The 57,671-nt window shown below is 65.0% G+C and carries 47 protein-coding genes (2 of these 47 cut by a window edge); 21 read left to right on the forward strand and 26 right to left on the reverse strand.

Going from position 1 to position 57,671, the window contains the following annotated elements; all coding sequences use genetic code 11:
- Window positions 1-16 carry the start of a pyridoxal phosphate-dependent aminotransferase gene (locus OE747_RS05685; protein ID WP_263827640.1) on the reverse strand. The gene continues 1,148 nt to the left of window position 1, outside the view, so the window shows 16 of its 1,164 coding nt (coding positions 1-16); the start codon lies at window positions 14-16; the stop codon falls past the left edge of the window.
- 97 nt (window positions 17-113) lie between these two features.
- On the opposite strand from OE747_RS05685, the gene OE747_RS05690 reads away from it, so the two are divergent.
- The gene (locus OE747_RS05690) at window positions 114-995 is read left to right on the forward strand and encodes a LysR substrate-binding domain-containing protein (protein WP_263827919.1); all 882 of its coding nucleotides are present in this window, start codon (window positions 114-116) and stop codon (window positions 993-995) included.
- A gap of 182 nt (window positions 996-1,177) precedes the next feature.
- Here the strand turns inward: OE747_RS05690 and OE747_RS05695 are convergent, their stop codons facing one another.
- The 7 genes from OE747_RS05695 to OE747_RS05725 form a co-directional block, all read right to left on the reverse strand.
- On the reverse strand, window positions 1,178-2,335 hold the full coding sequence (locus OE747_RS05695; RefSeq protein ID WP_263827641.1) for an acyl-CoA dehydrogenase family protein: 1,158 nt from the start codon (window positions 2,333-2,335) through the stop codon (window positions 1,178-1,180).
- Between the two features lie 103 nt (window positions 2,336-2,438).
- Entirely contained in the window at window positions 2,439-3,230 is a 792-nt protein-coding gene (locus tag OE747_RS05700) for a TIGR03084 family metal-binding protein (protein WP_263827642.1), read from the reverse strand.
- Between the two features lie 2 nt (window positions 3,231-3,232).
- Entirely contained in the window at window positions 3,233-4,360 is a 1,128-nt protein-coding gene (locus OE747_RS05705; RefSeq protein ID WP_263827643.1) for an NAD(P)H-dependent flavin oxidoreductase, read from the reverse strand.
- On the reverse strand, window positions 4,357-6,339 hold the full coding sequence (locus OE747_RS05710) for an ATP-binding protein (RefSeq protein ID WP_263827644.1): 1,983 nt from the start codon (window positions 6,337-6,339) through the stop codon (window positions 4,357-4,359). Before OE747_RS05710 ends, OE747_RS05705 begins: the two co-directional genes overlap by 4 nt.
- A gap of 4 nt (window positions 6,340-6,343) precedes the next feature.
- Window positions 6,344-7,138: an enoyl-CoA hydratase/isomerase family protein gene (locus OE747_RS05715; protein WP_263827645.1), complete on the reverse strand. Its 795-nt coding sequence runs from the start codon at window positions 7,136-7,138 to the stop codon at window positions 6,344-6,346.
- A complete protein-coding gene (locus tag OE747_RS05720) occupies window positions 7,138-8,757 on the reverse strand; it encodes an acyl-CoA carboxylase subunit beta (protein WP_263827646.1) in 1,620 nt (539 codons plus the stop codon). The genes OE747_RS05715 and OE747_RS05720 overlap by 1 nt, the downstream gene beginning before the upstream one ends.
- A gap of 13 nt (window positions 8,758-8,770) precedes the next feature.
- Complete coding sequence (locus tag OE747_RS05725; protein WP_263827647.1) at window positions 8,771-10,555, reverse strand: acyclic terpene utilization AtuA family protein; 1,785 nt, start codon at window positions 10,553-10,555, stop codon at window positions 8,771-8,773.
- Between the two features lie 92 nt (window positions 10,556-10,647).
- Between OE747_RS05725 and OE747_RS05730 the strand changes: the two genes are divergently transcribed.
- From OE747_RS05730 to OE747_RS05740, 3 genes are all read left to right on the forward strand, one after another.
- Window positions 10,648-11,277 carry a TetR/AcrR family transcriptional regulator gene (locus OE747_RS05730; protein WP_263827648.1) on the forward strand — a complete coding sequence of 210 codons (630 nt, stop codon included), beginning with the start codon at window positions 10,648-10,650 and terminating at the stop codon, window positions 11,275-11,277.
- Window positions 11,274-12,431 (forward strand): acyl-CoA dehydrogenase family protein, encoded by a 1,158-nt coding sequence (locus OE747_RS05735; protein WP_263827649.1) that lies wholly within the window; start codon window positions 11,274-11,276, stop codon window positions 12,429-12,431. Before OE747_RS05730 ends, OE747_RS05735 begins: the two co-directional genes overlap by 4 nt.
- A gap of 210 nt (window positions 12,432-12,641) precedes the next feature.
- A complete protein-coding gene (locus OE747_RS05740) occupies window positions 12,642-13,385 on the forward strand; it encodes an AAA family ATPase (RefSeq protein WP_263827650.1) in 744 nt (247 codons plus the stop codon).
- Window positions 13,386-13,438: 53 nt separating this feature from the next.
- Here the strand turns inward: OE747_RS05740 and OE747_RS05745 are convergent, their stop codons facing one another.
- The gene (locus tag OE747_RS05745) at window positions 13,439-16,510 is read right to left on the reverse strand and encodes a cyclic nucleotide-binding domain-containing protein (RefSeq protein WP_263827651.1); all 3,072 of its coding nucleotides are present in this window, start codon (window positions 16,508-16,510) and stop codon (window positions 13,439-13,441) included.
- 127 nt (window positions 16,511-16,637) lie between these two features.
- Here OE747_RS05745 and OE747_RS05750 point away from each other — a divergent pair, with 127 nt between their 5' ends.
- Window positions 16,638-17,042, forward strand: coding sequence for a DUF3307 domain-containing protein (locus tag OE747_RS05750; RefSeq protein ID WP_263827652.1), 405 nt, complete (start codon window positions 16,638-16,640; stop codon window positions 17,040-17,042).
- Window positions 17,043-17,106: 64 nt separating this feature from the next.
- Here the strand turns inward: OE747_RS05750 and OE747_RS05755 are convergent, their stop codons facing one another.
- From OE747_RS05755 to OE747_RS05770, 4 genes are all read right to left on the reverse strand, one after another.
- Window positions 17,107-18,864, reverse strand: a complete 1,758-nt coding sequence (locus OE747_RS05755) for an adenylate/guanylate cyclase domain-containing protein (protein WP_263827653.1) — start codon at window positions 18,862-18,864, stop codon at window positions 17,107-17,109.
- An 85-nt stretch (window positions 18,865-18,949) separates the two neighbouring features.
- A complete protein-coding gene (locus tag OE747_RS05760) occupies window positions 18,950-23,806 on the reverse strand; it encodes a PKD domain-containing protein (protein ID WP_263827654.1) in 4,857 nt (1,618 codons plus the stop codon).
- A gap of 47 nt (window positions 23,807-23,853) precedes the next feature.
- The gene (locus tag OE747_RS05765; RefSeq protein ID WP_263827655.1) at window positions 23,854-26,160 is read right to left on the reverse strand and encodes a FecR domain-containing protein; all 2,307 of its coding nucleotides are present in this window, start codon (window positions 26,158-26,160) and stop codon (window positions 23,854-23,856) included.
- A gap of 220 nt (window positions 26,161-26,380) precedes the next feature.
- Entirely contained in the window at window positions 26,381-26,839 is a 459-nt protein-coding gene (locus OE747_RS05770) for an Lrp/AsnC family transcriptional regulator (protein ID WP_263827656.1), read from the reverse strand.
- A gap of 138 nt (window positions 26,840-26,977) precedes the next feature.
- Here OE747_RS05770 and OE747_RS05775 point away from each other — a divergent pair, with 138 nt between their 5' ends.
- Together OE747_RS05775 and gph are read left to right on the forward strand one after the other, a co-directional pair.
- Window positions 26,978-30,382, forward strand: a complete 3,405-nt coding sequence (locus OE747_RS05775; protein WP_263827657.1) for an indolepyruvate ferredoxin oxidoreductase family protein — start codon at window positions 26,978-26,980, stop codon at window positions 30,380-30,382.
- Window positions 30,383-30,539: 157 nt separating this feature from the next.
- On the forward strand, window positions 30,540-31,196 hold the full coding sequence (gene gph, locus OE747_RS05780; RefSeq protein WP_263827658.1) for a phosphoglycolate phosphatase: 657 nt from the start codon (window positions 30,540-30,542) through the stop codon (window positions 31,194-31,196).
- Here the strand turns inward: gph and OE747_RS05785 are convergent.
- The 11 genes from OE747_RS05785 to OE747_RS05835 all read right to left on the reverse strand — a co-directional run bounded on the left by OE747_RS05785 (window position 31,178) and on the right by OE747_RS05835 (window position 41,296).
- Entirely contained in the window at window positions 31,178-31,582 is a 405-nt protein-coding gene (locus tag OE747_RS05785) for an acyl-CoA thioesterase (protein WP_263827659.1), read from the reverse strand. The two genes, gph and OE747_RS05785, sit on opposite strands and share 19 nt — an antisense overlap.
- Before the next feature lie 54 nt (window positions 31,583-31,636).
- The gene (locus tag OE747_RS05790; RefSeq protein ID WP_263827660.1) at window positions 31,637-32,491 is read right to left on the reverse strand and encodes a 2-dehydro-3-deoxygalactonokinase; all 855 of its coding nucleotides are present in this window, start codon (window positions 32,489-32,491) and stop codon (window positions 31,637-31,639) included.
- Between the two features lie 59 nt (window positions 32,492-32,550).
- Complete coding sequence (locus OE747_RS05795) at window positions 32,551-33,291, reverse strand: porin family protein (protein WP_263827661.1); 741 nt, start codon at window positions 33,289-33,291, stop codon at window positions 32,551-32,553.
- A gap of 84 nt (window positions 33,292-33,375) precedes the next feature.
- Window positions 33,376-34,380, reverse strand: coding sequence for a DUF1214 domain-containing protein (locus OE747_RS05800; RefSeq protein WP_263827662.1), 1,005 nt, complete (start codon window positions 34,378-34,380; stop codon window positions 33,376-33,378).
- Between the two features lie 89 nt (window positions 34,381-34,469).
- On the reverse strand, window positions 34,470-35,474 hold the full coding sequence (locus OE747_RS05805; RefSeq protein WP_263827663.1) for a helix-turn-helix transcriptional regulator: 1,005 nt from the start codon (window positions 35,472-35,474) through the stop codon (window positions 34,470-34,472).
- A 99-nt stretch (window positions 35,475-35,573) separates the two neighbouring features.
- Entirely contained in the window at window positions 35,574-36,188 is a 615-nt protein-coding gene (locus tag OE747_RS05810) for an LbetaH domain-containing protein (RefSeq protein WP_263827664.1), read from the reverse strand.
- 20 nt (window positions 36,189-36,208) lie between these two features.
- Window positions 36,209-37,579: a phosphonate ABC transporter, permease protein PhnE gene (phnE, locus tag OE747_RS05815; protein WP_263827665.1), complete on the reverse strand. Its 1,371-nt coding sequence runs from the start codon at window positions 37,577-37,579 to the stop codon at window positions 36,209-36,211.
- On the reverse strand, window positions 37,576-38,457 hold the full coding sequence (phnE, locus tag OE747_RS05820) for a phosphonate ABC transporter, permease protein PhnE (RefSeq protein ID WP_263827666.1): 882 nt from the start codon (window positions 38,455-38,457) through the stop codon (window positions 37,576-37,578). The genes phnE (OE747_RS05815) and phnE (OE747_RS05820) overlap by 4 nt, the downstream gene beginning before the upstream one ends.
- A 65-nt stretch (window positions 38,458-38,522) precedes the next feature.
- Window positions 38,523-39,425, reverse strand: a complete 903-nt coding sequence (phnD, locus tag OE747_RS05825) for a phosphonate ABC transporter substrate-binding protein (protein WP_263827667.1) — start codon at window positions 39,423-39,425, stop codon at window positions 38,523-38,525.
- Between the two features lie 61 nt (window positions 39,426-39,486).
- The gene (gene phnC, locus OE747_RS05830; protein ID WP_263827668.1) at window positions 39,487-40,308 is read right to left on the reverse strand and encodes a phosphonate ABC transporter ATP-binding protein; all 822 of its coding nucleotides are present in this window, start codon (window positions 40,306-40,308) and stop codon (window positions 39,487-39,489) included.
- A 58-nt stretch (window positions 40,309-40,366) separates the two neighbouring features.
- The gene (locus tag OE747_RS05835) at window positions 40,367-41,296 is read right to left on the reverse strand and encodes a LysR family transcriptional regulator (protein WP_263827669.1); all 930 of its coding nucleotides are present in this window, start codon (window positions 41,294-41,296) and stop codon (window positions 40,367-40,369) included.
- A gap of 94 nt (window positions 41,297-41,390) precedes the next feature.
- On the opposite strand from OE747_RS05835, the gene OE747_RS05840 reads away from it, so the two are divergent.
- Together OE747_RS05840 and rpe are read left to right on the forward strand one after the other, a co-directional pair.
- Entirely contained in the window at window positions 41,391-42,143 is a 753-nt protein-coding gene (locus tag OE747_RS05840; protein WP_263827670.1) for an SDR family oxidoreductase, read from the forward strand.
- A gap of 64 nt (window positions 42,144-42,207) precedes the next feature.
- A complete protein-coding gene (gene rpe / locus OE747_RS05845) occupies window positions 42,208-42,897 on the forward strand; it encodes a ribulose-phosphate 3-epimerase (protein WP_263827671.1) in 690 nt (229 codons plus the stop codon).
- Window positions 42,898-43,064: 167 nt separating this feature from the next.
- Here the strand turns inward: rpe and OE747_RS05850 are convergent, their stop codons facing one another.
- A complete protein-coding gene (locus tag OE747_RS05850) occupies window positions 43,065-43,280 on the reverse strand; it encodes a hypothetical protein (RefSeq protein ID WP_263827672.1) in 216 nt (71 codons plus the stop codon).
- 93 nt (window positions 43,281-43,373) lie between these two features.
- Between OE747_RS05850 and OE747_RS05855 the strand changes: the two genes are divergently transcribed.
- Window positions 43,374-44,261, forward strand: a complete 888-nt coding sequence (locus OE747_RS05855) for a LysR family transcriptional regulator (protein WP_263827673.1) — start codon at window positions 43,374-43,376, stop codon at window positions 44,259-44,261.
- Window positions 44,262-44,426: 165 nt separating this feature from the next.
- Window positions 44,427-45,122: an FkbM family methyltransferase gene (locus tag OE747_RS05860; protein ID WP_263827674.1), complete on the forward strand. Its 696-nt coding sequence runs from the start codon at window positions 44,427-44,429 to the stop codon at window positions 45,120-45,122.
- On the opposite strand, the gene OE747_RS05865 is transcribed toward OE747_RS05860, so the two are convergent.
- A complete protein-coding gene (locus OE747_RS05865) occupies window positions 45,110-45,877 on the reverse strand; it encodes an IclR family transcriptional regulator (protein WP_263827675.1) in 768 nt (255 codons plus the stop codon). The genes OE747_RS05860 and OE747_RS05865 overlap by 13 nt on opposite strands.
- 168 nt (window positions 45,878-46,045) lie before the next feature.
- Between OE747_RS05865 and OE747_RS05870 the strand changes: the two genes are divergently transcribed.
- The 10 genes from OE747_RS05870 to OE747_RS05915 all read left to right on the forward strand — a co-directional run.
- Complete coding sequence (locus tag OE747_RS05870; protein WP_263827676.1) at window positions 46,046-46,990, forward strand: tripartite tricarboxylate transporter substrate binding protein; 945 nt, start codon at window positions 46,046-46,048, stop codon at window positions 46,988-46,990.
- Between the two features lie 54 nt (window positions 46,991-47,044).
- Window positions 47,045-47,575: a tripartite tricarboxylate transporter TctB family protein gene (locus tag OE747_RS05875; RefSeq protein ID WP_263827677.1), complete on the forward strand. Its 531-nt coding sequence runs from the start codon at window positions 47,045-47,047 to the stop codon at window positions 47,573-47,575.
- Entirely contained in the window at window positions 47,575-49,194 is a 1,620-nt protein-coding gene (locus tag OE747_RS05880; protein ID WP_263827678.1) for a tripartite tricarboxylate transporter permease, read from the forward strand. Before OE747_RS05875 ends, OE747_RS05880 begins: the two co-directional genes overlap by 1 nt.
- Before the next feature lie 160 nt (window positions 49,195-49,354).
- Window positions 49,355-51,454 (forward strand): 3-hydroxyacyl-CoA dehydrogenase NAD-binding domain-containing protein, encoded by a 2,100-nt coding sequence (locus tag OE747_RS05885; RefSeq protein ID WP_263827679.1) that lies wholly within the window; start codon window positions 49,355-49,357, stop codon window positions 51,452-51,454.
- Window positions 51,451-52,626 carry an acetyl-CoA C-acyltransferase gene (locus OE747_RS05890; protein ID WP_263827680.1) on the forward strand — a complete coding sequence of 392 codons (1,176 nt, stop codon included), beginning with the start codon at window positions 51,451-51,453 and terminating at the stop codon, window positions 52,624-52,626. Before OE747_RS05885 ends, OE747_RS05890 begins: the two co-directional genes overlap by 4 nt.
- A 106-nt stretch (window positions 52,627-52,732) precedes the next feature.
- Window positions 52,733-53,923 (forward strand): acyl-CoA dehydrogenase family protein, encoded by a 1,191-nt coding sequence (locus OE747_RS05895; RefSeq protein ID WP_263827681.1) that lies wholly within the window; start codon window positions 52,733-52,735, stop codon window positions 53,921-53,923.
- A gap of 5 nt (window positions 53,924-53,928) precedes the next feature.
- Window positions 53,929-55,056, forward strand: coding sequence for an acyl-CoA dehydrogenase family protein (locus tag OE747_RS05900; RefSeq protein ID WP_263827682.1), 1,128 nt, complete (start codon window positions 53,929-53,931; stop codon window positions 55,054-55,056).
- Window positions 55,037-55,471, forward strand: coding sequence for a PaaI family thioesterase (locus OE747_RS05905; protein WP_263827683.1), 435 nt, complete (start codon window positions 55,037-55,039; stop codon window positions 55,469-55,471). Before OE747_RS05900 ends, OE747_RS05905 begins: the two co-directional genes overlap by 20 nt.
- Window positions 55,468-56,238, forward strand: a complete 771-nt coding sequence (locus OE747_RS05910; RefSeq protein ID WP_263827684.1) for an oxepin-CoA hydrolase, alternative type — start codon at window positions 55,468-55,470, stop codon at window positions 56,236-56,238. Before OE747_RS05905 ends, OE747_RS05910 begins: the two co-directional genes overlap by 4 nt.
- 22 nt (window positions 56,239-56,260) lie before the next feature.
- A protein-coding gene (locus OE747_RS05915; protein ID WP_263827685.1) for a class I adenylate-forming enzyme family protein crosses the window boundary here: on the forward strand, window positions 56,261-57,671 show its 5' portion. It continues 80 nt past the right edge of the window; the window shows 1,411 of its 1,491 coding nt (coding positions 1-1,411); its start codon is at window positions 56,261-56,263; its stop codon lies beyond the right edge, outside the window.

A 57,671-nucleotide genomic window follows, 5' to 3' on the forward strand; every position in this document is an offset into this window, starting at 1 on the left:
CGCTGGATGTATTCATGGCCTTGCCCCATCATCAGGAGTTTCCCGCAATAGATCGCGCTGGATCATGCAAAAAACCAGTGATATTCCGGTCAAAAGCTATGAGGAAAACTCAAGTGATTGCCCCGCGCCGCTTTCTCCCCTCAATCTCGTCGCTTCTGGCGCTAGAGGCGGTCGACCGGCTGGGCAGCGCCTCGGCCGCCGCCGAGGAACTGGCCCTGACCCAAAGCGCCATCAGCCGGCAGTTGAAGACGATGGAGGAGCAGCTGGGCGTCGAACTGGTCCAACGCGACCGGGTGCGGCTCCACCTGACGCCAGCGGCGCAGGAGTATGTCCAGACCGCGCGCGCCGCGCTGACCCAGCTGGCGCAGGCCTCGCTCAAGCTCAAGGCCAACCCGACTGGCGGCACGCTCAGCCTGTCGATCCTGCCTGCCTTTGGCATGCACTGGCTGGCGCCGCGATTGCAGGATTTCGCCCGCCGCCACCCGGAAGTGTCGGTCAATCTCAGCACCCGGCTGAAACCCTTCGACTTTGCCAGCGAACCCTTCGATGCCGCCATTCATTTCGGTCGGCGCGATTGGGCCGGGGTCGACTATCTGAAGATCATGCGCGAGGAAGTGTTGCCGGTCTGCGCGCCCGCCTTACGGCAAGCCACCAACGATCCCGGCTGGCTGCTCCGCGCACCGCTTCTGCATCTCGACACTCGCCCGGATGCCTGGGAACGCTGGTTTGCAGCGCACGATCTGGCAGCGCCGGGGCTGCGCGGCATGCTGTTCGACCAGTTCTCGACCATGATCCCGGCGGTCGCCAACGGGCTGGGCGTTGCGCTCTTGCCCAGCTATCTGGTCGCGGACGACCTGACCAAAGGCCGGTTGGTTGTCGCCTGCGATGGTCCCGCCATCAGCCTGGGGAGCTACTATCTGGTCTGGCCGCAGAACCGCGCCACAGCACCACCGCTCGCTTCGTTCCGAACCTGGCTGCAAGAGGCATTCGCATAGAAGAAGGGGCGCTGCCCCTCTTGCCCTGCGGACAATTCACCCCGGAGTATTTCAACCCAGAAAGAAGCACAAATCCAACTCTGACTTCTTTCTGGTCACAAATACTCCAGGGAGTTTGAGGGACAGCGTCCCTCAACAAGCAATCGAGCGCGCCGCAGGCGCACGATTTGCTAACGTCCGGATCAGACGTCCATGGAGCGGGCGATCAGTTCTTTCATCACCTCGTTGGTGCCGCCATAGATCATCTGCACCCGCGCATCGGCATAAAGCCGCGCGATCGGGTATTCCATCATGAACCCGTAGCCACCGAAGAGTTGCAGGCATTCATGCATGATCTCGTTCTGCACCTCGGACCCGTAGTATTTCACCATCGAGGCCGTGGTGGCGTCGAGCTGCCCGGCCTCCAGCCGCGCGATGCAGTCGTTGACAAAGCTGCGCAGCACCTCGGCCTTGGTCTTGCATTCGGCCAGCTTGAACCGGGTGTTCTGGAAATCCATCACCCGCTGGCCAAAGGCCTTGCGCTCCTGAACATATTTCACCGTCTCGGCGAGGGCAAAGTCGATGGCGCCCAGCGCCATGATGCCGATGGTCAGGCGTTCCCAGGGCAGCTGTTTCATCAGCTGGTAGAACCCATGCCCTTCTTCGGGGCCGATCAGGTTGGTCATCGGCACCTTGACGTCCTCAAAGAACAGCTCGGCGGTGTCGTTGGCCTTCATCCCCAGTTTCTTGAGGTTGCGGCCCCGGCGGAAACCTTCGGCACCCTCGGTTTCGAGCGCGATCAGCGACACGCCCTTGGACCCCAGCGTCTTGTCGGTCTTGGCCACCACGATGATCAGATCGGCGGTCTGTCCGTTGGTGATGAATATCTTGGAGCCGTTGATCCGGTACGAATTGCCGTCCTTCTCGGCGGTGGTGCGCACCGCCTGAAGGTCCGAGCCGGTGCCCGGTTCGGTCATCGCGATGGCGCCCACGATATCGCCCGAGGCCAGTCCGGGCAACCATTTGGCCTTTTGCTCCTCGCTGCCATAGGCGGTGATGTAGTGCGTGACGATCGACTGGATGCCATAGCCCCAGCCCGCATCCCCGCGCGAGGTCTGTTCATAGATGGTGACCGCGTCAAAGCCCATGCCGCCGCCGACGCCGCCGAATTCCTCAGGGATGGCACCCGCCATCAGCCCGGTCTCGCCTGCCTTGCGCCAGAAGTCACGGTCGACCACGCCATTGTCGACCCAGGTCTCGATATTGGGAACCAGTTCGTCATCGAGGAACCGGCCCGCCGCTTCGGCGAACATGCGGTGTTCGTCTGTGACCCAGGCCGCCGTGCTGGAAAAAAGGGACATATCATTCTCCGATCTGAATTTGCGCTCAGGCTAAGCCCATGCCTGATTCAAGCCAATCGGGGTGACGCGGCGTTCCGGGAATGCAACGCAACGTCCTTTTACGTCAGCGCGTCACCTGGTGCCGCGCGCCCTTGGCAGGGGGCATTTCGGCGCCACCGGCAAAGCATTGCGCAATCGACATCCACTCTACTGCAATGGGTCCTTCGACCAGCAAGGACGTGTCCGCGATGTTGCGGGTTTGGGCTACGACCTGGGCAAACTCCACGGCGGGGCCGGAAATCCGGTTCTCGCCTGGTTCGCCGAAACTCCACAGCGCGCCGGACGGTGCGGTGAGGTCCAGCCGGGGCATGGTTTCCGGCACGGCCCGGCCATGCACCTTGTAGGACCACCCGAACGTGTTGACGCCGAGAACCACGATGTTCTTGACCCGGTCTGCCTCTTGCCGCCGGGCGCCCAGAATATCAAAGACCTCCTGGCCATGCGCCCAGGTCTCCATCTGCCGCGCGGTGATCGACGAGCGCACCGACATCTCGGGGCCTGCCCATTTCACCCGGCGTTTGGGGTCGAGATCCGCCCAGCGGCGTCCCATGTCGGTGTAAAGCGCGCGCCAGGCCGCGCGCAGGCCCTCGCCGCGCTCTGTGATCATCGCGTTTTCGGTGGCGCGGAAACCGTTCTTGCCAATACCGGCAAAGGTTTCCGCCAATCGGGCCTGGAACGCCGCCTCATCGGTCAGCGACAGGTCTGCCATCTGGTTCCAGAAATGCAGATGGACCAGCACGTCGTTCAGGGTCCAGCCCTTGAACTGGGTTACCGTCTCCCACTGCGAGCCGGTGACATCCGCCAGCACCGCATCCAGCGCCTCGCTTTCGGCCAGGAAATCGCCTGCCTGTTCCATTCCTAATCCTCCAATGTCGCCATCAGCCTTTCGGCGGCCTCAAGGTAGTCGCGCTTGAACTCCTGCACCACCTCGGCGGTCGAGGTCATCTGGTTCATCAACCCGACCCCCTGCCCGACCCAATAGGTGGCGAGCTCCGCCGCGCCCTGGTGCCCGCCCTGCGCCAGTTTCTCGATCCGGGCCAGCGCCGGTTCCGAGATCAGCGACTGGAACGGCATCGGCAGCGGGCTGGGGCCCTGCGCTTCCCAGGCCTCGGTCCAGGCCGATTTCAGCTGGCGCGAGGTCTTGCCGGTACGCGAGCGTGACCGCACCGTGTCGGACGACGTAGCCGCAAGCATCTTGTCCTTGACCACCTGGCTTGGCTCTCCTTCGGCAGTGGTCAGCCATACCGAGCCGCACCAGGCTCCGGCGGCCCCCATCGCCATGGCTGCCGCCATCTGCCTCCCCGTCACGATGCCACCCGCCGCCAGCACCGGGGTGCCGCCCGCGACCGAGACGACCTCGGGCACCAGCACCATGGTCGAGATTTCGCCGCAATGCCCCCCGGCCTCGCCGCCCGCTGCCACCAGGATATCGACACCGGCGGCCACCTGCCGCTCGGCGTGTTTCTTCGACCCGACAAGGGCCGCCACCGGTACGCCCGCGATCCGGGCGCGATCCAGCATGATCTGCGGCGGCGTGCCCAGTGCATTGGCGATCAGGCGGATCGGAAAGGAGAACGCCACATCCAGCATCTCCTCGGCCCCGCCGCTGTCGAGATTATGGGAGAAATGCAGCATCGCGCGGCGCCGTTCGTCCAGATCGTCGCTGCCAACTCCAGCCTGGGCCAATGTTGCCTCGACAAAGGCCAGATGTTCATCGGGCAACCCGGCGAGCAGTTGGTCGTCGGACAGGCTGCTGCCCTGCCGCTGGATCGAGGTCGGCACGATCAGGTCGACACCATAGGGCTTTCCACCGCAATTGGCGTCAATCCACTCCAGCTCGGTTCTGAGCTGCTCGGGGGTGTACATCACCGCCCCGAACACGCCCATGCCCCCGGCCCGGCTGACCGCGGCAACCACGTCGCGGCAATGGCTGAAGGCGAAGAGAGGGAATTCGATCCCCAGGTCGCGGCAAAGTGCGGAGTTCATTCGGCGGTCTCCTCGTCCTCGATCTCGATCATGATGTCACCGGCGGCAAGGCTCTGGCCCGTCTTGACATGCACGGCCCTGATACGGCCCGCGACGGGGGCGGCGATCTGATGCTGCATTTTCATCGCTTCGAGCACGGCCAGAGTGTCGCCCTTGGCGACCTGGGCGCCTGGTCCGACCGCAACCGACTGTACCAACCCAGGCATGGGCGCGGTGACACGCCCGCCGGCCTGCACGGTCTCATCCCGGGCACCGGAGCGCAGGCAGCGCACAGAAAACCGCAGAGCTCCGACCGCGAGGAACACGGCATCACCCTCGACATGGGCCATCACGTCATGGGTCGCCTCACCAATCCGCGCGCGGAACCCCGCGCCTCTCGCGGTCAGTGAAACGTTGAATGTTTCCCCTGCGACGCCGATCCGCCAGCCGTCGACAAAGGCACCAGCAGAGCAAGAGATGACATCGTCTCCAATCGCAAGCATCAGTCCGCGCGGCAACACGCGCGCGCTCGACCAACCCAGCTGGTCGGCGGCAACATGGCCTGCCAGGGCGAGGGCGGTATCACGGTCGTGTTGCATCAGAACGGCCACTGCCACCGCCACCATCGCCGGATCGGGTGCCGCTCCGGGATAGCCCTCCGGCCAGGCACGTGCCAGAAGTCCGGTTGTGGCCATACCCGCTGCAAACTCCGGCAGCGCAAGGACATCGGCCAGAAAGGCGCTGTTGGTTGCAGTGCCCAGCAAAACGCTCTCTTTCACGGCCCGGATCAGCCGGGTCCGCGCCATCTCGCGCGTGGGGCCGTGTGCGATGATCTTGGCCAGCATCGGGTCGTAATGGGGCGAGATATCCTGCCCCTCATCGATCCCCGCATCGACCCGAACACCACCCCCTGTCGCCGGTTGCCAGCGCAGCACCGGGCCTGTCGCGGGCAAGTAGCCGTTAGCCGGATCCTCGGCATAGAGCCGCACTTCGATCGCGTGCCCGTCGAGCCGCACATCGTCCTGCGCAAGCGGCAGCGCCTCGCCCTGTGCCACCCGGATTTGCCATTCCACCAGATCAAGACCGGTCACCATCTCGGTGACCGGATGTTCGACCTGGAGCCGGGTGTTCATCTCGAGGAAATAGAACGCGCCCGAAGCATCGAGCAGGAACTCCACCGTGCCAGCCCCGCGATAGTCGACCGCGCGTGCGGCGGCCACGGCCGCCGCTCCCATTTCAGCTCGCAACTCTGACGTCATCACCGGACAAGGCGCCTCTTCGACAACCTTCTGGTGGCGACGCTGGACCGAGCAATCCCGCTCGCCCAGGTGGATCACGTTGCCATGCGCATCGGCAAAAACCTGAAATTCGACATGGCGCGGCTCGATGATGGCCTTTTCAAGGATCAACTCGTCGGACCCAAACGCGCCCAGCGCCTCGGACCGGGCGCGCGCCAGCGCCTGCGCCAGCGCATCGGGGCGTTCGACCAGACGCATGCCACGCCCGCCGCCGCCCGCCGCCGCCTTGACCATCAGGGGGAAGCCGATCTGTTCGGCCGCGCGGGTCATCGCACCGTCGGACTGCTCCGCCCCCTCATAACCCGGCACGCAGGGCACACCGGCGGCGATCATCATCCGCTTGGCCCCGGCCTTGTTGCCCATCGCCGCGATGGCGCGGGCATCGGGTCCGACAAAGACCATCCCGGCCTCGGCCACCGCCTGCGCAAAATCGGCGTTTTCGGACAGAAAGCCATAACCCGGGTGGATGGCGCCCGCGCCGGAGCCTCGGGCCGCGTCGAGGATGCGCCCTGCATCAAGGTAGCTCTCTCCGACCGGCCCTTCACCGATCCAGACGCTCTCGTCGGCCAGGTCCACATGCGGGGCGCGGGCGTCAGCACTGGTGTAGACGGCCACCGTGCGCAGCCCCATTGCGCGCGCGGTACGGATCACCCGCGCCGCGATCTCGCCCCGGTTGGCGACCAGTATCGTGTCGAATGCCATGGTCTCAGCCCTCCGCCCAACGGGGTTTGCGTTTTTCGAGGAATGCGGCAATGCCCTCGCGCGCCTCTGCCGAAAGCAGTGCCGAAGCGAACGCCTCGGCCGCCGATTGCCGTTGGTCATTGCGTGACTGGTACGACAGCCCCGAGAGCTGCCGCTTGATCATGGCAACGGCTTGAGGTGCGACCGGGGCCATGGCCCGGCGCAGATCATCCAAAGCCGCGTCCATGCCTCCTGCGGGAACCAGCCGGTCAGCCAGCCCGATACCGCGTGCAGTGTCTCCGCCGACGCTTTCGCCCGACAGCATCAGCCGCCGCGCCGTCCGCATCCCCAACCTGGCCACCACAAACGGTGCAATCTGCGCCGGTGTCAGGCCCAGCCGCACCTCGGACAGGGCAAAGTGCGCGGTTTCCTCGGCCAGCACCATGTCGCCGCAACAGGCAAGGCCCAGGCCGCCGGCCATCGCCGCGCCTTCGACCGCCATGACGGTGAACTGCGGCAACCCGGACACGGCGTCGAACAGGTTCGCCGCTTGCAGGCTTAGCGCGACCACTTCGGCATGACCGGCCTCGCCCTGCATCACAGCCTGGAACGCCTTCAGGTCGCCCCCCGCGCAAAACACACCGCCGCGTCCGCGGAAAACTACGCCGCGCAGGTCGCTGCCCTGCAACGCCGCACACAGGGTCAGCAGGTCACTTACCCGCGCCGCCGTCAGCGGGTTGCGCGCCTGCGGTTCGTTTAGCCAGACGGTTAGCCAGGATTCCGTCTGCTCCAACTCGTAGTGATTTGACACAGGAAGCATCAGAACCTCGCCACGCCATAGCTGCCCGGCTTGACCCGGCGCGCCCGCGCCTCGCGCACTGTTTCAAGGCAAAAGCCGAGCACCCGCCGTGTATCGCGCGGGTCGATCACCCCATGGTCCAGGCACCGGCCCGAGGTATGGAACGCGCCCGCCTGCCGGTCGAAATGCGCCGCGATAAGCGCCGATTGCTTGGCCAGACGGTCTTCGTCGATCTCCTCGCCTTTGCGTTTGGCGCCTGCGCGCGCCACCATCGCCATGGTGCCCGCCGCCTGCTCGCCCCCCATGACACCGGTGGTCGCATTGGGCCAGGCGAACAGGAAATCGGGTTCATAGGCATAACCCGACATCCCATAGTTGCCCGCCCCGAAGCTCGCCCCGATATAGAGCGTGATGCGCGGCACATCGACCGAGGTCACGGCCTGAATCATCTTGGCCCCGTGCTTGATCATGCCCGCCTGTTCATAGGCTGTTCCCACCATGTAACCGGTGGTGTTGTTGAGAAAGATCAGTGGCGTGTCGGATTGCCCGCATAACTGGATGAACTGCGCCGCCTTGGTGGCGCCCGCCGGGTCGATTGGCCCGTTATTGCCAATGACCCCCACCGCGATCCCGTTGATCGCCGCCTGCAAACACACGGTCGAGACACCGTAGCGCGGCTTGAAATCCCGGAACTCGGACCCGTCCACGATCCGCGCCACCACTTCGCGCACGTCATAGGGCTGACGATAGTCGGTCGGCACCAGCCCCGCGATATCCTCGATATCATAGCGGGGCGCGGCGAATGCGCGTTCGGTGCGTGGCGGCAGCGTCTTGTTCCAGTCAATCGCGGCAATCACCTCGCGGGCCATCTCGATACCATGCGCGTCATCCTCGGCCAGGTATTCGACGAGGCCGCTCGTCTGCGCATGCATCTCCGAGCCGCCCAGATCACGGTCGTTTGCCACCTCGCCCGTCGCTGCATGCACCAGGGCGGCACCCGCAAGGGCGGCCATGCCGTTTTTCTTCACACCGACCACATAATCGGCCAGCCCCGGCATATAGGCACCGCCCGCCGTTGACGGCCCGTGCAGTACGGCGAGGTTCGGAATACCCGCCGCCGACAACCGGGCCAGATTGCGGAACAGCTTGCCACCATTGGCCCAGAATTCGACCCGGTACTCCATCAGGTTGGCACCGGCACTCTCGACCAGATGAACAAAGGGCAGTTTCTGTTTCAGAGCAATCTCCTGCGCGCTCAGGAACGCCGCCCCCGACATTTCAACCATCGCGCCCGCCTTGATACCGCTATCGTCGACCACGATCATGCAGCGCACCCCGGCAATGAAACCGATGCCGACAATGATCGAGGCGCCAGGCACCGATTTTTCGGGGTTGGAGGTGTCTACCATGTAGCCGGCCAGACTGTGCAGTTGCAAAAACGGCAACGCGGGGTCGAGCAGGCGTGCCAGCCGGTCGCGCGGCGTGATCTGGCCGCGCGCCTCCATCCGCTCGCGCCGTTCTTCGGACAGCGCCACGGGGCGCGCCTCGAGCGCGCGCAACTGGTCGATCAGCGCCAGCATGTCGGCGCGGTTGCGGGCATAGGTTTCGCTTTCTTTCACAACCTGGCTGACAAAGCCCATAGGTTTCTCCGCTTCATGCGTTCGGGATCAACCCGGCCGGGATGGCAACCGGCAGGGACAGGAGTTCCTGGGCAAAGGCCTTGCCCTGCGGGTCGTTGCGCAGGCTGGCAACGCCACCGCCGCCCAGAACCGCTGTCATCACGATGTTCATCGAATGGGTTCCGGGCAAGTAATACCGGTTGACCTGGGCGGGAGATTTTTCGGCGAAAAACCTCTGCACCACCCCGGGCGTAAGGGCCGCCCAGATATGGGGCATATACGCCGGGTTGCGGGCGATCACGCCGATATTGGCGCTGTCTCCCTTGTCGCCGGATCGCGCCCAGGCCAGGTCCTCGAGCGGGCGTGAAACCATCTCCACCCCGTCTTCGGCGGGCTCCGGCTCTTGCAGATCCGCCAGAGCAACATCCCACAGCGGCAGATCCGGCGCATCATACACCACCTCGGCCCCCTCCAGGGTAATCTTGCAGGTGAGCGCAGCCGCAGGGATCAAGCAGGAGAACAGCGCCACCACCGGCGACGGTTTCGGGCGCCCGCCCCCGGTGAAGAAATGCAGACCTGGCGGCGTGGCCAGTGCCGCGCCAACCAGTTCCTTTAGAAACAGACCCACCGCCCGAGCATCGTCATGCCGGACTGCGGCCTTGAACGCGATTTCTTCGGTACCGGCATCGCCGTGTCTTCCACCAAAAGCTTCGAAACAGACCTCGCGATACTCCGGTGCGCCAAGCGCATTCAACCGCGCCCGCGCGCGGTCCAGCCCGGCCTGTGCGAAAGCGCGCGCCTTGTCACGCGCCGCACGCCCGGTCATCTGGAACACCATGCCGCCGCGATATCCGTCGGCCCAGGTCACCGAGACCTTGAGCCGCCCGGTCGGCGCCTGTCCCCGTGCGCCCGAGACTCTGACCCGTTCAGGACCATCCAGCGCGAGCGTCACTCCGGTGAAATCGCAAACCACATCCGGCAGCAGATAAGCGCGCGGATCGCCGATCTCATAGAGCATCTGCTCCCCCACCGACGCGGGCGAGACGAGGCCGGTGGTCCCCTCGGGCTTGGTCAGGATGAAACCCCCGTCCGCTGAAACCTCGGCGATCGGATAGCCGATCCGCGCGATATCCCCAGCCGCTTCCCAATCGGTGAAGTTACCGCCGGTGGACTGCGGGCCGCATTCCAGCAGGTGCCCGGCAAGCGATCCCGCCGCCAGCAGGTCGTGCGCGTGCATGTCCCAATCAAAATGATGGATACAGGCCGCCAGCGTCAGAGCGCTGTCCGCACAACGCCCGGTGATGACGATATCGGCCCCGGCCCGCAGCGCGGCCACCACCGGGCCCGCGCCGATATAGGCATTCATCGAGGCGATGCGCTCCGCAGGTGGCATCGCCGCACCGGTGAACATCTCGGTGCAATTGGAAAACTCGGCCAGGCGCACCATCAGGTCGTCGCCCTCGACCACCGCCACCTTGAGCGACAGCCCAGCCGCAGAGATCTTCTCCCTCAGGGCCGCAGCACAGGCAGCCGGGTTGACGCCCCCGGCATTCGACAAAACCCGCACGCCTCGTGCGGCGATAGAGTGCAGGTTCCGGCCCATCGCCTCGGTCACGAAATCACTAGCGTATCCCTGCGCGGGGTCCTTCAGCCGCGCCCGCGCCATGATCGACATGGTGATCTCGGCCAGGTAGTCGTAAACCAGCACATCGACCCCGGCGTCGAGAAGTTGCGCCGTGGCATGCGGCGCCTCGCCCCAGAAGCCGCTGGCCCCGCCAATCCTCAGCACAGCTGTCACGCCACGTCCTTTCCCGGTCATCCCAATGGACACTTTACAGACCGTTCGTTCTGTTTTTAAGCTGCCTCCGACCGAAGCCCTGGTCAATGGAAAAACCCGTGACGTGGCGGAACATGAGCGACAACGACAAACCCACCCCGCAAGATCAGCGCTCGAAGGCGATGCAGGCCCGGATCATCCGAGCGTCGATCACCTGCCTCGACCGGCTCGGCTATGCCGAAACCACCTTTGCCCGCATCCAGGCCAAGGCGGGCGTGTCGCGCGGGGCGATCACCCACCACTTTCCAACCCGGCAGGCATTGGTCGCGGCCACAGCGATGGAACTGCTGGCCAAGGCATTGGGACCCGTCGAACGCCGCGCCGCCAATGCCGATCAGCCCGAACCGGTGCGCGCATTGATCACCCGCGCCTGGGGTCAGGTGGTGAACTCGGCCGGCGGGCGGGCGATGGTGGAAATCCTCGTGGCCTGCCGGACCGACAAGGAGCTTTATCACCTGCTGGAGCAACGCCTGCACGACTGGGACGCGCAAAGCCGCGCCTCGATCAACCGGGCCTATCGCGGATCGGGTGCTGATCCGGACGACGCGGAACTCTTGTGGAGCATGACGCGGAACTTCCTGCGCGGCCTGGTCCTGCATGACAAGTTTGTATCGGATCCCGCCTACCTCGCGCGCATGGTGGATCGGTTCGCAGGCCTGATAGAAACCCAACTGATCCCCCTGCCCGCAAAGGACATGCCATGACCTGCCCCTCTCCCTTCATGACCCCCGAACGCGAGGCCTATCGCAGCACGCTCAAGCGGTTCTTCGACACAGAGGTGAAACCCCATGTCGAAGATTGGGAGGCCGCGCAGGCCGTCCCCTGGAGCTTGCACCAAAAGCTTGGGGAGATGGGCGTGTTTGGCTTTGGCGTGCCCGAGGAATACGGCGGACTGGGGTTCGACGATGCATTCATGCGGGCCGACTATGCCGAATTGGCCTTTGGCTGTGGCGCCTCTGGCGTTGCGGCGGCGGTGGGCGGGCGGTCGATCTCGATCGGACCGATGGTCCGGTTCGCCCCCGAAGAGTTCCGTCGCACCATCCTGCCCGAGATCGTACAGGGGCGGATGAACTCGGCGCTGGCGATCACCGAGCCAGGCGGCGGATCGGACGTGGCCAGCCTGACCACGCGGGCTGAACGAGTGGCAGATGGATGGGTATTGAACGGGGCCAAGGCCTATATCACCGGGGGCATGGACGCCCAATGGTTCGTGGTGGGCGCCCGCACCGGGAGGCCGGGCCTTGCCGGTATCTCGCTCTTCCTGATCGAGGCGGGCACGCCCGGTTTCACCCGCACCCCGTTAGGCGGCAAGATGGGCTGGCACTGTTCGACGCAGGCCATGCTGCATTTCGACGATTGCCGCGTCCCCGCCGAGGCGCTGATCGGACCGGAGAACAAGGGTTTCATCGCGATCATGAACAACTTCAACTACGAACGCCTCGCCATGATCGCCGGCGGCTTGGGCATGATGCGGGTCTGCTATGACGCCGCGCTGGATTGGGCGCGCCAACGCAAGACCTTTGGCAAGCGGCTGATCGAACACCAGGTGATCGCCCACAAGTTCGCCGAGATGTCGGCGCGTATCGACATGACCGAGGCCTATCTGGAACGCATCTGCTGGGCGATAAACCAGGGTCTGATGCCCAGCGCCGAGATTGCGAAGGCCAAGGTACAGTCGACCAAGGCGCTGGAATTCGTGGCGTCAGAGGGCATGCAGATCTTTGGCGGTGCCGGGTATCTCGTCGGTAATCCGGTGGAACGGGTCTGGCGCGAGGTCAAGGTGATGGCAATCGGCGGCGGTTCCGAAGAGATCATGCGCGATCTCGCCGTGCGCCAGATGGGGCTGGCGGGGCAATAGCCGCCCCGGCGCTTTGGGCGCGGCGACCGCCGCGCGGAGGCACATCGCGACCCCGTGGCCGCCACGCGGCAATAGCCCCGGACATGAGCGCGCACCCCAACTGAAAAACGCCAATCCCGAAATACGCCCGGTTACACTGCCGCAACAACCATCCAAAGCCGAAGCCAGATGCCTCGTCGGAAAACCGGAACAGATCTTCCCGCACCGTTCTTGCAACGATTGGTCATACTGGAGGACAAGCTGGTGGAAAGGTCGGGCTATCCCTTTGACCTGCCCTGGGTGACCGGGCAAAGCTTCGAGCTTCGCTTCACGACCCCCGTTACCATAATCTTTGGCGAAAACGGCACAGGAAAATCCACCCTGATCGAAGCGATAGCGGCGCTGAGCGGTTATGACGAGGCGGGCGGCGGCAAAGGCTATCGTCCGGTGGATCATTCGAACGCCATCGACAAGAGCGGAGCGGAACTCGCCGAAGTGCTCAGGGCCGGGTGGTTGCCAAAGGTCACGAACGGGTGGTTCTTCAAGGCGGAATCGTTCTTTTCGGTGGCACGGTACTTGGACGCCGCCGCCCGCGAAAGCGGCGCCGCAGCGCCCGATTTCCTGTCCTGGAGCCATGGAGAGGGATTTATCCGGTTCTTCGAAGAGCGAATGTCACGGCAGGGCATTTACTTCATGGACGAACCGGAAAGCGCCCTTTCCCCGAAACGGCAACTGGAATTGCTGCGGATTCTGCATCGCATTCAGGCTCAGGCCAGTACACAGGTGATCATGGCGACACATTCACCGATCCTGATGGCTCTGCCGAACGCGCGCGTGCTGGAGATTACCCGACACGGGATCGCCGATGTCGACTACCGGAACACGCAGCATTTCAAACTATATCAATCATTTACAGAGAATCCCGAAGAGTTTATTGCCGAGGCCGTCCTGAACACGGATCACGCCCGGATCTGATGCGCGATCCGGGCATGGTTCACTCGGGCATGCGGGAGGAACCCGCCCCTCTGTCAATTCGACACGTAGCCCGCCACCACCTGCAACAATTTGAACGCGGTCGCGGCATCGTTTTCGACCACGGCAAGGAACTCCTCCTCGCCGATGCGCAGACAGGTGATGTCGGTTTCAGCCACCATGCTAAGCGCGCGCGGCACCTTGCGGATCAGCCCCAGTTCCCCCACCAGTCGGCCCGGCCCGACGGTAGCGATCAGCTGATCCTCTTCACCTTCGCGGGGGAGATAAAGACCGGCCTCGCCCTCGATCATCATATAGGCACCGTCGGTCGGTTCGTCGTCCTTTAGGAACACCGCTTCGCCCGCCTTGGCGCTGTACCAGCGTGCGCCAAAGGCCAGCAGCCGCAGCTGCCGCCGGTCGAGACCGGAGAACAGCGGCGTCTGTTCCAGCGCCCGCAGCTTGCGGGTCAGATCAGCCGAGGCCACGCTGTCTTCTTCCTGCTTTTGCGGAACCTCTTCCGTCACGATCCTGCCCCTTTGCACTTCGATGAAGAAATCGAAGACCGCGGGGTTCTGGAACCCGTCGTTCAGATAGATAATCGTGGTCTCCGGCAAGAGTGCGCGCAGGTTGCGATAAACCGCGATCTGGGTCTGCATGTCGTAACTGGCCAGGGCCTGGTCCAGCACCAGGATATCGGGGCGCTTGATCGTCGCGCGGGTAAAGGCAAGCGGCTCGGCGAAGATCGCCGGAACATTCTGCCCGCCCAAGGCCACCGGCACATCATAGATCAGCTGAATCACCATCGGCTCCACGCCATGGTCGGTCAGCACGTCCGCAATCAGCTTGCGCAACTCTTCCGCCCTGGCGCCCCCCACTTCGCTGACCTTGCCGAACAGAGCGTTTTCCAGCACGTTCAGGCCAGGTGCAAAAGCGTCCGGCTCCAGTGGCGAGAACACATCGTCAAGGCTGTTCATCAGCTGGGCGGAGTGGGTCTTGCGCAGTTCGAGAATTCGCTGCTTGATCTCATCCGAAAAGGCCGGGCCGATCTGATCGGCCGATATCCGGAACGGCACCGCCAGCAAACTGGCGAGTTGGGAATCGTCCAGCGCCTTGGCGCCATCGGATCGTGTTTTTTCCACCAAGGTCAGGGCCGTCTCATAGGTCCGGGCCTCAAGGTTCAGCTTGCGGAACAGCGGATGGTCTGTCCCGTCAATACCAAAGATCTGGCGCAGCATGTCGATGACATCCTGCGTCAGACCCACAAGCGTCTCGTCCAGACCGATATCCCGGATCTGGGCCAGAAAATCGGTCTGCCCGGCCAGAACCTCGGGTGTGAAGGGTTCTCGCGGGGTGGCAAACAACAGGTTCTCGGCCACCGGCAAGGCCGGGTTGTACTGATCGGGGTCAAAGAGATAGGCCTGTCCCGCCAATCCCGCTCTCTCAACCGCCTCCTGCACGACCGGGCGCAGCGCGACCAGCCGGGCCGCGAGGTCGGGGTGATCTTTCTCCAGAAAGATCTGCTCGGCCCCGCGCCGGAACAGCGCCGCCCCTGACCCGAGGCCCTCGACCAGCTTCAGCCACCACTCTCGCAACCTCGCGGCATCGTCGAACCCCGCCAGCCCTGGCTCCAGCCATTCGCTGTGATAGGCATCGGGACTGTTACCTGCCCGCAGGGTCTCGTCATGAAAATGCGGATCCTCGGAATCGCTCTGGGGCCGCACCCGCATGGGCATCATCACGTTGTCGCCAAAGGTCCCCTGAAACAGGATCGGACGCGAGGTGGCATGTCCGATACGCGATGCAACCACCATCTGGTGAAGGTCAGAAAGGTTGTTTTCGCCGATCAGAACCTTGCCGCTGGCTGGCAGAACTTCCCGCGTCAGCAGTTCCGACAAGGCCCGCCGGTCCTGTTCGCTGGGCGCCGCGATTCCGATCACCTTGCCGCCGGGCAAGGTGACATCCAGATCGTCCAGCACCAGATTGCCGTCGCCATCACGAACGGAAACCTTGTCCAGCGCGATATCCCCCGTCAGGCGCGGACGCTCCTCGGGAAAGCCATGAAACTTCTCCTCGTCCACCATGCCGGGCGGGGCAAAGCGATCCAGAATGACATCCCAGCGCAAGGACATGTCCTGCGCCTGGTTGTAATAGGCCAGCAGTTCCTTCCAAGGGCTCGACAGATCCTTGTAAGCAGCCAGAGCCGCAACCAGAGCCCCCAGCGACACCTGCCCCTGCAACACCAGAAAGCCGCCGATCGAATAGAAGAAGAAAGGTGTCAGCTGACCAATGAAGTTGTTCACGAATTTCATGAAGAACTTCTTTTGGTAGATATCGAAGCGGATCAGGTACAGGCGGCCAAGCTGATAGCTGAGCATGGTCATCCGCCATGGCCAACCGGCATTGGCCCGCAGCGTTGCGGCACCCGAGGCGTTTTCGCCGATCTGGGCGGCCAGCACCCGGACTTCTTGAATACGCTTCTTGTTGAGCAGGTTGATCTGGCGCTGCATGCGCGGGATCAGCCAGGCCTGTAACGGGATCAGCGCAACGGCGGCCACCCCGAACCAGAAACTTTGCAGGAAGAGGAACGACAGAATCGTGATCATCTGGCCAGCTTGCAGAACCGGCTGGCTGATCATGTCCCCCATCAAACCGCCCATCGGCTCGCTTTCGGCGGTGACCATCGACACCAGTTCCCCCTGGCTGACACGCTCGAAATAGGGCTGAGGGAACCTGAGAATACGGGTGATCAAAAGATACCGGAAGCGGCGCAGCATCCGTTCGGACATCACGCCTTTCATCGTGTTGATCTTCATCTTCATCAGCCCGTGGGCCAACACCGCTATCAGGAATGCCGCGCACAGGATGGCAAGATAGGTCACCTGATCGAATGTATAGCCCCAGACCTCGATCGTGGGAGAGGCCGCGCCGATGGCATCGTTGATAATCCGCTTGGGCAGTTCCAGCGTCAGGTACAGAAGCGGAAACAAGGTCGATGTCACGGCCAACAGAATCAATTGGTCGCGCTTTGAATGCTTCCATATAAACTGGAACAATGTACGTTCTATGGCTCCGCCCCCCAGAAAGCGTCGCAAAAATTGGTCGCGGCAGGGCGCTGCCACCGCAAGCATCTCACAAGGCTAGCGCGCCAGCCAATGGACTTGCAACGGATTTCACGGTGAAAAAAGCCCCTTGCAGTGTGAACGAGTTCATTTTGCAGCGCGGGATTATTGCGCTAAGCTTCTGCTTGGGGATGAAATGGAGGACGCTCTGTTGCCAGTAACGATCGGCACGGTTTTCTTGTTGCTTGGCCTTTTGCAGGTCAAGCACATGTTTGCCGACTTCTTTCTGCAAACGCCCAAGATGCTGTCCGGGCGGTGCAGTTACTGGCACATGGGCCGAGCGCAGCACGCATCGGTACATGCCATTGGATCGATTATCGTTTTTATCATAATGGGGGCGCCGCTTGGCTTCCTCGGGCTGATCGTTGCGCTGGAATGGCTGGCGCATTTCCACATTGATTTCGGCAAGGGCTTCTACTCGGACCGCAAGGCGCTGCAACCCAATCAGGCAAAGTACTGGCATGCGATGGGATTTGACCAATTCCTGCACCAGTTGACCTATCTCGCGATGGCCTGGGCCTGGAGCAGTTTCGCGCATTGACCCAGCGCCATCCGCCCTTCCGCCAAACATCCGGCCCGGAGCAGCCGACCATGACCTTGAACGTTCAGTCGATATGGGCCTGTGCTGGGATGTCGGTCGCCCCGCTCAGCGACGCAACCCGCCGGGCGGCAAAGGCCGGCACCGGCGCGGCATAGCCTTTCAGGGCAATCGGCTCCAACGGATCGTAGACGAAACCGTCCAGTCCGGCGGCGTCGCGGGTCTCGCGATCGACCAGAACCTGATCCGGCGCCGCCTTGGAACACAGTCGCGCCGACAGATTGACCGTCGAACCCAACACGGTGAAATCCATCCGGTCGCGCGCGCCCATGGCGCCCATGACCACCTCACCCGAGGCGACACCGATCCCCACATGCAAGCCGTGTTCGGGATGCTCTTCCAGCAACTGCACCATGGCCTCGGCGATACCGACCGAACATTCGACCGCGCGCCCCTCCATGCCTTCGCCTTCGAACACGGCCACCAGGGCGTCGCCGACGAACTTGTCGACATCGCCCTTGAACCGTTCGACCAGCTCGGTCTGCACGTCGAAATAGCTGTTCAGCACCTCGATCACCGTTTCCGGCGGTACCCTTTCAGAGAACTCGGTATAGCCCCGGATATCGGTAAAGATCACCGAGACGCGGCGGCGGCGGCCGCCACGCTCCATACCTGTCCGCTCGGCGTTCTGGATCGCCGACATGGTGCTGTGAGAAACGAATTTCATCAACTCGACCCGTTCGCCCAGATGCGCGATCATCCGGTTGAACCGCTGGGCGAGATCCCCGATCTCGTCGCGCGAGCGCACATCCTCGACCCGGGCGCTGAAATCACCTTCGCCCACCTTCTGCGCGATCTGCCCGATACGCAGGATCGGCCGGCTCAACCGTCGGGCAAAGATAAGCGCCCCGGCGGTCGCGGCGGCAAACCCGATCAGGCCAACCATCAGGATCTGGCGGGTTATCGCATTGACCACGGCATAAGCGTTGTCTTCGCTCAGTTCCGTGATCACGGCCCAGGGGAACCAATCGGGAAAGGCATAGGCCCCCAGCATCGCGGTCCCGTCGGGGCGTATATAGGGCTCCAGCGCATCGGCCCGCGCCCCCGCCACGATCAGCGGCAGGGTCGACGCAACGATCCCGCGCTGGATCAACAGCTCAGGCGTATCGGTCAGTACCCTGCGCCCGGCCTGATCCACCACGGTTATCTCGCCCCGTTGCGCGAAGGGATGCCGCTCCACGGTTTCGGACAGCAGCGACAGGTCGATCTTGGCGGCCATCATGACCTGGCGACCGGCGATCTTGGTACTCAGCGGCAGCGCCAGCGTGGCGATCCAATCCCCTGTGGCCTCCAGCCGTGAGATGACCGGGCGCCCGAACTGCCCGGTCTCGGCGATCGCCTTGATCAGGTCAGGTGGCGTGGCCAACACCTGCACCGGGTCCAACCCTGCGGCGACCAGCCGGTTCGCAAACCCTTCGTTGGTTACCATGATCGGCAGATCGGAGCCTTCGACCGACAATTGCAGGGCCGCCACCTGGCTAAGCTCTTGCAATCCCAGCGTCAGCAGCGAGATCTTTTGCGGCACCCCCAGATCAGCGCTGTCGATACCATTGCGGATCACCATCAATGGGGTCAGCCAGCGCCCCTGGAACGTGTTGTCGAAAGTGCCGCGCAATTCGGCCGCGACCGTTGTCAGATCCTCGTTGGCGGCGCTCTTCAGTTCGTCGCGGCTGAGCTGGGTCAGGTTCTGCCCCACCAAGGCCAGCGGCCCCACGGCCAGCAGGACGGCAAACACGAAGAACTTGAGGCGCAGCGGGAATCTCATTTTGCCCAACCTATCGCAATACTTGTTAACAGTCGCGCCAAATCAGGCGGTGTCATGCCCCAGAAAACTCCGGGGCGCGCCGTCTTCACTCTCGGGGCAGCGCAGTGATCGTTGCCGTATCGCGGCCTATGCCGCAAACCAGCCCGGTGCTGTCCTGCGCCCGCACGGTCACGGTATAGGTCCCGGGATTGGCAAATCGGTGGCGCGTTATGGCGCCCGTCGCTTCGGCGCCGTCGCCGAAAGACCAGCTCAACCGCAACCCATGCCCGTCCGGATCGCTGGCCCCTGTCGCATCGAACCGCACCACGTCATGCGCCGCCCCAACCGGCACCTCCAGGTCCGGGCCCGCGTCCACAACCGGTGTGCCATTCACCAGCACACGCGCGGTGTCGGTCCCGATGTCACACCCTTGCGCACCGCTGTTATCCTGAACGCTCAGTTCCACGCTCAGATCGGCGGCACCGTCAAAGACCCGTTCAACGCGCATCCCTTCAAGCGTGACCCCATCCGAGAACGTCCAGACGTAACGGATCAGATCACCGTCCAGATCGCCCGAACCACCGGCATCAAACACCACGGTTTCGCCCGGACACACGATCCGGTCCGGGCCAGCCAGCGCGGTCGGCTGCGCGTTCACCCGGACATAGATTTCCTCGGCACGGCGACTACCTGGCAGGTCAAGCCCATCGTCAAGTGTAACCTGAACCGGCATCAGGCCCGGTTTCGAAAACCCGTGCTGAACCTCTTCACCCTCCATCACGGTGCCATCACCAAACGCCCAGGACACCACCGTCTCGGCCCCCGGCCCAACGGCCCAGGGCAAGGAAACACCCGGACAGACCGCGCCGCGCGCCGCGAGACCGGCAACCGGAGATGGGGCGACCAGAACCCGGTGAACGACGGTCTGCACGCTGTTGCCCACGCCTGCGTCATCCGTCACCGTCAGCGTTACGTCAAAGCTTCCGGCGGTTTCGAAGACGTGAACCGATTGCACCCCCTGTGCGTGGTCACCATCGCCGAAATCCCAGCTGAAGTCCGAGATCGCACCATCAGCATCGGTTGTCGCGCCCCCATCGAAGCGCACGGATTGTCCGACCGAGACCCGTTCAGGCGCATTGATCCTCGGTTCGGGTGCCGCGTTCACGATGATCCTGCGTTGAACTTCCAATTCGCGGCACGCCTCGGTTCCGCCGGACAGGTTGGTCCGCAGCGTCACGAGATAATCTCCCGGCTCTGCAAACACATGCGAGATGTCCCGGCCTTCGTAACTACCGCCATCCGATATGGACCACGTATACCCGGTGGCTTCGGCGCCACCCAGCTTGTCGAGACCCGCCGAGAATGTCGCGGGCATGCCGGCCGCGGCGCGGCCCTTGCCGAGAATGCTCAGCTCCGGCGCCGCAACCACGGTGATTTCCGCGGTGTCGGTATCGAGCGGGCTGCACGCGCCGCGTGCGTCACCGGTGATCGTCAAAGTGACCGAATATGTCCCCGGCGTCTTGAACACGTGCTGCGGAGTTGCGCCGCTGCCGTTGCCGCCATCGCCGAAGGTCCAGGCAAAGGAATTGACCGCGCCATCCGCGTCGGTCGAGCCGGACCCGTCGAACCGAACCTGGCTGTTGGAGCAAACCGTCCGGTCCGGTCCGGCATCGGCAATCGGGCCTTCGCGCACCAGCGCGGCAATTCGATCCACGGCGGTGCCGTATTCGGTGCCCGTCTCGTTGCGCACCCTCAGGGTGACCGGATACACGCCGGGAAACTCGTAGGTCTTGGTCGGGTTGATCAGGTCCGAAGCCGAGCCGTCGCCAAAATCCCATTCATAGGCAAGCAACCCGCCATCGGGATCGGAACTGCCTGAGGCGTCGAACAGGATTGGTTCGCCCGAGCAGACCTCGCGGTTGCCACCGGCCACGGCCAGCGGACGCGCCTTGATGGTGACCGTCGTGGCGTCAATGGAACGGGCATTGGACAATCCGGTGCCATCATCGACCCTAAGCGTGACGGGGAATATCCCCGGACGCATGTAAACATGCGTGACGGTTTCGCCCATGACCGGGGGCGAACCGTCGCCAAAGTCCCAGCGATGCGCCAACGGGTCGCCGTCACCATCACTGGAGCCCGATCCGTCAAAGGTCACATACAGTTGGTCCGTCACCACGGGCTGCCCCGCCTCGGCAACCGGCGCATGGTTCACCCGGATCGTCAGATCGTCGGTCGCCGTGGAATTCAACACGCCGCTGTCATCGGCCACGACCAGCTGGACACTCCAGACACCGGGCGAGTCATAGGCGCGCTCGACCGTCCGCGCCTCCAGCGGCGCGCCGAGGTCTTCGAATTCCCACCGGAACGAAATCAGCCGCCCGTCGGGGTCAAAGCTCTGCCCGGCATCAAACACCAGCGTTTCACCGGGTGCGACCAGCAGGTCGCGACCGGCAACGGCCACTGGGGCCTCGTTGACGGTAATCAGGACTTCGGCCTCGTCCTGGGCCGGGCCGCCGACAAAATTGTCGGCCACCGTCAGGCGGACAGGATAAAGACCGGGTTCGTCGAACACATGCGCCACCCGCTGACCGGGCTTTTGCTGACCATCCGGGAAGCTCCAGACATAGTCGGAGATCTCGCCATCCGGGTCGACTGAGGCCCGCCCGGATAGAACGAACTCTTCCCCCGGTGCCACGGTCTGAGCCGGTCCGGCATCCGCGATGGGCGTGGTGTTGATGGTCAACCACATCGTGTCGCGGTGGGTATTCAGCGGCGCGCCGCTGTTGTCGCGCACCGTCAGGGCGACCTCGTACCGGCCGGGGCGCAGATAGGCGTGGCTCACGCTCTGACCGCTGGCCGTCGCACCATCGCCGAACTCCCACAGCCATTCCGTCACCTTGCCATCGGGATCGACCGATCCGCCGCCGTCGAAGCGCACATCGCTTGCGGTGACATACTGGTCCGGCCCCGCATCCGCGACCGGGGCGGCATCGACCCGCACGATCCGGGTGACCGATTGCAGCGCCGAGGCGGTGCCGCTGTCATCCTCGACCGTCAGCGTGACCGAGAACTCACCCGGCCGGGTCCAGGCATAGCTGGCAATCGGGCCTTCGCCCATCGCGCCATCGCCAAAGTCCCAGATATAGCTGAGGATCTGACCGTCCGCGTCGATCGAGGCGGAGGCGTCCAGTACCGCGACCTCGGACACCGATACCGGACGGTCAGGGATCGAGAAACTCGGCTCTGGCGGCGCGTTGACCTCGACCCGCATGCCATCGGTGGCGATCTTGTTGATCACACCGCTGTCATCGGTCACCGTCAGCAGAACCTGATAGCTGCCTGAACTGGTGTAGCGATGGGTGATCGTTTCACCCTCCAGAACGGTGCCATCCCCCATGCTCCAGCGATAATCCACAATGGCGCCATCCACGTCATAGCTGGCCGCACCCGACAGGGTCACCGACTGGCCAATGATCGCAGTCTGATCCGTGCCCGCCTCGGCGACCGGGGGGAAGTTGACCACAACACGACGCACGGCGGTGCCAAAATTGCAGGGATGCTGCGCCTCGTCCTGAACCCGCAGAACCGCGCGATATTGGCCCGGTTGCGCATAGACATGTTGCGCGCGTGGCCCCTGTGCCACGGCGCCATCGCCGAACGTCCAGCGGAACGCGGTGATCGGGCTGTCCGAGGGTTGCGAGGCAGATCCGTCGAACTCCACCACCTGACCCGGCGCAACCACGATATCGCTGCCCGGAACCGCTGCGGGGGCATTGCGCACATGTACCGGCACCTCGATCCGGTCACCGCGCCCGGGCCGGTTGCCCGGCTCCAGCAGACTCAGCCGCGCCACATAGCGCCCCGGATTGGCATAGCGATGCGCGATCACCGGCTCGGTCGAGCGGTTGCCATCGCCGAATTCCCACAGATAGGACAGCGGGGTCAGTCCAGTCGAGGCGCTGGCGTCAAAGGCCACCGAGCGGCAATCGGCCAGCGGTTGACCGGTTCCTATGGCGGTCGGACGCGGCGGTTCAGGCGCCCGGGTGGGCGGCATCGCCAACGGCAAGGGCCGGCCTTCGGCGTCGAAAACGGCCAGCGTCACGTCATTCGGCGTCTCGAACCCGCCCAGCAGGCTGATCGCCAGATTTGTTTCATCGGTTTCCACCTCGTCCGAGGTCCAGAAATCCTGCCCCGAAATGCGCAAGGGAAGATCGCGATAGTCGGTTACAAGCGCCAGATCGCCATTGGCGCCGTCGAATGTCTGTACCGTCAGCGCCCCGGGTGCCGGGTTCTGGAACCAGACCTGGGTGGCCGGGCTGCCAGCCGACCACCGCACGGTCGGGCGGTATGCGAACATCTCCAGCCCCTCGGGCGCCCGGTCCCGATCCCGGGCGAGGCTGACGCCCAGCGAGAAACTGTTGCCATCGTTGCCCCGGCTGCCCTGCACGTCGATCCGGAAATAGGCGCGATCACCGATGACCTCGCCCTGGTTGGCCCGAACCGCCGCCAGTGAAACCCAGCGTCCATCGGTGGCCTTGTCGCTGCCCCAGGTTTCCTCGCGGATGATGGATCCGGGCTGCGTCACCGGATCATAGGGGATCAGGCGCGGCTCGCGCGCCCCATCGCTGATGGGGTCCGGGCGGTCGGCACGGCTAAAGGCGCCCTCACCTCCGAACAGGCGGAACGTGGTTTCCGAGTCGCCCGCGCCACCATAGGTAAAATCACCCGTTCCGCCGGTCTCGGGATCGAAGACCCGCACGTAGACCCGGTCCTTCAGCCCTGCCGGAACGGAGAAGAACACCTGCTCGCGACGATCGGTATCGCCCTCGCGGCTTGGCGCCTGGGGTCCATAGACCACAAGCAGCCCTTCGGTGGTCTCAACCTGCGCGGGAACGCTCGTTGAAATGGCCGACAAGACAACTGCCAGCGTCGCCGCTGCTCCGTTCCGTACCACTCCCATGTTCCTTCCCTCCATAGCCGATCCAGCGCCCCCAAACCGGCCGTATTTCATTGAAACGCGGCGTTGCCCGCGTAGTCTTCGATCATCAGTTCGATCAGGTCCAAATCCCCCGGCTGCGGCGGCAGCGACACCCGGCACACGCCCGTTGCCGCATCGCAGCGCAGGAAGCCTTCGATCTCGTCGGCATCGACCCGCAGCACAAAAGGCGCAGCTTGGCGCAAGCCCGAGGCATCCTCGGCCCTTGCCTCGATGGTGATCGGTCCGCCGTCGCCCTGCGGGCGGGTGACGGCAACCTCCAGAATCACCGGCGGTTCGATATCCAGAAGCGTCTCAAGCCGCCGGACGGTGACGTTGCCCACGGCATCGGTCGCCACGAGGTCGAAGGTATTTGCACCAGGCGTCAGCGTGACCGACAGATCGAACCGCCCCTCGGCGAGGGGCACGGCGGTTCCGTTCAGGGTCAGCGACAGCGCATCCCCGGCATCGCCCGCCAGCCCCATCAGCGTATCCGCCGTCGCGCGCGGCGGCGGCAGGTCCAGCGCAAGCTCTGGCGGCATCTGATCGCGCAAGGCCACAAACTCGGTCGCCCCCTCGACCGAACCGTCCGGCGCCAGAACCTCGATCCGATAAGCCGTCTCTTCGGCGCCGACCGGCACGGTAAAGCTGATCCGCCCTCCGGGTTCGACGCCTGTCCGCAGAACCTCCGGGCCGTCGCTGCCGCGCACCACCACTGGTGCGCCGGGTTCGGCTGTCGTGCGCGCATTGACCGACAACTGATCCGACCGTGTCGCCAGCGCCGCGCCGACGCGGGGGATGTCATCGGCCAGAGTGATTTCGACCGATGCGGACGGCCGATAGATCACGGTCTGGCTGCGGGTGCTGGTGTTCCCCGCCGGGTCGGTGGCAAAGACGCTCAACGTATTGCGCCCCGGCACCAGCGAGACCTCGAGGACAAAGCTGCCATCCGCCGCCTGCTGCAAGGGTTTTCCGTTCAGGATCAGCGCGGCGTCAAGCTCGGTCGCGCCAAGCACCTCGATGCTGGGTTCCGTCACCATCGCATCAGGCGCGGGTGACAGCAGCGTGAGGAAGGGCGGTGTATCGTCCAGACGCACGGTGAAATCGCGCGGCGTACTCCACGCCCCCGGCAGCCCCAACCGGTCCAGGGCGGCCACGCGCCAATGGTATCGGGCAGGCGCAAGTTCGACCTGAAACGCGGTATCGCGAATGCCCCATTCCGACACCTGCATCTGGTTGAAACCGGGATCGGCGGCGACCTCCAGCCAATAGGCCTCGGCCCCGTCGTAACTGTCCCAGTCCAGATCGGCGGTTCGGGTGTAAAGGATCGCCCCCAGGTCCGGCGCGCTCAGCCGCGGGCTGTTGAGCACCGTTGCCCGTTGCGCGCCCGCCCCGGTAATCACCACACCCTCGCCCTGGCCGACGTCGATCTTGCGCCCGTTCTCTTCAATCTCCAGTCCGGGCTGGTCGTAGTTCACGAACCGCGCCCCCGACTGGTCCTTCTTGATCCAGAAATCGGCCGAATTCGTCTTGGTCTCGATCCCCGGCACCTCGATTTCGAATGTGGTCTTTTCGGATAGCTGGTTCAGCAGTGCGTAGAAATCGCCCTCGGCCAGCGAAACCTTGGTCACCTCACCCCCGGTCAGCGGGTCCGAGCGCATCCGTTGGATCGTGGCGTTGGAATTGGGGTTCAGGCGCAACCGGCTCAGGTCGCGAAACGTTATCTGGGTCGTGCTTGACGATAGGGTTCTGACCCGTTCGAATTCCACCAGCACATCGTTCAGTTCGCGGTCGGACCAACTGGGTTCGATCGGCGCGCGCCCCTCGACATCGCCCTGCACGTCCGACACGACCGCCTCGGCCGAGCGGTCCCGCTGGGCGATGGAAATATCCAGCGCCTCCAGGGCGATGACGGTGGCAACGTCGGCAAAGCTGACGACCTGGCGCCATTCGCCGACCTCGCGCTGCTGCACCGCCTCATCCCGGTTGCGAATGGCCTCGCCGATCTCGACGGGGGCAAAAATGCGGGCACCTTCCGAATTCGCCTTTTGAATTGCCTGAAGCGATCCCAAGAGCGCCTCGTCCGCAGCGAACACCTGACGCACCGGCAGTTGCAACTTGACGCCCGGGCGCAGGTCGGCGGGCGAGGCGATGCCGTTCAGGGCCAGAATGGTTGGCCAAAGGTCCGGATCGCGCAGGTATTTTTCCACCACGCCACGAATGGTGTCATCCGGACCGAAAGTCACGATTTCCATCGGTGCGTCGAGCGCATCGGTCTGGGTCGCCGCAACCACGGCCGTTGGCATCATCAAAACAATACCGATGATAGTCCGCCGCATTCCCCTTCTGAGACGCGCCGATAATCGGGTCTGTGCCATTCCTTGTCCGCCCCCTCGCGGAGCCTCCTGTTCAGGCGTCGTTAACTATGCTCGGATCGGACCCCCTCGTCACTCAAGCAAAAATCGACCCCTGCTCAAAGTTTTCAAAAAATATGCCGCAATAGTACCTTAATTCATGCAGATTTCAGAATCTGTTGTGAGATGAGAAACGATAAATGTATCAGACGGCAACTGGCCGGTTCCGTTTGACCGTCCTCAAGACGACATTTGTCTGCGCGCTTGCCACCGCAGACAACCGGAACAGAAACCCTTCGAGAAACACGTTATAGGCCGCAAGATCGCGGCACAGGACCCGCAGGTGATAGTCGGCCTGCCCCGTCGTGGCATAACAATCCTGCACCTCTGGACAAGTATCTATCGCACGAATGAACTCAACGATCCGGTCCGGGTCGTGCCGGGTCAGGTGAACGTGAACAATCGCCTCAAAGGTCAGGCCCATCGCGGCCGTATTGACCACCGCGCCATAGCGTTCAATGACCCCGGCATCCTCCAGCGCGCGAACCCTGCGCCAAAGCGCCGAGGCGGACATGCCCACCGCTTCGGCAAGATCGGAATTCGAGATTCGGCTGTCCTTTTGCAACAGGGTCAGAATGCGGCGATCGCGGTCGTCTAGCTCCATTATTGGTTACCTTCTCCAAGTTCCGGCGAAATCAGGAATATTTAACCACAAGAGAGCAGGTTAATAGACCATTCTGGCAAGATTTTCCAGGATATCCGGTTTATCCTTCCTCTCGCCCTTCTCTTTCAGGATATCGCGATGACCCACCCCGCCCCCGCCCTGCGCAGCTATGCGCTGGAGGACCGTTACAACCAGACTACCGGCCGCGTGTTCTTGACCGGCACCCAGGCATTGGTTCGGATCATGATGGACCAGGCCCGCCGCGACCGTGCCGCCGGGTTGAACACGGCCGGTTTCGTCTCTGGCTATCGGGGCTCGCCGCTGGGCGGGCTGGACCTGGAGATGTGGCGCGCCAAGACACGGCTGGAAGAGGACCGCATCACCTTCATGCCCGCCGTGAACGAGGACCTGGGCGCCACCGCCGTTCTGGGCGCGCAACAGGCGGTGCTGGACCCCGATTGCCAGCACGAGGGCATCTTTTCGATGTGGTACGGCAAGGGGCCGGGGGTGGACCGCTCGGGCGATGCGCTGAAACACGGCAACGCCTATGGCAGCGCGCCCAAGGGCGGCGTGCTGGTGGTGGCGGGCGACGATCATGGCTGCGTCTCCAGCTCGATGCCGCACCAGTCCGACGTGGCCTTCATGGCCTGGTTCATGCCGACGCTGAACCCCGCCTCGGTCGAAGAATACCTGGAGTTCGGCGAATATGGCCTGGCGCTGTCGCGCTTTTCGGGTACTTGGGTCGGGTTCAAGGCGATCAGCGAAACAGTGGAAAGCGGCCGCTCGGTGGAGCTGCGCCCGGACCGGCAGTTCATCCTGCCACAGATCGACCTGCCCGCGGGTGGCCTGCATGTGCGCCGCGCCGATCTGCCCAGCCCCGAGATCGAGACCCGCATTCAGGCCAAGCTGCGCGCCGTGCGCGCCTTTGCCGAGGAAAACCCGATCGACCGGCGCATCTATGATCTGCCCAACGCCCGCTTTGGCTTCGTCACCACCGGCAAGGGGCATCTCGACCTGATGGAGGCGCTGCGCCTCTTGGGTCTGGACGAGGCCAAGTGCCGCGCGCTTGGCATCGACATCTACAAGGTCGGCATGGTCTGGCCGCTGGCCCGCCGCAACGCGCTGCGCTTTGTGCGCGGCAAGCAGGAGGTGCTGGTGGTCGAGGAAAAACGCGGCATCATCGAGAGCCAGTTCAAGGAGTATTTCTATGACTGGCCCGGTGACAAGCCGCACCGGATGGTCGGCAAATACGACGAACAGGGCGAGCCACTGATCCCCTGGACCGGCGAGTTGAGCCCACTGATGCTGGCCCCTGTGGTTGCGGCACGGCTGAACGCGTTCTTCCCAGAGGAGAACCTGCCCGCCCGCGCCCGCGCGCTGACCGAAACGCCGCCGCCCGTAATCGCGGTGCCCGGTGCCACCCGCACCCCCTATTTCTGCTCGGGCTGCCCGCATAACACCTCGACCAAGGTGCCCGAAGGCTCGCGCGCCAACAGCGGCATCGGCTGCCATGTCATGGCCAGCTGGATGAACCGCGACACCGACGGATACGCCCAGATGGGCGGCGAAGGCGTGCCACATGTGGTGGCCAGCAAGTTCAACGGCGGCAAGCATATCTTCCAGAACCTGGGCGAAGGCACCTGGTACCATTCGGGCTCCCTCGCCATCCGTCAGGCGGTCGCGGCGGGCACCAACATCACCTACAAGATCCTCTATAACGACGCGGTTGCGATGACCGGCGGCCAGCCGGTGGACGGGCCGGTGAGCGTCTCGGGCATCGCCCAAACCTGCCGCGCCGAGGGCGTCGCGCGCATCGCGCTGGTCTCGGACGACATCGCGAAATTCTCGCGCGCGGATTTCCCCACCGGCACCACCTTTCATGACCGGGCCGAACTGATGCCGGTGCAAAAGGAGCTGCGCGAGATCAAGGGCGTCACCGTGCTGATCTATGAACAGACCTGCGCCACCGAGAAACGCCGCCGCCGCAAACGCGGCAAGATCGAAGACCCCAAGCGGTTCGCCTGGATCAACGATCTGGTCTGCGAGGGCTGCGGCGACTGTTCGGTCGCCTCGAACTGCCTGAGCGTCGAGCCGCGCGACACCCCGCTGGGCCGCAAGCGCAAGATCAACCTCAGCTCCTGCAACAAGGATTTCTCCTGCCTGAACGGGTTCTGCCCCAGCTTCGTCACCGTCGAGGGCGCCACCCGGCGCAAGCGCGCGGTCAAACTGGATCTGGAGCAGCTGGAAAGTGGCCTGCCCATGCCCACCCTGCCCGCGCTGTCCGACCCTTTTGACCTGCTGGTCACCGGGGTCGGAGGCACCGGCGTCGTCACCGTGGGCGCGCTGATCACCATGGCCGCCCATCTCGAAGGGCTGGGCGCCTCGGTGCTGGATTTCACCGGGTTTGCGCAGAAATTCGGCACTGTTCTCAGTTACATACGTCTGGGCGCCCGCCCGGACGCGCTGCACCAGGTGCGTATCGACACCGGCGGCGCGTATGCGGTGATCGGCTGTGACATGGTGGTCAGCTCCGCGCCCAAGGCCTCGGCGCATTACCGCAACGGCACAAAGGTTGTGCTGAACCGGGCCGAGATGCCGACCGGCGATCTGGTGCTGCATCGCGACGCACAATTGAAGATCGACACGCGCGAGGCGGCAATTTCCGCCGTGGTCGGGCCAGAAAATGTCAATGGTTTCAATGCGAATGAGGCAGCGGAAACACTCCTGGGCGACGCGGTTTTCGCCAATGTCATGATGCTGGGCTACGCCTGGCAGCAGGGGCTGGTGCCGGTCAGCCTGACCGCGCTGGGTCAGGCGATCCTGCTCAATGGCGTGGCGGTGGAAAAGAACCGCCTGGCCTTTGCGGTGGGCCGCGCCATGGCCGCCGACCCCGCGCGGCTGGACGGGCATCGCGAGGCCGAGCCAGAAAAAGAGACTTATGATCAGATGGTTGCCCGCCGCGCCGCGTTTCTGGCCGCGTATCAGGACGCGGCCTATGCCAAGCGCTACACCAACCAATTGCAGAGCTTTCGCACGGCGATGCCGCAGGCCAGCGACGAGATGCTGCGCGCCGCCGCACGCAACCTCTTCAAGCTATTGGCCTATAAGGATGAATTCGAAGTGGCCCGGCTGATGACCTCAACGGATTTCACCCGCGAACTGACCGACAATTTCGAGGGCGACTTCACGGTGAAATACCACATGGCGCCGCCGCTTCTGAGCCGGAAAACCGATGCGCGCGGGCGGCCCGCAAAGCGCGCTTTCGGGTCCTGGATGACGCCTGTCTTGCGCGGACTCGCCCGGATGAAGGGGCTGCGCGGATCGCGGTTCAATCCGTTCGGCTATCACGCCGAGGCCAGATTGCACCACGAATTGACCGTTTGGTACAGCGATCTGATGGCGAATGTGCCGTTTTGTACAGACCCCGAAACGGCGCTTGCGGTGCTCGAAACCGCCGACGAGATCCGCGGCTACGGCCCCGTGCGCATCGCCTCGGCCCAACGCGCGAAAGCCGAGGCGGCCCGCCTGCTGAACGGCGCCTGACACGGCGCGGACTGGTCCGATGCCGCGGCCACATGCCGCTTCTTTCTGGTCCCAAATACTCCCGCCGGAGGCATGTGCGGTCCGCGAGGGCCGCACATAGGGGTTGCGCCCCGGCGGCTGAGCAGGCAGGTCTCGGCAGAAACAACCGGAGCCTTCCATGACCGCAGCCATTGTTTTCGACCTTGACGGCACGCTGATCGACAGCGCCCCGGACATCACCGCCGCCGTCAACCGGATGCTGGCGGCCGAGGGACATGGGCCGCTGGGTCAGGCAAGGGTGACCTCGTTCGTCGGCAAGGGGCTGCCGAATCTGGTGGCGCAGGTGATCGGACATCTCGGGCTCGACATGGGGAGGCACGCGGAACTGTCGGCGGCAACGCTTGAGGAATACAACCGCTCGAACTCCAGCCTGACCGTACCCTATCCCGGGGTCGTCGCGGCGCTGGAGCGGCTCGCCGGGGCGGGTGCCGCGTTGGGGATCTGCACCAACAAACCCGAGGGACCGGCGCGGCAGGTGCTGGCCGATCTGGGGCTGGCGCGGTTCTTTGACGTGGTGATCGGCGGCGACAGCCTGCCGACGCGCAAGCCCGAGCCGGGCATGCTGCACGCCAGTTTTGCCGCGCTGCCCGATCTGCCGCGTCTTTATGTCGGTGACAGCGAGGTGGATGCCGAGACCGCGCAGAATGCGGGCGTGCCGTTCCTTCTGTTCACCGAAGGTTATCGCAAGAGCCCTGTCTCGGCGCTGCCGCACCGGGCGACCTTTGACGACTTTGCCGATCTGCCGGGGCTGGTGGCTCAGGCGCTGGCGATCTGAGCCGAGACCCGCTCGCGAATGGCCTGGGGCCAGGCCAGCGAGCGGCCCAGCCGGGCCACATGCACCAGCGTGGCCTTGGCCCGCAGGCGCAATTCGTCGCCGCAATGGGCCGTCAGTTCGTAATCGAGGCTGGAATTGCCGATCCGGGTGGGCGTCAGCCGGAAACTCAGCACGTCGCCATGCAGCGAGGGCGCGGTAAACGTGGCCTGGATCTGCGCTGTGGGGGCGCCGTTTTCCTTGACCAGCTCGTGAAACGGCAGGCCAAGATCGGTGGCGAACCAGTCTTCGACCACATCGTTGATCATTTCGAAATAGCGCGGGAAAAACACGATGCCCGCCGGATCGCAATGTTTGAACCGGACTTCGATTTCGGTGCTAAAGCTCATCTGTCGCCCTTCGTGACGGTTATCTGTCTGTCTTGCCCCTATCCCTGCCGGGGCTCAAGGCGTCAGCGTCTTCCATGCGGCAATCAGCCCTTCGCGGGTCATGCGGGGGCCGTCGCCCTGGGTGGCGGGCACCCCCTGGGCTGCCAGCGCGTCGACATGCAGGCGTGGCATCTCGCCTTCGCCCAGCACCGCCAGGTGCTGGCCCAGCCAGAACGGGCGCGTGGCCGCCAGCTCGGCCCCGATCAGGCCACCGAGGATCCGCGCCCGCGCCACCTCGGGCGGCAGGGCGCTGAGCGTGGCGTCGGCATGGGCGCTCCACAACCGCGCCAGCACCTGTTCCGGGCGCGAGAGGCCGTCGGCGACGGCCTCGGCAAAGGCGGCGCCGTCGAGATCGGAGGTGGAGAGCCAGCGGCCAAGCTGGGTGCCCGCGGCCACCGCAGAGATCAGCGCGCCGAACAGGAAGCTGCGGAAGCTGACGACCTCACCCGCGCTGACATGCACCCAGCGACTGGTTTCACCCACCAGGCAGATCACCCCGTCCCAACCGGGGTTGAGTGCCAGAAACCCGGCGACGCGGGTTTCGTCGCCCTGCATCATGTCGGCGGGCTGTGTTTGCCGGAGGCCGGGGACGGCGTGCAGCGCCACGCGCGGGTCGCCAAGATCGATCTGCCAGAGACTGCCCGCGAGCGGGATGCAGGGCACCGTGTCGCGCACCGGGCCAAGCGGGCCGCATGCGATGACCGGCACTCCCTGCCCGGCGTGCCGTCCGGCCACCAGCGCCAGGATCGAGGCGGCATCGGCGGGGCGCGGGCCGTCATCGACGGCCTCGTCCAGCACGTCGCGGCCGCGCATCACCCAGAGGCGGCGGCGGGTGGTGGTCCAGTCAAGGGCGATCCAGTCGCTGGTCATGTCGGTCTCCGGCTGTGTGCGCCGGTCTTAGGACAGCCGGGCGACAAGGCCAAGCGCTGTCAGAACCGGTAGCTGGCGCCAAAGACCGGACCGGATTGCTGGAAGGTGTAGTCATTGCCGTTCGACAGCGTGTGATCGACCGACAGGTGGCGATAACCGAACCGTAGCCGCCAGTTGTCGTTCAACTGGTAATCGGCAGTCAAGAGCACCTGCCAGCTCTCGCTGTCGCTCTGGAAACCGCCATAGTCGACGAAGGCGATGCCGTTCCATCTGTCGGACAGGCGGACCCGGGCGCGCAGGCCGATCACCGGATCGACCCAGTTGTCATTGGCGACCACGGTGCGCCCCGGCAGGATCCCCGGCAGCGCGGTCAGCGTGGTGCGCGTGTCGAACCAGCGCAGACCGGCGGCGAGGTCGAGGGACAGATCGGGGGTTTCATGCACACGGTAGGCGGCATAGGCGTTCAGAACCTGCGTCCGGGCCGCTGTGTTGATCCCCGAGAAGGCGCCGCCGGGCGTCGGATTGCCAAAGGAGATGTCGGTCATCATGTAATCGGCCAGAAAGCTCCACTGGCCGTTGCTGGCGCCAAACGCGCCCATGAAGGCGAAGTCGAGATTGTCGAGCGCGTCCTTGAAGCTGAGCGTGCCCTCGATGGTGCCCGCAGGCGTGGTGACGCCGGTCTCGGTCTCGGCAGTGAAGAGATAGACCGTCGCCTCGTATTGCCAGTTGGATTGTTGGGCCGCAAGCGGCGTCGCCGCCGCGAGCGCCAGTGCAAAAGCTGTGGAAGGCAGGTGTGTCATGATCGTCTCCGGGGAAGCGATGGCGTTCCATTCCAAGCGTCGCATACGAGGCACCCCGAGACAAGCGCGGCGGGGTGCGTCGGATCAGCCCGCAGGCTGAAAATCGGGGAATGTCCAGGTTCCGTCCAGGATCTCGGGGCGGGGTTGGTAGAGGCGGATGGCATAGTTCCAGCCCTGCATGATCGGGATGCAGTTGATGCGCCCGTCCGCGCAGCCGCCGAAGTTGATGGTATAACCGCCGTCGGCGTTCGGCTTGGCGGTGACGTTGTTGTAGGAATAGACGCCCAGATCGTTGGCCTCCATAAAGCCTTGGGCATTGTAGACTGTGACCGACCAGAACCCGTCGACCGGCACGTCCTTGGCCGTGACGGTATAGGGGGTGCCGTCATTGTTGGGGACCAGTCCAAGCGTGTACATCGCGGCCTCGGGCGGGTTCCCGCCCCAGCCGACCGCAGTGCCGATCAGGTGATAGAGCGGGTTGAGAAGCGCCTTTTGCCCGAAATAGGGGGTGGTGTCGCTGCGGGTATTGCCCAGCACCTTGATCGCGTCGCGGACGCGCGCCAGGCTTTCGGGATCCCAGTCGGGGATCTCGAATGCGCCCTTGTCGGGCTGGATGATCTGCAATTGATCCTGAAGCGCGTTGGCGGCCTTGACATCCTCGGGGTCGTTGGGGTCGGCAAAGGTGCGGATCACCACCGCCAGATAGCGTGTGCCGACCAGCGAGGGCGGGATGGTGAAGGTGCCGTCCTCGTGTATGGCGGGCAGCATCGAGTGCTCTTCGTTGATCAGCAGCATCGACTGGAAGCGGTCGCTTTCGGGTTTGACGATGGTGACCGGGGTGCTCATGTCGATCACGGCAAAGGAATAGAGCGTGTCGCGGTTCATCCGCACCACGTTCTGCTGATCGAGCGGTGTGGGCACGCGGCTGTGTCCCCATTCGCCGATACCGGCCAGATCGACATAAGATTTCATGATCTCGTTGGTCTCGGCGCGGACAAAATTGTCGACCGTGACGGCGACAGGTTCGGCAAGCGCGGTGCCGGGAACGGCGAGACCGGCGAGAATGGTGGTTAGGGACAGTCTGGACATCGGCATGGTCAAGCTCCTGAATATCTCGCGGCAAGTCTAGTCGCCCGGCCCCCGGGCCCGGTAACCATTTCCGGCCATGTCGCGCCGGATCAGCGGCCCGTCTGGGCCGCCCGCACCGTGGAGGGTGTCATGCCGGTGACCTGGCGAAAGGCACGGCCCAGATGGGAGACATGCGAATAGCCCGCCCGCTGTGCGATCTCGGTCAGATCCAGACCGGAGAACAGGATGAGTTCCCGCGCCATGTCGACCCGCACCGCGCGGGCAAGATCGCGAAAGCTGGTGCCCTGATCCTCGAGCCGGCGCCGCAGGGTGCGGGCGGACATGTCGAGCTGATGCGCGACCCGCTCAATACCCGGATCGTCCGCCAGACTTGCGCGTACCAGCGCCCGGACTGTCTCGACCAGGGTCTGCGGCGCCGACCCAAAGGCGTCGCGGGCGACATCGGCTAGGGTCAGATCACCAGTGGCCGGAACGATGCGGCGGGCAAACTCGGCCTCGGGATCGAAGACCAGCCGCAACTCGGGCTGGTCGAACCGGACGTCGCAGCCAAAAAACGCCTCATACCCGGCGGCTTCGCGGGGTTTGGGGAAGTTGAGCGCGACCATGCGGCGGTGGCGGTTGCCGATATAGGGGGTCGCGATGCTGAGCACCACGGCAAGCGCCAGTGTCGCGTAATGCGAATAGCCCGGCGCATTGCGGACGGCCGCGTGATAGGTAAAGCGGAACCCCTGGCCGGTCTGGCCCAGCGATATCCGGTCCAGCGAGGCGTGATAGGTCATCAGATCGCGGGTCACCCGCAGGGCCGCGCCGAAGGTGGGGGCGGAGGTCACATAGTCGCCAAACGGGCCGTAATTGCCAACGCTGGCATAGGGCCCGAGGGCGAAAAGCAGATTGTCGGTTCCGGCCATTCCGGCGATCCGGTTCAGAAAGAGCAACTCGTCCAGCTGCGAGATGTAGAGACGCGGATTGTCGAGCGCGTCGGCGGGCAGTTCGCAATCGGCCAGTGCGCGCCGGGCGGTGGCGCGACCGATATTCTGCGCCAGCCCTGCGTCAAGACCATGCAGCGTGCGCGACGAGATGAAGGGTCTGAGCATGTCTCTCCCGGATGGACGCGCCGCACGGGGCGTTGATCCGAGTGTGCCGCAATAGCGGGCGCAGGTCACGCGTTTGTGAGAGCGGCCCGCGTCAGCGGATCAGGCGTATTTCTCCAGGAATTCCTCGGCCCGCAGGGCGCGGAAATCGGGCAGCGCGGCACGCAGGCGGGCATGATCCCAATCCCACCAGGCCAGCGCCATCATCCGCTCGGCCACGCCCTCGGGGTAACGGCGGCGAATGAGCCGCGCGGTGTTGCCGCCGACGATGGTATAGGGGGCCACGTCCCGGGTCACGATACTGCCCGAGGCGATGACCGCGCCATGGCCGATGGTGACCTCGGGCTTGATGACGGCGGCGTGACCGATCCAGGTATCATGGCCGATGGTGGCGGTGCGACCGGCGCGGTGCGCGAACCAGTCGCCATCGTGTTCGACATCGTCCCAGTAGTCGGCGGACCGATAGTGAAAATGATGCAGCGAGGCCTTTTCCATCGGGTGATCGGTGGCGCCGATACGGGTGAAGCTGGCGATATTGGCAAACTTTCCAATGCGGGCATTGGCGATGTCGCAGGTGCGGTCGCAATAGCTGTAGTCGCCCCATGTGGTGTTGGTCAGGCGGCTATTGGCGCCGATCTCGACATAGGCGCCATAGCGGCTGTCGGTGATCTGGCAACCGGGGTGCAGGAAGGGGGTATCGGCGCTGAGACGGGCCATAATGCGGATTCCGGTGTAGTTCAGGGCAGGAAGAACGGTTCGGGTTCAGGATTGCCACGCGGTTTGCGCGGCCGCGCCGTCTCGCCCCGGATCAGGCGGGCACGCAGCCAGCCCGAAAACCAGTCCATCAACATCACCATCAGCACGATGAGCAGGATGTAATAGGCGACCTCTTCCCAGTCCTTCTGGGTGATGATGGCTTGGGTCAGCAAGAGGCCGATACCGCCGCCGGTGATGGCGCCGATGATGGTGGCGCTGCGGGTGTTGGATTCGAGGAAGTAGAGCACTTGGCTGAGCAGCACCGGGGTGATCTGCGGGATCACACCAAAGCGGTAGCGCTGCGCGGCATTGGCGCCGGTGGATTGCACGCCCTCAATCTGCTTTGCGTCGACGTTTTCCAGCGCCTCGGAGAAGATCTTGCCGAAGGTGCCGCTGTCGGTGACCAGGATCGCCAGCGCGCCGGTCAGCGGGCCGGGGCCGAAGGCGCGGGCCAGAACCACGGTCCAGATCAGCGCATCGACCCCGCGCACGAAGTCGAAGACGCGGCGCATGGCAAAGCGGACCGGCGCCAGCGGGTTGAAGTTGCGCGCGGCGAGAAAGGCCAGCGGCAGGGCGATGATGGCGGCGCCGAATGTGCCTAGAAAGGCCATCAGGATGGTCTCGCCAATGGCCCAGGCCACATCGCCATGCCGCCACATGGTATTGTTCCAGAAATCGTGCCAGATCGCCCCGGCCTCGCCATTGGCGGCGCGGCGGGCCAGTTCGGCGGGGGACAGACCGTGATAGGGGCTGTCGAGGGTGAACCAGAACAGTTCCCACCCGGTGAAATAGCGGAATACCTCGGACCGGTTACGGGTCACGGTCAGGCGCCCGGCCTCGGTGGTGACGGTGATGCGGTTTTTCGACTGGTTGATCCAGTCGGGCAGATCGCCCGGCGGCAGTTCGGTGACCACGCCCTGTGTGCGCGTCGGTGTGGCGCGCAGGGTGCCGTAGCCGGGGATGTCGTATTCCACCGTTTCGGGGCCGAAGCGGACGATATGGCCACCCGTGAGGTCGATGACGGTGGTCTCACCCAAGGCGACCCATTCGGGTGCCTGCCCGTCGGACCAGGTGCCCTTGCGCTCGCCCTCGACCGCGACGGACACCGCGCCCGAGCGGTTGTCACGGGTGACATGGGTCTTGTAGCTGTAGCTGTCGGCCACCAGCGTGCGGCCGTTTTCCCAGTTCGCCCGCGCGGCCAGCCCCGGCATGTCGAAGGCGAAGAAGATATAGGCCAGATAGGCCAGCACCAGCGCGGGCAGGCCAAAGCCCAACAGCCGCTTGCGGGTGAAAAGACGGTCGGCCTGATGTTTCAGGTGGATCAGGTCCAGATCGGTGGTGGCGGTGCTCATGCCGTGACCCCTGCCCGGGCGCCATGGGTCAGCCGGGCGCGCAGGCGGTCCGAGATCTGATCCACCGCGACGATGGTGACAAAGAGAAGAAGGAAGATCGCCGCCGCCTCGTCGTAACGCCCCTGGCCCCAGGACATGGCATTGCGCAGCTCATAGCCGATGCCGCCCGCGCCGACAAAGCCGAGGATGGCCGAGGCGCGGATGTTGATCTCGAACCGCAACAGCGCATAGCTTACGAAATTGGGGCCCACTTGCGGGATCACGCCCAGATACATCCGCTGCGCCCAGTTGGCGCCGGTGGATTCCAGCCCCTCGACCGGTTTCAGCGAGGCATTCTCGGCAACCTCGGAGAAGAGCTTGCCCAGCGCCCCGGCAGTATGGATGGCGATGGCGATCATCGCGGGCACCGGGCCGCCGCCCAGCACAAAGATCAGCACCAGCGCGATGACGATCTCGGGCACCGCGCGGCAGATATCGGCGATGCGGCGAAACAGCGGGATGAGGCGCGGCCAATAGGCCAGACCGCGTGTCGAAAGGAGCGCCAGAACGGTGCCGCCGAGCGCGCCCAACAGGGTGGCGGCGGCGGCGATGTTCAGAGTCTCGACCAGCGCGGGCAGGAAATGCACCAGATGGCCGGGCAGCTGCGCCGATTTCTCCAGCGCCTCGGTCAGCACCTCGGCCGGATAGTCGAGGATGCGCCGCCAGCCGTCGACGAACCCGCCCGCGTTGCGGTCGTCGGCGGTGTGAAAGCCCGCCGCCATCAGGGAGACGAAGAGGATCAGGAGGATGCCGCCATAGACCCGTTTGCGCCGCGTGAGCGCGGTATAGTCGTCGCGGATGCGGGCCAGGTCGCCTTGCCCGGCGGTGAGGTCTGTCATGGAATGCTCCCGATGCAGGAACGGGGCCCGCTTGGCGCGGACCCCGCCTGAAGAATGAACCCGGATCAGTTCGACTTGAGCTTGCGCGCCTCGATGATCACCTCGTAGGCGTCATGGGTGATCGGCATGAACCCCTTGGCATCGCCCTGAAGCACGCCATAGGCGCATTCCTCGTCCATCGACTTGAGCGAGGCCAGCAGACCGGTCATCTTGACCTTGACATCGGCGGGCAGCGCCTTGCGGACGACAAACGGGCCTTCGGGGATGGGTTTCGACTGCCAGATCTGCACCAGGTCGTTCATGTCGACCAGACCGGCATCGACCGCCTTGCGCAGGGCGCCCGAGTTGAACCCGTCTTCCCATGCGCCCAGACCGTCGGCCCAGGTGACGCCGCCGTCAACCTCGCCATTGCTGACCGCGACGATGGTCTGCTCGTGGCCGCCGGTGAACTTGACCTCGCCGAAGTAATCGCCCGAGGTCATGGTGGCGCCGGTTTCCTGCGGGATCTCGATCGAGGGGATCAGGAAGCCGCTGGTCGAGTTGGGATCGCCAAAGCCGAAGACCTTGCCCTTCATGTCCGCCAGCGAGGTGATGCCGCTGTCCTTGCGGGCAAACCCGATGGAGTAATAGCCGTAGCCGCCGTCATTGTTGACCTTGACCAGGATCGGCTCGACCGCTTCGGGGTCACTCAGATAGGTCTTGGCATAGCCCGAGGCGCCCAGCCAGGCCATGTCGATGGTGCCGCCCAACAGGCCCTGAATGACGCCGTTGTAATCGGCAGGGGCAAAGAGCTTGGTCTCGACGCCCAGCAGATCCTCGGCCTTTTCGCGCAGGCATTCGTTGGAATTCAGACGGTCCTGGGCGTTTTCGCCGCCGAGAATGCCGATGCGGAATTCACTGATCTCCTGCGCCAGCGCCGGGGTGGCAAGGGCGGTGGTGGCCGCCAGAACTGCAACAATCTTTTTCATCTCTGGTCTCTCCGGTTGGTTGGTCCGGCCCATCCCAAGGCCGGGATTGCGGTGGATAGGGTCAGGCCGTGGCCCCGGCGCGCTGACGCGCCGGCTGCGCGGCATCTAGCGCGTCGATCTCGGTCGAGGTCGCGGCCTCGGAAAAGCTGGCATCGGCGCCGTAGATCTCGCGCGCGACGCCGGTGGTGAGCTGTTCGGGCAACCCGTCGAAAACGATGCGCCCGTCGCGCATGCCGACAACGCGGTCGCAATAGCGACGCGCGGTATCCAGCGTGTGCAGGTTGGCGATGACGGTGCGGCCGTCCTCTTCGTGGATGCGGCGCAGGGACTGCATGACCACCTGCGCGTTCATCGGGTCGAGAGAGGCGATGGGTTCATCGGCAAGGATGATCGCCGGGTCCTGCATCAGGGCGCGGGCGATGGCGACGCGCTGTTGCTGGCCGCCCGACAGCGCCTCGGCCCGTTTGGCGGCGTGGGCGGCGATGCCGAGCCGGTCGAGAATGTCGATGGCGCAGTGGATGTCCTCGGTCGGGTAGAGGTTGAACATGGTGGCCAGCGTCGAGCGGCGGTTCAGCGTGCCGTGCAGCACGTTCGAGACCACATCCATGCGCGGCACCAGGTTGAACTGCTGAAAGATCATCGCGCATTGCGCCTGCCAGGCGCGTTTTTCGGCGCCACGCAGGCGGGTGATGTCGCGGCCCTGAAACAGGATGCGGCCGTCGCTGGCGTCACTCAGCCGGTTGATCATCCGCAACAGCGTCGATTTCCCCGCGCCCGAGCGGCCGATGATGCCGATCATGCAGGGCTTGTCCACATCCAGCGTCGCGGCATTCACCGCGATATTGTCGCCGAAACGCTTGGTCAGTTTTTCGATCCGCAGCACGTGTTTCCCCCGGTCTTGTTGAGGGGGCGTGCTAAGCCCGTCAGACGAAGCCGATATGTCAGGGGAGTGAAAGTTTTGTAACGCGCCCCGGCCCGCGCACAAGGTTCTGGCGCAGGAAATCCAGCACCGCGCGGGTGCGGGCGGGCAGATGTGCCCGGTCGGGGTAAAGCGCCCAGACGCCGGTGTCGAAACCCGTCGCGGTGACCTGATGGTCGGGAAAGAGATCGACCAGCGCGCCGCTTGCCAGCGGCTCGGCCGCCAGCCAGTCTGCCAACAGCGCGGGCCCGAGACCGAGGAGCGCCGCCTCGCGCAGCGCCAACGCGCCGGACAGGATCAGCGTGCCGTCGATGGGCACCTCTTCGGTCTCTCCCCGGGTGTCGCGGAACAGCCAGCGGGTGCGGAATTCAGGCAAGGCCATGCGCAGGCAGTCGTGCCGGGAAAGGCCCGTGGGATGGTCCGGGGTGCCGTGTTGCGCCAGATAGCCGGGGGTCGCGCAGACATGGTAGCGGGTCCGCATCAGCCGGGTCGAGATCAGGTCGCCGCGTGGCGCAGGCGCGAGGCGCAGGGCCAGGTCGATACGTTCGGCCACCAGGTCGCGGGGCGCGTCGTCAAGCAGGAGTTCCAGCGTGATCTCGGGACAGGCCCGGCGCAAGGCGGGCAGATGCGGCAGCACGCAGACCTGTCCGAAAGCGGTGGACGTGGTGAGCCGCACAGGGCCGCGCGGCGCGCGGTCGGCCCCCGCAGCCTCGTCGCGGGCGGCCTCCAGCGCCTCGACCAGCGGTTCGATCCGGGCGAGGTAGTCCTGCCCCGCCTCGGTGACCGACAGCCGCCTTGTGCTGCGGTGGAACAGGCGAAAGCCCAACCTGTCCTCGGCACCGGCCAACAGGCGCGAGAGCGCCGAGGGGTCGGTGTCGAGCACGCGGGCGGCACCGGCAAGGCTGCCCTGCCGCGCGATCAGCAGGAGGGTTTTCAGGGTATCCGTGTCCATTCGTGCTGTTTTTGCACGAGTATGATGGGAAAGACAGTATTTTTCCGCATCATTCCCCCGCCTAGTGTCCGTCCGGCATAGCGGGAGAAGAGACATGACCGATCTGACAGGACAGACCGTGGTGATCACAGGCGCAAGCCGGGGCATTGGCGCCGCCACAGCGCGCCATTTCGCGGGCCTTGGCGCGCGGGTAGCGCTGCTGGCGCGCGATGGCGCGGCGCTGGAGGCGCTGGCGGGTGATATTGGCGATCAGGCGATGGCCCTGCCCTGTGACATGGGTGACTGGGCAGCGGTCGCGGCGGCGGTTGCGGCGACAGAGGCGCGGTTTGGCCCCATCCACGTGCTGATCAACAATGCCGGGCTGATCGACCCGATTGCCCGGCTGGCCGACAGCAACCCCGAGGACTGGGGCCGGGTGGTGGATGTGAACCTCAAGGGCGCCTATCACGGGCTGCGTGCGGTGCTGCCGGGGATGCTGGCCGCCGGGAACGGTACGGTGCTGAACCTGTCCTCGGGCGCGGCCACCTCGGCGCTGGAGGGGTGGAGCCATTATTGCGCCACCAAGGCGGCGGTGCTGGCGCTGACCCGCTGCGCCGACCGCGAGTATCGCGATCAGGGCATCCGGGTGATCGGGCTGAGTCCCGGAACGGTGGCAACCGGGATGCAGGTGCAGATCCGCGCCTCGGGGATCAACCCGGTCAGCCGGCTGGACCCTTCGGCGCATATCCCGGCCGATTGGGTGGCGCGCGCGCTGGCCTATCTCTGCGGTCCGGGGGGCGATGCGCATCGGGGGACCGATTTCTCGCTGAAGACGGCCGAGGGCCGGGCCGAGGCGGGTCTGAGCTGACCCTACCCATCGGCGACGAGAGCCTGTATAGGGCGGGCGACTCTCTTTCCACCGTGAGGCCGCCATGAGCTTTGACCGCAAGATCAAGATCGCCCCGTCGATCCTGTCCGCCGATTTCGCCAATTTCGGCGCCGAGATCCGCGCCATCGAGGCCGAAGGCGCCGATTGGGTGCATGTGGACGTGATGGACGGCCATTTCGTGCCGAACCTGACCTTTGGCCCGATGGCGGTCAAGGCGTTCCGCCCGCATGTGAAAACGGTGATGGATGTGCATCTGATGATCGCGCCGGTCGATCCCTATATCGACGCCTATGCCGACGCGGGTGCCGATGTGCTGACCGCGCATGTCGAGGCCGGGCCGCATATCCACCGCACGCTGCAAGCGATCCGGGGCGCGGGGATGAAGGCAGGCGTGGCGCTGAACCCCGGCACCCCGGCCGAGGCGGTGGCGCATCTGCTGGACCTGACGGATCTGATCTGCGTGATGACGGTGAACCCCGGCTTTGGCGGGCAGAAATTCATCGACATGACGACCAAGATCGCGCGGCTGCGCGAGATGATCGGCGACCGGCCCGTGCATATCGAGATCGACGGCGGTGTGGACCCGAAAACCGCGCCGCTGGTGGCGCAGGCCGGGGCCGATGTGCTGGTGGCGGGCTCGGCGGTGTTCCGGGGTGGCTCGGTCGACAATCCGGGCGTCTATGGCCAGAACATCCGCGAAATCCGCGCCGCCGCCGAGGGCGTCTGGGCCTGACCTTCAGGCCAGCGGGCGCTCCCGCCCGTCGTCGATGTTTTCTGAAGAAAACACCTCCTCCCGTTGGGCCCGGCGCCGCGCGGATGCGCGGCGCGCGGCCCAAGGCCGCCAGCGGGTCCGGCCTAGCCGGACCTGCGCGGGCGCGGGAGCGCACCCTGAGCCGGGCATCAGAACCGGTCGGGGAACATCAGCATTGCCGCCTCGATATCGTAGGCGCTGGAAAACGCATCCGGCGACCGGGTCAGCAACTCGTCAAGAAACTCCTTTCGGGACCCCTGCGCCTGAACACTGTCCGATTTTGACGGGCCGGTTTTCGTCGGGCGCCGGAACCAATCCGAGAGAGGGTTTCCGAAAAAGGGGAAGGGAAGGCTGGAGATGATCATGGACCTGAACCTTGCGATGCGGAAGACGGGATCAGGATAGCCCGCCCTGTCCCGCTGCTGGTATCCGGTGCGATTTTGTGCTGTTCTACAAAAATGAAGAGCGGTTTGCGCGACTGGTCCAACCTGCGTGTCTTCCTCGCCGTCATGCGGCAGGGCTCGACGCTGGCCGCCGCGCGCCAGTTGGGCCTGGCACAGCCGACCGTGGCCCGGAAGATCGACGCGCTGGAACAGGAGACCGGGCTGATCCTGTTCCACCGCGACACCCGCGGCTTTCACCCGACCCCGGCGGCCCGGACCCTCCTGCCGCTGGCCGAAGCGGCCGAGGCGGCGGTCGATGCCCTGGCCGGTCAGGCAACGGCGCTGGCACGTCCGCGCCCGATCCGGATCACCGCCTATGGCGGCAATTTCTCCACCCGCGCCCAAGAGATATTCAGCGCGTTTTCACTCGCGCATCCCGATGTCTCGTTCGAGTTCCTGCCGGGCGTTCGGGTCCTGGACCTGAAAGCGGGCGAGGCCGATATCGCGCTGCGGCTTGCGTTTACCGATCCCGACCCGGACCTGGTCTGCCGCCGGATCAGTACCGCAGAATGGGGTCTGTTCGGCGCACCCGCCTATGCCGCCAAACACGGTCTGCCGCGCGCGGCGACGGCATTACAGGGCCACAGGTTCATCGGCTACCTGCGTGAGGGGGTGCCCCCCCGACTACATGACTGGCTGGCCCGGCATGTCGCGCCCGGACAGATCATACAGACCTATTCCGAGGTAGACCTTGTTCATGCCGCGGTCCGCGCCGGACACGGGCTGGGGTTGATCAACCTGCGTCTGGTGGGCGACGATCCCGCCTATATCCGCTGTTTCGGGCCGATCGAGGAGCTGTCGCTGCCGCATCTGCTGCTGGTCTCGCCGCAGGCCTGGACCCGGCCCGAGGTCAAGACCTTCGTCCGCTTCTTTGCGCCGCGCTATGCCGCGATCTATCGCTAGGCGCCCTTGCCGGTCTGGCAATTCCGCGTTTGGGTTTCTTTCTGGTCAAAAATACTCCCGCCGGAGGCGTCCGGCCCTGCCGCAAGCGGTACCTGTCGGGCCTTGCCTTTTTGCCACCCGCTGCTCAGGATACGGGCCAAGCAACATAACAGGTGAGGCAAGGCAGTGCCCGATACAGTTTCCGTCGCCGCTGAATGTCTGGGCGTCAAGGTCCCCGCGTCCCGGTTTCTCAACGACACGAGGATCGAGCGGATCAATGCCGCCCGTTACGAGGGGCAGGAGATCGCGGGCGCGCTGCATGTCACTGGCGCGGAGGACCGGGTGCTGGAGATTGGCGCGGGCCTTGGTATCGTCGGCGCCGTGGTGGCGCAGAACGCAAAACCGCAGGCGGTGACCTCGTTCGAGGCCAATCCCGAACTGGTGCCCGAGATCGAGGCGCTTTATGCGCTGAACGGTCTGGGCGGCCGGATCGCCCTGCGCAACCAGATCCTGATCAGCGCCCCGGACCGGCCCGAGAGCATGCCGTTTCACGTGCGCAGCAGCTATCTGGGCTCGTCACTGCTGAACCCCGCCGGGCGGCCCTCGACCGTAGTCGATGTGCCCACCGCCGATTTTGCGGCGGTTTGCGCCGAGACCGGCGCGACCGTTCTGATCATGGATATCGAGGGCGGCGAGCTGGAACTGTTGCGCCATGCCGACCTGGGCCAGTTCCGCGCCGTGGTGCTAGAGTTTCACCCCGAGGCCTATGGCGTCGAGGGGATGCGCGAATGCAAGGCGATCCTGACCGAGGCGGGATTTCAGCGGGTCGAGGAGAAGTCGACCCGCACCGTCTGGACCTGCCTGCGCGTTCAGGCCGGGTAGGACGCCGGGCAGAAGCCGCCGATGCGCTGGGTCAGCGCCAGGGCCGAGGACTTGATCTCGGCCCGGATCAGCGCCTTGAGTTCGGGCGTCATGCGCGACACCGGGGCGGCCACGGCCAGCGCGCCGATGGGTGTCTGGTCGGGGCCGAAGATCGGCGCCGCATGGGAATGCACATCCGCCTCGAACCCGCCTACCGATTCCGCAATACCGGTCCGGCGCGCCTCGTCCAGCGCGGCGCGCAGGCGGTCTGGGTTGGTCTCGGTTTCAGGCGTGTGGCGGGTCAGCGGGCCTGACAGCACCTCTTCGGCAAAGCCCGGCGCGGCAAAGGCTAGATAGGCCAGCCCCGAACCGGTGGCGTGGAACGACAGGATTTCGGCATCCTCCATCGCCACGCGGGTGCCGTGGCGCGAGCTGTAGGCATGGGTCAGCGTGGTCAGGCGCCCGTCGCGCTGCAAGGACATATGCGAGGTCTCGCCGGTCACTTCGCAGAGGTGGCGCAGCACCTCGCGCGAGACCGACAGCAGCGGCACCGCCGCCTCGCGCAGCGCCGCAAGACGCAAAAGTTCCGAACCCAGCCGGTAGGCACGGTCGCCGTCGAGCTGCTCGACGAATCCGGCGGCCTGCAATTCGCTCATCATCCGGTAGACGGTGGCCTTGTTCATGCCGGACAGCCGGGTCAGTTCGCTGAGCCCCATTTCGAGCCGGGCGTGACTGAACAACCCCAACAGTGACAATGCCTTGGTAACCGTACCCATCCGTCGTTTTCCGCCCCTGTCCTGCCCGCGATCCGGGCAAAGCCACAAATTCAGGCCGCCTTTTCGCAGAAACAGTTGACAGATGGTAGTCCGGCCTGTCAATCTGTATTTAAACCACAGGTTCATATAATGAACCGACAACGCTAAATAGGAACCGGGAGGACCACTATGACGATCAAGACCAAGATTGCAGGCGCGCTGGCCACTGCGGCCGTCGCGCTGAGCGCCGGAGCGGCGCTGGCCGAATACCCCGAGAAGCCGGTGAATTTCATCGTGCCCTGGCCGCCGGGTGACCTGGAAGACGTGCTGACCCGCATGATCGCCGAGGATTTCCAGAACAAATACGGTGTCGCGGCGGCGGTGGTGAACAAGCCCGGCGGCGGCGGCGGTCCCTTCCCGGGCGCCATCGAAGTGGCCAATGCGCCCGCCGACGGCTATACCATCGGCTCTTTCGTGATCGGGGTGCCGGTGATGGGCCACCAGATCGACATCGCGCCGCTGACGCCTGCGAAATTCGATCCACTGGGGATTTTCCTGACCTATCCCTTTGTCATCGCCACCTCGGGCGACGCGCCCTATAGCAGCATGGCGGAACTGGCCGAATACGCCAAATCCAACGACGTGGCGCTGGGCCATTTTGGCGATGTGCTGACACCGACGCAGGTGACCAAGGCATTCGCCAAGAATGCCGGTTTCGAATGGGGCTCGGACGCAGCCTTTGACGCGCTCGACTGCAACACGCTGGCCTCGGGCGATGCGGACGTGATCAACACCACGCTGCAACTGATCCTGCCCTGCCTCGACAGCGTCAAGGTGCTCACTTCGATCACCGACCAGCGCATCCCGCTGGTGCCGGACGCGCCCGCCATCGGCGAGCTTGACCCCGAGTTGAACATCGCGCTGTGGAACGGCCTCTTCGTGACCAAGGACACGCCGCAGGATGTGCGCGACAAGATCGTCGCCGTTGCCAAGGAGTCGATGATGAGCGAGCGTGCCCAGGCCGTCGCCAAGGAGACCGGCGCGCTGGTCTACTGGCAGGACGCGGGCGACAGCGCCGCACGCATCGAGAATGACATCGCCACCATGGCCCGTATCGGCGGCCTGCTGGAATAACCGTGACCGGACCGGGGCGCCCTGCCCCGGTCCCTTTCGCCGGAACCCTTCCCCATGCCCACAGAACGCGAACGCCGCTTCGTCGGACCCCGGCGCGGCCAGCTGATCTTTGCCCTGTTCTTTGTCGCGGTCTCGGTCCTGCTGCTGAGCCAGATCGGCAGCCAGACCAAATGGATCGAGAAATCCAAGCTGTTCGCCCAGCCCCGGTTCTGGCCTGCGGTGGGTCTGGGCGGCATGGTGCTGCTGGGGGGTATGCATCTGTACCTGATGCCCTGGCGGCGGATCACCCGTTATGACGTGACCGAGCTGCGCAAATGGGCGCAGGTGCTGGAATTCGCGGCTTGGTTCATGGCCTATGTCCTGCTGGTACCACTGATCGGATACCTGCCGGTTACCATGGCGTTCATGCCGCTCCTGACCTGGCGGATGGGCTATCGGCAACCGAGGATGCTCTGGCTTTCGGTGGGTTTCGCCGTCTCGGTCGTGGTGCTGTTCAAGGGGTTCCTGAGCGTCAAGATCCCCGGTGCCGCGATCTATGAATATCTTCCCGGCGCGCTGCGCAGCTTCTTTATCCTGTATCTCTGATGGAACTCCTTCAATCTGCCCTTGAAATCCTGATGCGCTGGGATGTGGCGCTGGCGCTCCTGGCCGGATCGGTCGGCGGGGTGCTGATCGGTGCCATTCCCGGTGTCGGCCCCGCCGTCGCCATCGCCATCCTGCTGCCCGCCACCTTTTCCATGGATCCCATCGTGGGGCTGACCGTCCTCCTGGGTATCTACGGCAGTTCCATGTATGGCGGGGCCATTCCGGCGATTCTGATCAACACGCCTGGCACCGCGGTGAACGCGCTGACCACCTATGACGGGTATCCGATGACCGCGCGGGGCGAGCCGCGACGGGCGCTGAGCCTGGCCTATTCCGCCAGTTTCTTTGGCGGCATGTTCTCGGTCATCTGTCTGATCCTGTTCGCACCGGTGCTGGCAAAGGTGGCGCCGCTGTTCGGCAGCCGCGAGATCTTTCTTGCCGCGCTGTTGGGTATCATCCTGGTGATTGTAGCCCATCGCGGTCAGTCACTGATCGCCGGTGCCTTGGCAGCGTTTGGCATATTCATCCAGTCGATTGGGCTGGAACCGGTGAAATACACGTCGCGCTACACCTTTGACCAACCGTTCCTGTCGAGTGGCATCAACCTGATCGTGGTGGTGCTGGGCCTGTTCGCGCTGAGCCAGGCGTTTGTCCTGCTGACATCCGAAGACGAAAAGATCCGCATGACGCGGCTGCGCGGCGGCCTGTTCCAGGGGCTGCGCGAACTGGGCCGCCACCCGCGCGTGGCCACCGTGTCAGCCAGTTTCGGCGTGATGATGGGGATGATCCCCGGCGTGGGCGAGTTCACCGCACAGTTCATGTCCTATACCTATGCGCAACGCACCTCGAAACGGCCGCAGGACTTCGGCAATGGCTCGTCCGAGGGGCTGATCGCTGCCGAGACCGCAAATAACGCGGTGCCCGCCGCCGCGATGGTGCCGCTGTTGGCGCTGGGTATTCCGGGCGAGGCGCTGACCGCGATGATGCTGAGCGTATTCTACGTGCATAACGTTGTGCCCGGCCCCGGCCTGTTCCAGAACGACATGCCGTTTGTGGTGGCGCTTTATATCGCGCTGCTGATCCTGAACATTCTGGTCCTGATCTTTCTGCTCTTTGCCACCAAGTCGCTGATCCAGGTGGTGCGCATTCCCAACCGGTTCCTGGGGGTCTGCATCCTGACGCTCAGCTTTGTGGGGGTCTATTCACTGCGCAACTCGGCGACCGACTGCGTGATGGCGGCGCTGTTCGGGGTATTGGGCTATATCCTCAAGCGCCTGTCGCTGCCCTCGGTCCCGATCATCCTGGGCATGGTCCTGGGCGGCATCATGGAGGTCAAGCTGCGTGCCGGTATGGCACGGGTGAAAGAGCCGCTCGATTTCATCGACCGTCCGGTGGCGTTCCTGCTGTTCGTGGCGATCCTGCTGGTGCTGGCCTCGCATGTCCGGCGGGTCATCCGCGAGCGGGTCGATCTGCGCGCCGCCGAGCGCGGCGTGCAGAAATCGGCGCACCGGTTCGGCAACATGCTGGGACGGCGCAGGCAGATTTTCCTGAAGGACCGGTTCAAGAAGGTGCGGGCCCGCCACGCAAAACGCCTGAGCAAGTTCAAGGACCTGTTCTGAGCGCGGCCGCCGCCCGCACTCTCCCTCGGGCGGCGGCGAACCCAAACCGGACCCTGCGTCGCTTTGCGCCTTTCCCCTTGATCTCGACAGGCTGGCGGATCACCCTGCGGCCAACGCGGAATGCCGTTCCGCAGACTGAAACAGGGAGGAGGCAGGACCCATGTCCGAGGCCATCGGTTACGAACTTCATGGAGATATCGCCATTCTGGCCGCCAACAACCCGCCGGTCAACGCGCTGGGTCATGCGGTGCGGCAGGGGCTGGCGGATGGCATGGCGCGCGCCGAGGCCGAGGGCGCGCGCGCGGTCCTGATCTATGGCACCGGGCGGACCTATTTCGCCGGGGCCGACATCCGCGAATTCGGCAAACCGCCGAAAGAGCCCCACCTGCCCGAGCTGTGCAACCGGATCGAGGCCTCGCCGCTGCTTGTCGTATCGGCCATTCATGGCACCGCATTGGGCGGCGGGCTGGAGGTGGCGCTTGGCACCCATTACCGGATCGCCGTCCCCTCGGCCAAGGTCGGCCTGCCCGAGGTGCATCTGGGCATTCTGCCGGGCGCCGGTGGCACCCAGCGGCTGCCGCGTGTCGCGGGGGTTGAGGCGGCGCTCGACATGATCACCTCGGGCCGCCATGTGCGTGCCGACGAGGCGCTGAAACTGGGCGTCATCGATCGGGTTGCCGAGGGCGATCCGCGCGAGATCGGGCTGGCCTATGTGCGCGAACTGCTGGACGAAGGCGCGCCGCGCCGCCCGGTCAGCGAGATGCCCGCGCCCGCACCGGTCGATTTCGACGCGGTCTATGCCGCCGTGCTGAAGAAGGGGCGCGGCCAGCTGTCGCCCGCGACCGCGGTGCGCGCCGTGCAGGCGGCGTGCGAGGCCGAGAGCTTTGCCGCCGGGCTGAAGCGCGAGCGTGACTTGTTCATGGAACTCATGAACTCGGACCAGCGCGAGGGATTGATTCATGCGTTCTTCGCCGACCGGGCGGTGGGCAAGCTGCCGGAACTGGAAGGCGTGGCGCCGCGCCCGCTGGCCGCCATCGGCGTCATCGGCGGCGGCACCATGGGGGCGGGCATCGCCACCGCCGCGCTGTTGTCGGGGCTGACGGTCACCATGCTGGAGATGACGCCCGAGGCCGCCGAAGCCGCAAGGGGCCGGATCGAGGGCAACCTGTCGGGCGCGCTGAAACGCGGCAAGCTGAGCCAGGCGCAGTTCGAGGCGCTGACCACCAAGGCGCTGACGCTGGCCACCGATTACGCGGCGCTGACCGAGGCCGATCTGGTGATCGAGGCGGTGTTCGAGGATATGGAGGTCAAGAAGCAGGTGTTCACCAAGCTTGACGCCGTGTGCAAGCCGGGCGCGGTGCTGGCCTCGAACACCTCGTATCTCGATATCAACCAGATCGCGGCGGTGACCAGCCGTCCGCAGGATGTGCTGGGGCTGCATTTCTTCTCGCCCGCGCATGTGATGAAGCTTTTGGAGGTCGTCATTGCCGACCAGACCGCGCCCGATGCGGCGGCCACCGGCTTTGCGCTTGGCAAGCGGCTGGGCAAGGTCTCGGTCCGGGCCGGGGTCTGTGACGGGTTCATCGGCAACCGCATCCTGTCGGTCTATCGCACCTGTGCCGATCACATGATCCTGGACGGGGCATCGCCCTATGAGATCGACGAGGCGCTGGAAGAGTTCGGATTTGCCATGGGGCCGTTCGCGGTGGCCGACCTGGCGGGGCTGGATATCGGTTGGGCGGTGCGCAAGCGCAAGCGGGCCGAGGGGCTGGACCCGCGCGCCCGCGACAGCGCCTATGCCGACAAGCTGTGCGAGGCGGGTCATTTCGGCCAGAAGACCGGCAAGGGCTATTACGACTATGCCGCCGGTGCCAAGGCACGGGTGCCGAACCCCGAGGTGCTGCCGCTGATCGAGGCCGAGCGCGCCGCGCAGGGCATCACCCCGCGCGCCTTCGGCAAGGACGAGATCGTGCGCCGCTACATGGCGGCGATGGTCAACGAAGCTGCCAAGGTGGTGGGCGAAGGCATCGCGCGCCGGCCGCTCGATGTGGATGTGACCCTGCTCTACGGCTATGGCTTCCCGCGCTATCGCGGCGGGCCGCTGAAATGGGCCGACTTGCAGGGGCTGCCGGAGCTGTTGGCCGATATCAAACGCTGGGCGGCGGAGGATGCCTATTTCTGGCAGCCCGCGCCGCTCTTGGAACAACTGGTGGCCGAGGGCCGCTCTTTCGATGATCTGAACAAGGAAGCCGTGTCATGAAACAAGCCGTTATCGTATCCACCGCCCGGACCGGGCTGGCGAAGTCCTTTCGCGGGTCGTTCAACGTGACCCACGGGGCCACCATGGGTGGCCATGCAGTTCAGGCGGCGGTGTCCCGCGCCGGGCTGGATGGCTCGGAGATCGAGGATTGCATCATCGGCTGCGGGTTCCCCGAGGGTGAGACCGGCAGCAATATCGGCCGCCAGATCGCCATTCGCGCAGGCCTGCCGATCACCGCATCGGGCATGACGGTGAACCGTTTCTGCTCGTCGGGCCTGCAAACCGTGGCCCTGGCGGCGCAGGCGATCACCGAGGGCGGCTCCGGCCCGATGGTGGCGGGCGGGGTCGAGAGCATCTCGATGGTGCAGCCCAAGGCGCGCCCCGCACCCGAAGCCTGGATTCAGGAACACAAGCCCGCCATCTACATGGCGATGATCGAGACGGCGGATATCGTGGCGCAGCGCTATGGCCTCAGCCGCGAGTATCAGGACGAGTATTCGCTGCGCAGCCAGCAGCGCATTGCAGCGGCGCAGGCCGAGGGCAAGTTCGCTGACGAGATCGTGCCGATGCAAACCAAGATGGCGGTCAAGGACAAGGAAAGCGGCGAGATCTCGATGCACGAGGTCACCGTGGACCGCGATGAATGTAACCGTCCCTCGACCACGCTGGAGGGTCTGGCGGGGCTGGAGCCGGTGCGGGGTGCGGGCAATTTCGTGACCGCCGGCAATGCCTCGCAACTGTCGGACGGTGCCGCGGCGCTGGTGCTGATGGAGGCGAAAGAGGCCGAGCGTCGGGGGCTGGAACCGCTGGGTGCGTTCAAGGGGTTCTGCGTCGCCGGTTGCGAGCCGGACGAGATGGGCATCGGGCCTGTGTTTGCGGTGCCGCGCCTGCTGGAGCGGCACGGGCTGAAGGTCGATGATATCGACCTGTGGGAGCTGAACGAGGCCTTTGCCAGCCAGTGTCTCTATAGCCGCGACCAGCTGGGCATCGACCCGGAGAAATACAACGTGAACGGCGGCTCGATCGCAATCGGTCACCCGTTCGGCATGACCGGGGCACGGATGACCGGACATCTGATGCTGGAAGGCAAGCGGCGCGGCGCCAAGCTGGGTGTGGTCAGCATGTGCATCGGCGGTGGCATGGGTGCCGCCGGGCTGTTCGAGATCTTCTGAGCGGGCATGTGCGTCCGCGCGGGCCATCGAGGCCCGCCCGGACGCGGCCCGACGCGGGGCGTCGGGCTGGGCCGCCGGAGACCGGCGGCAAGGGAGGAAAGCGGATATGGACCTGAATTACAGCGACGAGGAAAAGGCGTTTCGCGCCGAGGTGCGCGCCTTTCTGGCCGAGAACCTGCCGGCGGAGGTGTCCGACAAGGTGCGGCGCGGCATCAGCCTGGGCAAGGAAGGCCACGAGAAATGGCATGCCACGCTGAATGCGCGGGGATGGCTGGCCTATAACTGGCCGCGTGAATTTGGCGGCGCCGAGTGGAACGCGGTGCAGCGGCATATCTTTGAAGAGGAATGCGCCGCCGCCTATGCGCCCCGCATCGTGCCCTTTGGCCTGTCGATGCTGGCGCCGGTGTTGCAGAAATTCGGCACCAAGGAACAGCAGGACCATTACCTGCCGCGCATCCTGTCAGGCGACGACTGGTGGTGTCAGGGCTATTCCGAGCCGGGGGCGGGATCGGATCTGGCCTCGCTCAAGACCCGCGCCGTGCGGGACGGTGACCACTATGTGGTCAACGGGCAGAAGACATGGACCACGCTCGGCCAATACGCCAACTGGATATTCTGCCTGGTGCGCACCGACCCCGAGGCCAAGCAGCAGGAGGGGATCAGTTTCCTGCTGATCGACATGACCACGCCGGGCATCACCGTGCGCCCCATCGTGCTGCTGGATGGCACGCCCGAGGTGAACGAGGTGTTCTTTGACGACGTGCGGGTGCCGGTCGAGAACCTGGTGGGTGAAGAGAACAAGGGCTGGACCTATGCCAAGTACCTGCTGACCCATGAGCGCACCAATATCGCGGGCGTAGGCTTCAGCCAGGCGGGGCTGGATGCGGTCAAGCGTATCGCCCGGATCGAGACGGCCAACGGCCGCCCGCTGATCGAGAACCCGCATTTCGCCGCCCGTCTGGCGCAGATCGAGATCGACCTGATGGCGATGGCCACCACCAACATGCGCATCATCAGCCAGGCCGCCAGCGGCCAGGCGCCGGGTGTCGAAAGCTCGATGCTCAAGGTCAAGGGCACCATCATCCGGCAAGAGATCAACGACCTGACCCGCCGCGCGGTGGGGCCTTATGCGATGCCCTTCGCCTCGGAAGCGGTCGAGGGCGACAACGCGCCCATCGGGCCGGACTATGCCGGGCCGGTGGCGGCGCATTATTTCAACAATCGCAAACTGTCGATCTTTGGCGGGTCGAACGAGATCCAGCGCGGGATCATCGCCAAGGTCAAGATGGGGGGCTGAGGGATATGGATTTCAACCTGACCGAAGAACGCCAGATGTTGCAGGACACCCTGCGCCGCTATCTGGCCGATCGTTACACGACCTCGGTTCGCAACACGATTCTGGACAGTGACAGCGGCATGAGCACGGATATCTGGGCCGGGCTGGCGGAGCTGGGCGTGATCGGGGCGTTGTTTGCGGAGGCTGATGGCGGGTTCGGCGGCGCCGGTTTCGACATCGCCACCGTGTTCGAGGAGTTGGGCCGCGCGGGCGTGGTCGAGCCGATGCTGGACACCGCCATTCTGGGCGGGCGCCTGATCGCGGCCCTGGGTGACGATACCCAGCGCGGGCTGCTGGAGGAGATCATCGCCGGAGCTGCGCATCTGGCGCTGGCCCATGGCGAACCCGCCAGCCGCTATGACCTGACACGGGTGGAGACTACGGCGCGAGCCGACGGCGACGACATTATTCTGAATGGGCGCAAGGCGGTGGTGGTGAATGCCGAAGCTGCTGGCCAACTGATCGTCTCGGCCCGCGAAAGCGGCGGCATGTTCGACCTGGACGGCATTTCGCTGTTCCTGGTGCCTGCGGGCACACCGGGGCTGGCCTTGCATGGCTATCCGATGCTGGCCGGAGGCCGCGCCGCCGAGGTGACGCTGGACACGGTCCGCCTGCCGCAATCGGCGCGGCTGGGCGCGGCGGGGGGCGGGCTGGCGCCGCTGATGGACGCGATTGCCGCCGCCAATGTGGCGCTTTGCGCCGAGTGTGTGGGCGCGATGCAAAGCGCGGTGGAACTGACGCGCGGCTATCTGATGACCCGCAAGCAGTTCGGCCGCCCCATCGGCACCTTCCAGGCGCTGCAACACCGGTTCGCCGACATGCTGATCGAGCTGGAACAGGCGCGCTCGGCCCTGATCAACGCGAGCGGCCATCTCGACAGCGCCGACCGTGACCGCCAGATTGCCGCCGCGCGCAACCTGATCGCGCGGGCGGGCCGTTTGGTGGCCGAAGAGGCGATCCAGATGCATGGCGGTATCGCGATGACGCAGGAATACGAGCTGGCCCATATCGCCAAGCGCATCGTGATGGCCGATCACCGGTTCGGCGATGCCGATTACCATCTGGAGCGGTTCATTGCCCTCAGCGCCGCCTGACCTGCCCGCGTCCTGGACGCGCGAGAAATCCGGCTGCCAGTCGATGGTGGGTTACGAATTGGACCATGACCGGACCGGCGTAAGCCGGGCCTGTCACCTCGACCTTGGGCCGCATCACCTGAACTATCACGGCATCCTGCATGGCGGGCTGGTGTCGATGCTGCTGGACGTGGCCTGTGGCCAGACCGCATCGGCCATGTTCCGGCCCGAGGATCCGATCCCGGTGGTCACCGTCTCGCTCAACGTGCAGTTCGTGGCGGCCGCACGGGGCGGCCGGGTGACGGCGGTGGGCATCCCCTCGGGCAACGGCCGCACGCTGGCCTATGTGAACGGCGCGTTGCGCGACGAGGACGGTCGCCTGCTGGCCACGGCGGCGGGCGTGTTCAAACGCGGCAGCCTGAGGAAGAAGACATGACGCTGGCGCGCGTGGATGACCGGGGCGACCGGCTGGTTGTGGTCAACATGAACAGCGCCCGGCGCGGCGCGCTGTCACCCGATCTTTATGCTGCGATTGCCGAGGCAATAGAGCGGGCGGCGGAACCGCGCATTCGCGCGGTGATCCTGTCGTCCGAATGCGGGTTCTTTTGCGCTGGCGGCGACCTGAACGTGCTGATCGAACGACGCCAGCTGAGCGAGCCGGAGCGGCGCGGCAAGGTTGATCTGCTGCACGACCTGATCCGCGCCATCCGCGCCTGTCCGGTGCCGGTGATTGCGGCGGTCGAGGGCGGCGCCGCGGGCGCCGGCGCCTCGTTGGCCTTGGCCTGCGACCTGCTGGTGGCCGCCGAGGGTGCGAAATTCACCGCCGCTTATGTCAAGGCAGGGCTGGTGCCCGATGCTGGCCTCACCTCGGCGCTCGCGCGGATGCTGCCCCGGCAACTCGCGATGGAGATGTGCCTTCTGGCCCGCCCTGTCACCGCTGGGCGCATGGCCGAACTGGGCGTTGTAAATGTGCTGGCCGCGCCGGGCGAGGCCGAAGGGCAGGCCCATGTGCTGGCCGAAGCGCTGGCGCAGGGACCGCGCGACGCGCAAGGCGTGATTCGGCGGTTGGTGGCCCAGGCCTACGAGGTCTCGGAGGCACAGCAACTGGATGCCGAGCGCGACGCCATGGCGCGCGCGGCGGGCGGGGACGAGGCCGCCGAAGGGATCGCGGCCTTTCTGGACAAGCGCAAGCCCCGGTTCTGACCGGGCAGCAGGGGATCAGGCGATGGAGAAATGGCACGACTACCCCGGCGCACAGATTGCCAGCCGTCCCGACGCACCCGCGTTTTCCGACAGCGGCGGCGCGGACTGGAGCTATGGCGATCTGGACCGGGCCATTTCGGCGCTGGTGGATGTGCTTGCCGCTCAGGGCGTGCAGGCGAATGACCGGGTGATGATCCTGGCCGAGAATTGCTGTGCGGTGGTGGCCGCGCTCTTTGCCGTCTCGCGGCTGGGGGCCTGCGCGGTGCCGATCAACGCGCGCCAGACCGGACCCGAGGTGGACAAGATCATCGCCCATACCGAACCCGCCGCGATCCTCTGCGCCTCGGACATATCGGCGGATGCAGCCGCCCATGCCGCGCGGCTGGGCGCGCGCCCGATCGAGGGCGCCTTTGGCCGGATGCATCTGGCCACACCGTGCCCTAGCAATCCCGACCCGGTGCTGAGCGATGTGGCGGTGATGCTGTTCACCACCGGCACCACCGGCACGCCCAAGGGGGTGATGCTGACCCATGGCAACCTGCGCTTCGGCGGCCGCAGTTCGGCGGAACTGCGCGGCATGACGCAGGACGACGTGATCTATGGCGTGCTGCCGGTCACCCATGTGTTTGGCCTCGCCTCGGTGGTGACGGCAGCCACCTGTATCGGCGCGCCGGTGCGGCTTGACGCGCGCTTCACCGCCGCGCGCAGCTATGCGGCGCTGACCTCGGGCGTGACCTTGTTTTCCGCCGTGCCGCAGATGCATGCGCTGTTGATGCAATACGCGCGGGAACAGGGGTATGACCACCTGCCCGGCGGCACGCTGCGCTATACCTCCTCGGGCGCGGCGCCGCTCGACCCTGCGTGGAAACGCAAGGCCGAGGCGTTCTATGGCGTCGCCCTGCAAAACGGTTATGGCCTGACCGAGACCACCGCCGGTGTGTCGGCCACGCGCAACCCGGTCGGCCTGCCGGATATCTCGGTGGGAAAACCGCTGCCGCAGGTCGAGATTCGGCTGGACCAGGATGTGCCCGGCGGCGGCGATGGGGTGGGCGAGGTGCTGACCCGCGGCCCGCATGTGATGAAGGGCTATTACCGCAACCCGCAGGCCACCCAAGCGGCGCTGCAAGACGGTTGGTTCCGCACCGGCGACCTGGGCCGCTTTGATGCCGATGGCAACCTGCATATCGCGGGGCGCAGCAAGGAGTTGATCATCCACGGCGGTTTCAACGTCTACCCCCCCGAGGTCGAGGCGGCGCTGAACGACCATCCGCAGGTGATCCAGTCAGCAGTAGTGGGGCGCATGATGGCTGGGGATGAAAAGGTGGTGGCCTTTGTCCAGGTCGCGCCCGGTGCGGCCCCCGACCCTGACGAGCTGCGCGCCTTTGCCGCCGAACGGCTGGCGGGCTACAAGCGCCCCAGTCAGATCATCATCG

The organism is Ruegeria aquimaris, from assembly GCF_025751555.1.
GTDB classification, from domain to species: Bacteria; Pseudomonadota; Alphaproteobacteria; order Rhodobacterales; family Rhodobacteraceae; genus Ruegeria_B; species Ruegeria_B aquimaris.

Bases quoted from the DNA above. Each gene is read 5' to 3' on its own strand.
- OE747_RS05695 (WP_263827641.1), bottom strand. From the start codon at position 2,335: ATGTCCCTTTTTTCCAGCACGGCGGCCTGGGTCACAGACGAACACCGC.
- OE747_RS05700 (WP_263827642.1), bottom strand. From the start codon at position 3,230: ATGGAACAGGCAGGCGATTTCCTGGCCGAAAGCGAGGCGCTGGATGCG.
- OE747_RS05705 (WP_263827643.1), bottom strand. From the start codon at position 4,360: ATGAACTCCGCACTTTGCCGCGACCTGGGGATCGAATTCCCTCTCTTC.
- OE747_RS05710 (WP_263827644.1), bottom strand. From the start codon at position 6,339: ATGGCATTCGACACGATACTGGTCGCCAACCGGGGCGAGATCGCGGCG.
- OE747_RS05715 (WP_263827645.1), bottom strand. From the start codon at position 7,138: ATGCTTCCTGTGTCAAATCACTACGAGTTGGAGCAGACGGAATCCTGG.
- OE747_RS05720 (WP_263827646.1), bottom strand. From the start codon at position 8,757: ATGGGCTTTGTCAGCCAGGTTGTGAAAGAAAGCGAAACCTATGCCCGC.
- OE747_RS05725 (WP_263827647.1), bottom strand. From the start codon at position 10,555: ATGACCGGGAAAGGACGTGGCGTGACAGCTGTGCTGAGGATTGGCGGG.
- OE747_RS05730 (WP_263827648.1), top strand. From the start codon at position 10,648: ATGAGCGACAACGACAAACCCACCCCGCAAGATCAGCGCTCGAAGGCG.
- OE747_RS05735 (WP_263827649.1), top strand. From the start codon at position 11,274: ATGACCTGCCCCTCTCCCTTCATGACCCCCGAACGCGAGGCCTATCGC.
- OE747_RS05745 (WP_263827651.1), bottom strand. From the start codon at position 16,510: ATGCTTGCGGTGGCAGCGCCCTGCCGCGACCAATTTTTGCGACGCTTT.
- OE747_RS05750 (WP_263827652.1), top strand. From the start codon at position 16,638: ATGGAGGACGCTCTGTTGCCAGTAACGATCGGCACGGTTTTCTTGTTG.
- OE747_RS05755 (WP_263827653.1), bottom strand. From the start codon at position 18,864: ATGAGATTCCCGCTGCGCCTCAAGTTCTTCGTGTTTGCCGTCCTGCTG.
- OE747_RS05760 (WP_263827654.1), bottom strand. From the start codon at position 23,806: ATGGGAGTGGTACGGAACGGAGCAGCGGCGACGCTGGCAGTTGTCTTG.
- OE747_RS05765 (WP_263827655.1), bottom strand. From the start codon at position 26,160: ATGCGGCGGACTATCATCGGTATTGTTTTGATGATGCCAACGGCCGTG.
- OE747_RS05770 (WP_263827656.1), bottom strand. From the start codon at position 26,839: ATGGAGCTAGACGACCGCGATCGCCGCATTCTGACCCTGTTGCAAAAG.
- OE747_RS05775 (WP_263827657.1), top strand. From the start codon at position 26,978: ATGACCCACCCCGCCCCCGCCCTGCGCAGCTATGCGCTGGAGGACCGT.
- gph (WP_263827658.1), top strand. From the start codon at position 30,540: ATGACCGCAGCCATTGTTTTCGACCTTGACGGCACGCTGATCGACAGC.
- OE747_RS05785 (WP_263827659.1), bottom strand. From the start codon at position 31,582: ATGAGCTTTAGCACCGAAATCGAAGTCCGGTTCAAACATTGCGATCCG.
- OE747_RS05790 (WP_263827660.1), bottom strand. From the start codon at position 32,491: ATGACCAGCGACTGGATCGCCCTTGACTGGACCACCACCCGCCGCCGC.
- OE747_RS05795 (WP_263827661.1), bottom strand. From the start codon at position 33,291: ATGACACACCTGCCTTCCACAGCTTTTGCACTGGCGCTCGCGGCGGCG.
- OE747_RS05800 (WP_263827662.1), bottom strand. From the start codon at position 34,380: ATGTCCAGACTGTCCCTAACCACCATTCTCGCCGGTCTCGCCGTTCCC.
- OE747_RS05805 (WP_263827663.1), bottom strand. From the start codon at position 35,474: ATGCTCAGACCCTTCATCTCGTCGCGCACGCTGCATGGTCTTGACGCA.
- OE747_RS05810 (WP_263827664.1), bottom strand. From the start codon at position 36,188: ATGGCCCGTCTCAGCGCCGATACCCCCTTCCTGCACCCCGGTTGCCAG.
- phnE (WP_263827665.1), bottom strand. From the start codon at position 37,579: ATGAGCACCGCCACCACCGATCTGGACCTGATCCACCTGAAACATCAG.
- phnE (WP_263827666.1), bottom strand. From the start codon at position 38,457: ATGACAGACCTCACCGCCGGGCAAGGCGACCTGGCCCGCATCCGCGAC.
- phnD (WP_263827667.1), bottom strand. From the start codon at position 39,425: ATGAAAAAGATTGTTGCAGTTCTGGCGGCCACCACCGCCCTTGCCACC.
- OE747_RS05835 (WP_263827669.1), bottom strand. From the start codon at position 41,296: ATGGACACGGATACCCTGAAAACCCTCCTGCTGATCGCGCGGCAGGGC.
- OE747_RS05840 (WP_263827670.1), top strand. From the start codon at position 41,391: ATGACCGATCTGACAGGACAGACCGTGGTGATCACAGGCGCAAGCCGG.
- rpe (WP_263827671.1), top strand. From the start codon at position 42,208: ATGAGCTTTGACCGCAAGATCAAGATCGCCCCGTCGATCCTGTCCGCC.
- OE747_RS05850 (WP_263827672.1), bottom strand. From the start codon at position 43,280: ATGATCATCTCCAGCCTTCCCTTCCCCTTTTTCGGAAACCCTCTCTCG.
- OE747_RS05855 (WP_263827673.1), top strand. From the start codon at position 43,374: ATGAAGAGCGGTTTGCGCGACTGGTCCAACCTGCGTGTCTTCCTCGCC.
- OE747_RS05865 (WP_263827675.1), bottom strand. From the start codon at position 45,877: ATGGGTACGGTTACCAAGGCATTGTCACTGTTGGGGTTGTTCAGTCAC.
- OE747_RS05870 (WP_263827676.1), top strand. From the start codon at position 46,046: ATGACGATCAAGACCAAGATTGCAGGCGCGCTGGCCACTGCGGCCGTC.
- OE747_RS05875 (WP_263827677.1), top strand. From the start codon at position 47,045: ATGCCCACAGAACGCGAACGCCGCTTCGTCGGACCCCGGCGCGGCCAG.
- OE747_RS05880 (WP_263827678.1), top strand. From the start codon at position 47,575: ATGGAACTCCTTCAATCTGCCCTTGAAATCCTGATGCGCTGGGATGTG.
- OE747_RS05885 (WP_263827679.1), top strand. From the start codon at position 49,355: ATGTCCGAGGCCATCGGTTACGAACTTCATGGAGATATCGCCATTCTG.
- OE747_RS05890 (WP_263827680.1), top strand. From the start codon at position 51,451: ATGAAACAAGCCGTTATCGTATCCACCGCCCGGACCGGGCTGGCGAAG.
- OE747_RS05895 (WP_263827681.1), top strand. From the start codon at position 52,733: ATGGACCTGAATTACAGCGACGAGGAAAAGGCGTTTCGCGCCGAGGTG.
- OE747_RS05900 (WP_263827682.1), top strand. From the start codon at position 53,929: ATGGATTTCAACCTGACCGAAGAACGCCAGATGTTGCAGGACACCCTG.
- OE747_RS05910 (WP_263827684.1), top strand. From the start codon at position 55,468: ATGACGCTGGCGCGCGTGGATGACCGGGGCGACCGGCTGGTTGTGGTC.